The following is a 54738-nucleotide window of genomic DNA, read 5'->3' on the forward strand; positions in this document are numbered from 1 at the left end:
GTCGGCGTACCCATCGACGGTTCCCCGGTAGTAGCGGCCGGGGGTGAGCTGTGAGGCGGCGGTGCCGCGGAATTCGAACACGGCATCCTCCTCGTGACTCTCGCAGATCTCGCCGTCAACGGGAGTGCCGCAGATGATACAGTTACCCATCTACTCGGACCAAGCAGTTTCGCCCTAAAACGGTTGTCGAAATGCGTTCGTACCGCGAGCGACGGTCGCGGCGGCGGCACCGCGCCGCAGTCAGTCGAAAACGGCCGATTCGTCCTCGAGTGCCTCGATATCGTCGGCGAGCGCCCGAACGTCTTCCGGGAACAGCGAGACCTGAATCTCGTTGTCGTCCTCGTCCTCGAAAACGAGTTTGACGCGCTTGTCGCCGAACTCGCGGGCCTCGGTCGACTCGACGTCGAACAGTTTTACCGTGGCCGCCTTGTTGTTGGGACCGACGTTCTTGATCGCGCCGTCGTTTAACTCTACCATGAACTCCTCGAGCGTCAGTGCGAGCATAGTCGCCGTACGGGCCCCGGATAAAAAACGACACGGCATTGCGGTTCGTGCTCGATCGAGGCGAAACCGCGACGTTCGCGGCCGAAAAATTGGCCGACAGGGGCCGTCGTCGCGAACGGTCGAACGGTACTACCGAGACGGCGAGAGCGGTGAGGTGGTCGACCGGGATACGATCCCGGACCGCATGCGTGGTGTGTCAGTTCGCGTGCGGCTTTCTATCATGCCCCCAGGCAACGTATAAACATTGGTGATAGTACACGGCTATCTCGAGCGATCAATTGCTCATTGAGGGCAGTGGTGGCGACGAAGCCGCGCCGGACGATCGGTGGCCGGCGTCCACGTTGCCGGCCCCGGCCGTTTTAAGTTGTTTTCGACCGAACCGTGGGACTGCTATGGAACTCACCTGGCACGGCCACTCGACGTGGCACGTCACCGTAGGCGAGACGTCGCTGTTGATGGATCCGTTCTTCGACAATCCGAAGACCGACCTCGAGCCCGACGACCTCGAGACGCCCGACTACGTATTGTTGACCCACGGCCACGCCGACCACATCGCCGACGCCGGTGCGTTCTCCGACGCGACGCTGGTCGCGACGCCGGAGCTCACGTCGTACTGTCAGGAGGAGTTCGGCTTCGAGGACGCCGTCGGCGGCATGGGGATGAACCTCGGCGGCACCGTCGAATGTGGCGACGCCTACGTCACCATGGTCCGGGCCGACCACACGAACGGGATCATGACCGAAAACGACGCGAGCGGCGGGATGCCCGCCGGCTTCGTCGTCTCCGATACCAAGCCGACGCAGGTCAGCGACGAGGAGTCGACGACGTTCTACAACGCCGGCGACACCAGCCTCATGACCGAGATGCGCGAGGTCGTCGGCCCGTATCTCGAGCCCGACGCCGCGACGGTGCCGATCGGGGATCACTTCACGATGGGCCCGTGGCAGGCCGCCGTCGCCGTCGACTGGCTCGACGTCGACCACGCCTTCCCGGAGCACTACGACACCTTCCCGCCGATCGAGCAGGACCCCGAGGAGTTCGAAAGCGAGGTCAAAGCGACGGGCAGCGACGCCGAGGTCCACGCACTCGAGGCCGACGAACCGTTCGAACTCGAGTCTTGATCGCCGCCGAGCGTCGCGATTCGACCGGCTGTTTTTTCGCTTCCGAGAAATCCGCGACCAGCGACCGGAAGCGACGAAACCCCTTACTCGAACTGGTCGCCTGCTGCCCGTCGCGTGGTATCGCTGTCGCCCCCCGTTCGGTTCCCGATCCGATAGCGCGTATCGAGCGGATAGCTCCTGTATCGGGCGAGTACCAGGTGGAGACCGATGGCGACGGCGATCAGGCCGAAGTTCCAGATCGGCGAATCGTAGTAGATGACGTCGACGATGATCGGCTCGCGATAGAACGGCCAGAGCGGCTCGAGCGGGGCCGCGATGTCCGGCGCGGAGAGTATATCGGCGAACAGGTGACTCGTTCCGCCGACGACCAGCCCCGTCGTCGCGAAGATGAAGACCGTCTCGGCCGCGATCTCGGTACTTCGGATCCAGCGGTGAGCGTTGAGCCACGCGGTGAGCCACCTCGCGGCGAACACGCCGGCGAGGATGCTCATCATCACGACGAACACCACGGTGTGAGTCACGCCGTGATGGGTCACCGGAAGGAAGCCCTGAAGGATCAGGTCGGTGTCGGGGAGCATCGCCGTCAGGAGGGCGAACCCCGTGAACCCGAGCGCTGCTCGTCGGCCCCAGACGATCCACGCCGGCGCGGCGAACAGCAGGGCCATCCCGAGATGGCCAGTTACGTCGACCATGCGATCACTCGAGTCACCGGAGCCGCCGAGCGAGTCGGAGAACCAGGGACGTGATCGTGCCGATGCCGGGAACTCGAGACGAGAGCGCGGCCGCCCCGAGGAGCAAGAGGCCGCTCTTCGGACGCCCGCGTCGGAACGCCAGTACGCTGTCGATGAGCGTCGAGGCGATGCTGAGTTTGTTCGCCGATCGCGCGTTGAAGCCACTCATATTCCGTTTCTCGCATTCGAGCGCGGGGGGGAAACCGACTCCCGCTGCAAACGCAGGGTCCATCGCTGCGGGCACGACGGCCGACAGTGCTGGTCTCTGAGACCGCAGCCAGTCGCCGGCGGGCCACCGCGGGCGCGACGATCGATCCCGATTTCGACCGACCGCCGGGCACCACCAACGTTTACAGCGCCGCTCGTGGACCGCTCGATTGCATGACGAAACAGGTCACTACCGTCTCCGGCGAGGGGTACAGCGCGACTAACGAGATCCGCGACTTCGAGACGACGATCGACGCGAACGGCGAGGACGCCCCCGATACGCTCGAGTCGCTGCTGGCGGCCTACGGCTCCTGTTACGTCCCGGCGCTGCGGGTCGGCGGGCAACAGCGCGGGGCCGACGACCTCGGACGGATCGAGATCGAGACGACCGGCGAACTCAACGACGACGACAAACTCGAGTCGGTTCGGTTCGATATCAGCGTCGAAGCCGACGTGGACGACGATACCGGCGCAGAGATCGTCGAGCGCGCGTTCGAACTCTGCAAGGTCCACGACGCGCTCAAGGAGAGCCTGCACGCGGAGACGAGCTTCGAGGGCGACGCGTTCTGAGGCCGCGGCAGTGTGGCTGCTGATCGGTGTGGACGGCCGAAGACCCGGTAGCGGGGAGCGAAAGGGGGGATACCGAACCGAAGTGGTTCGGGGGGATGACACGGCGACACGCTGCGGTCCGTGCGGACAGCACCCTGCCGCCATATACCGGGTTGCACGCTCCGCGCATTAGTCCTAGTGCCGAATTGTATTGGCATTGGAAATAGATGTATGCAGAGTAACACCGATGCCGGAAGACCGTCCCCGATGGTCAGCTTCAAGACGGCGCTCGAGACAGACACGAGCATGCTCCGATCATTCGACGGGACGGAACCGCAGGTGGCCGACTCCGCGCACGTCGACGAGGCCGCGGTCGTCATCGGCGACGTCGTCATCGAGGACGAAGCCAGCGTCTGGCCGAACACCACGCTTCGGGGCGATCACGGGACGATCGTCGTCGGCGAGGGCGCGAACGTTCAGGACAACGCCGTCCTCCACGAGGAGGCCGAACTCGAGCCCTACTCGACCGTCGGCCACAGCGCTATCGTCCACGACGCGACCGTCGCCGAGCGCGCGCTGGTCGGGATGAACGCGGTCGTCCTCGACGGCGCCCACGTCGGCGAGGGGGCGGTCGTCGCAGCCGGCAGCGTCGTCACCGAGGGAACCGAGATCCCACCGTCGACGCTCGTCGCCGGTACGCCCGCAGAACCGAAGACGGAGATCGACGATCCGCACCTCGGAGCGACGGCCGACCGGTACGTCGAACTATCGCGGGCGCACGCCGAAACGTCCGAACGACTCGACTGAGCGTCAGTCGTTGCGCTCGCCGTCGCCGCCGACTCCGTAGACGACCTCCCGAACGTCGTCGACGCCGGCCCGGCGAACCACGGCCCGAACCGGGTCCCGCGCTCCAGCGAGATTGTCCGAGTCACCGTCGAGCACCAGCAGTCGCGCCTCTCGGCCCGGCTCGAGGAGGCCGTACTCGAGGTCGGCGATCTCAGCCCCGTTGAGTGTCGCCATCCGGAGGATTTCGTCGGCCGGCAGCGCGGACAGTTTCGCGAGGAACTCCATCTCGCGGAACATCGACGGCGAGTTGAGCATCACGTTGTCGGTGCCGAGAGCGAGCGTCGTCCGCTCTGCGAGTTCCGCGTAGGGGGAGAGCCCGACGTCGGTGACGAGGTTCGAGCGCGGACAGACGACGATCGGTACCTCCTGGTCGGCGATCCGCTCGAGGTGGCGCGGTTCGGGGTGGACCATGTGGACGAGGAAGTCGGGCTCGAGGTCCAGCGCGGGATCGATGTCGCTTTCGTCGACCTCGCCGGCGTGGATGCCGAACGGCTTCCCCGCCTCGCGGGTCGCCGCCCGCTCGTCGCCGAACTCGGAATCGTTGGCCCCGCTCGCGCCGAAGCCGTCGCCCGCGCGCATCGCGTCGACGGAGCCCCGCGCGAACGAGAGCGCGTCGACCTCGAGGCCGTCCGCGGCGTCCTCGAGCATCCGAACGCCCTCGACGTCGCCCTCGCGGAAGTCCAGACAGGCCGCGGTCCCCGCCTGCTCCATGAACGACAGCGACCGCCGCATCGCGCTCACGAGTTCGTCGCGGTCGGCCGCCCGGAGCAGCCGGTGTTTCAGCCCGTCCGGGGGCGCGACCAGTTCCTCGAGCGAGAGGCCGCCGCCGGCCTCCTTGGCGATCGAGTCGCCGATATGGGTGTGGGCGTTGACGAACGCCGGCAGGATGATGTCGTCGCTCTCGACGGACTCCTCCTCGATGGCCGCGATGCGTCCCTCGTCGTCGACGACGACGCGTCCCTCGATGGGGTCGAACTCGGGGCCGCGGAGGATCGTTCCCGTTCGTTCCATACGAAACCGTTCGCGGTCAGTCCCTTCAACGGTTCGCCGTGGGATCGCTCGAGTGGTGGCGAGCCATCGATCAGAAGAACGCGGTCGTGCTGACGACCACGAGGCCGAGTACACCGGCGATCGATCCGAAGACGCCGGCAACGGTGTGTCCAATTTCGGCCGCCGCTACCCGTGGCGCTACGTCCGACCCGATTTCGCCCTCCGATCGTTGCTCGGTCGAACTCGGACGACAGCTGTCGGCTTTCCAGACTTGATTTATCCCGTTCATTTCACTCATCGGGTCCGGGGCCGTCCTCGCCGACGGCTCCGCAAGCCGGCCTCGAGATCCGGTCAGTCGACAAACTCGTCCAGCGTCGTGTCGAGTCCGTCTCGGACTTCGCTGACCAGCGCGCCGTCGATGTCGAGCCCGAGGACCTCGACCGCGGCCCGGCCGACCCGATCGCGCAGCGCCGGCGGCGAGTAGACGCCGAGCCGCCACTGCGAGTACTGGGCCGCCCGCAGCGCCTCGACCAGCGGCGACTGCTGGCCGAGCCGACGAACGTCGCCGTTGACCATCACGCGCGTCGTCGACTCGGTCATCGACGGCCGACTCGGCACGTCGAGGATAGCGTGTGCCGGATCGACGTCCGCCCGATCGGCGATCTCCCGCTCGAACTCGCGGATCGTCCCGTGGTCGGCCTCGATGATCCCGCCAGGGACGTCGTCGATCTCGGCCCACACCGCCCGCTTGAAGAGGTCGCGCTGATCCAGCCGCCGGGAGAACTCGCCGGTCGCCGCACACGAGCGGAGAGCCGCGATCAGATCGTGATCGTCCATCCGCTGGAGGATCTCGGCGTCGACGTCGGCGTCCGGCGAGTCCAGCAGCCGTTCCCCGGCGCGGCGGAGCATCGCCTTGCTGATCCGGGCGACGCCGTGGCTGTAGACGGTCGGGTTCATCAGCGCCCGGGCGACCAGCAGGCTCTCGGCGGTCTGGACGTTCCCCTCGTCGAGCACGAGTTCGCCGTCGACGAAGGTCAGCTCCCGGACCAGCCGGCCGTGATCGATCGTTCCGTAGGGAACACCCGTGTGGTGGGCGTCCCGCACCAGGTAGTCCATCCGGTCGACGTCGAGCTCTCCCGACACTAACTGGCCGAACCGACCCTCGCCGGCGACCAGATCCGCTACTCGGTCCGGCTCGAGGTCGTGCTCGCGCAGTACGTCCCCGACGACGCCGTCCGCGAGCAACCCGTGGACGTCGTCGTGATACCGGCCCGTTCGCCGGTGGGTGAGCGACTCGAGGTTGTGGCTGAACGGCCCGTGGCCCACGTCGTGGAGGATGGCCGCGGCGCGGATCCGCTCGGCTCGCCGTCCGTCGACCGCGAGGTGCTCGAGTGCCTCGCAGGCGAGGTGGTAGACGCCGAGGCTGTGTTCGAAACGGGTGTGGTTGGCAGAGGGATAGACCAGGGAGACGGTGCCGAGCTGGCTGATCGACCGGAGGCGCTGTAGTTCCGGCGCGTCCAGCAGGTCGCGAGCGACGCCGTCGACCTGAATGTGGTCGTGGACGCTGTCCTTGATCGTCTTCATCGATCCCTTTTGGGCCGGTTCCTACAAAAACGGTCGTCCGATCGCGGGCTCGAGTTGCGAATTCCGGCTGAAGGGCTACCCCCGTTGGGGTGGTACCGACCACGCGCTATGACCGACCTGACCATCCCACCGGACGCCGACGAGCGACGAGCCGCGGAGTTAGTGCAGAGCCACGTCGAAATCGGCGACACAGTCGAGATCCGGAACGCGGAACGGACCGAGGACCACCAGCTCGACGTCACCGGCGAAGTGACCGGCTTCGAACCGGAGTACGTCGAACTCGATGGCCAGTCGCTCGATGACAAGGGCGTCCGGTACGACGAGATCCACACGGTCAGCCGGATCGAGTCCTGAGCGGCCGGCAGCGAACCGGCGACGCCGATCGGAACGGCAGGCGGCTCGCTACTCGAGCAGTTCGCCGGCCTCGCGGTCCGACAGGAGGCCCTCCCGGAGCGATTCGGGAATCGACATCGACTCGTTTTCGCCGTCGAGGACGACCGCGACGGTGGTGAGCGTCGCGGCGACGCGGTCGCCGTCGCGGATCTCGTAGGTCAGCGTGAAGCTCGTTTCGCCGACATCGGCCACGTCGATGCCGACCGTAATCGGCGTCAGCGACCGAAGCTGGCCCTCGTAGTCGATCTCGAGGTGGACGACCGCGTGCGAGAGATCCTCGAGTCCGCAGCCGTGGCGCTCGGCGAGGTACCGGTCGCGAGCGAGGTCGGAGTACGCGACGAACTTGGCGTTGTTGACGTGGCCGCTCCGACCGAGGTCGTCGGTGCGAACGTCGATCGTCGTCTCGTAGACTGCCATCGTCCAGGGAGAGACGGATCGCGGGCGAATACGTTACGAAACGCCGCGCGAGACCGCAAGCGACGCTCGCGGGCAGGCCCCGTGTCCTCCCGCTGTTACTCTCGCTCCTGTTCGTATTCGCGTTCGTCGGAACCCTCGGGGGCAGTCGAATCGCCGACGAGTTCGTCGGGTAGGTCGTCGACCGCCACCAGTCGCTCGAGGCGGCGCTCGAACTCCGCATCGTCGATCTCTCCTGCCGCGTACCGACGCTTCAGTTCGTCGAGCGGGTCGGCCTCGGCTTCCGGCTCGTCGGTCGTCGCCGCGGGAGCGTCGTCCTCGAGGGTCGTCGCGATCTCCTCACCCCAGAACAGGAAGATCGGCGTGAACAGGAACCAGCCGACGATCTAAATCGCCGCTGCAAGGCCTCCGAACCCGAAAATTGCAGCGATACTCGTCAGTGCGAGAGTGACGATCGCGATCAGCAGCCAGCAATCCTTGGCGACGAACCGCTGCAGCCGACCAGACATTCAGTTGTCACTTCGTGCCGGTCGTACAAATGTGTTCTCACGAGCGGTCAGCGCGGGTGCTGCGGCCGATCACGAGGCCGCGTCGATACGCTCGTTCTCACTCGAGTGTAACCCACTCGCGACGGTCGTCGCTCTCCTCGATCGCATCGAGTACCTGCTGGGCGGCGAGTCCGTCCGCGAAACTGGGTGCGAACTCGCGGCCGTCCGCGACGGCGCTCAAGAACTCGTAGTTCTCGTGGACGAAGGTATGTTCCCAGCCGAGGACGTGGCCCGGCGGCCACCAGTGGTCGACGTACGGATCGTCCTCGTCGGTGACCAGGATCGTCTCGTAGCCCCGGTTCCCGTCGCGGAGCACCTCGAGTTCGTTCAGCCGCTCGAGCGAGAACTTCAGGCTCCCCTCGGAGCCGTGGACCTCGACGGTGTGGTCGTTCTTGTGGCCCGTCGCGAACCGCGACCCCTCCAAGGTGCCCATCGCGCCGTTCTCGAACTCGAGTTGCGCGGTGTAGGCGTCGTCGACGGTGACCGATCGGCGCTCGTCACCGCCTTCGACCGGGCGCTCGTCGACGAACGTCTGCAGGTGGCCGCTGACCCGCTCGATCTCACCGGCGAGGTCGTCCGACCCGACCAGGTATCGCAGGAGGTCGACCGAGTGCGAACCGAGATCACCGAGCGCGCCCGACCCCGCCAACTCCGCGTCGTTGCGCCACGACCACGGGGCCTCGGAATCGACCAGCCAGTCCTGCAGGTAGCGCCCGCGGACGTGGTGAATCTCGCCCAGTTCGCCCGCCTCGAGCAGCGCCTTCGCGTACCGGATCGCGGGCACGAACCGATAGTTGAAGGCACAGCCGGCGGGCACGTCGTCGCCGGCGTCGCGGGCTGTTTCGGCCATCACGTCCGCCGTCTCGAGCGTCGGCGCGAGCGGCTTCTCGCAGAAGACCGGCGTCCCCGCCTCGAGCGCGGCGATCGACGGTTCGGGATGGACGTGGTTCGGCCCGAGGTTGTAGAAGACGTCCACGTCGTCGACGACGTCGGCCCAATCGGTCGCGATCGATTCGAACCCGAGTCTGTCGGCGGCCTCTTCCAGCGCCGTCTCGTCGCGACCGACGAGGACGCTGCGTTCGATCTCCGGCGCGTCCGGGAAGAACATCGGAAGCCGCGCCATCGCGTTCGCGTGCGCTTTGCCCATGAACCGATAGCCGAGAACGCCGACCTCGAGGGTCATGGACGACCGTTCACTGCCCCGGTAGTTATCGCTTTGCCGTGGGAGAGCAACCGCAGCCGCCGGACTCGTGTGTTTCAATTGCGCGACACACGACACAGTTTCACGGCCGCCGACCGTACCAGCCCGTGAATTGCCTATGAGCCTCACAGTCGATTTCAGCGAGAACGAGAACGTCACGCTCACTGATAGCACGATCGAGGTAGAGTCGTCCGACCGACTCGATATCTCCGTCGAAGGGCGACTGGCGATGTCCGAGGCGCTGCTCGCCCAGTTCGAAGGGGCCACGCTGGGTCCCGTCGCGGTAACCGTCTCGAGCGACGATTCGGGGGCCGCCACGATCGACTTGACGGGGCCGGCAACGCTCCGCCTCGAGACCGTCGACGTCGGCGCCGCGACGGTCGACAGAGACGAGATCCCGACCGGAGTCGACGAGCTTCGATCGTCGACGGACGGCGGACCCGGCGCCGTCGACTCGCCGCCGGACGTGCTCGCATTTACCGTCGAGGGGACGATTCGGGAGATTCCGGAACCGACGTTCGAGGAAACCGAGGGCGACCCGCCGCAACTCGAGTCGCTGACGTTCGCAGTCGACGAGACGGTCAGAAGCGACGGCGGGTCGGGAGACGACGTCGTCGTCGAACTCACTCTGTTCGGCTACGGCATCGTCGTCCGTCGCGACGGCTCCATCGTCGTCGGCAGCGCTGACGGGCTGGATAGCATCGATCTGCCCTGACGGCCGCGCTCGTTGAGCGGCGACCGGAAAATCCGACGGCGGACTGCGCGGACGGGATCGTCAGTCGTCGGCCGGTGTCGGCGCGCCGCGCTCGATATCGATGTTACCTGCGTCGAGGTCCGCCTCGACGTTCCGGGCCGCCTGCACCATGTTCTCCATCTTGCCGTATGCGACCTCGCGGGGCAGCAGCTTCACGCCGCAGTCCGGCGAGACGACGAGCTGTTCCGGCGGGACGACCTCGAGGCCCTTCTTGATGTTCTCCTCGATCTGCTCGACGGACTCGACCTCGGCGACGTGGGCGTCGCAAACACCGAGCGCCAGGTCCTTCGTGAATTCGGGGTCTTTGAAGACGTCGAGCTGCTCGTAGTCGCCGTTGGCGAGTTCGAGGTCGAACTCGTCGACCGGGAACTCGAGGATCTCGGGGTAGATCCGGGAGTAGTCGCCGTAACAGACGTGGAGGCCGATGCGGACCTCCTCGGGGATGTCGGCGACGATGTGCTCTAAGGCCTCGCCGACGATCGCGTGGTCGTCGGGCGTGGTCGCGAGCGCGGGCTCGTCGATCTGGATGTAGCGCGCGCCGGCGTCGACCAGCTTCTCGATCTCCTCGTTGACGAGGTCGGCGAGCTCGAGGGTGAGTTCGTCGTCGTCCTCGTAGGCCTCGTTGAAAGACCAGTTCGCGAGGGTGTAGGGGCCGGTGATCGGGACCTTGACCGGCCGGTCGCTGGCGGCCGCGGTGAACTCGTACTCGTCGACGAGCCAGCTGTCCTCGTACTCGACCTCCGAGACCACGGAGGGTTTGTCGAAGTAGTTGTGCCCCCAGACCTTGACGGGGCCGTTGAACTCGTAGCCCTCGATGCGGTGGGCGAAGAACTCGACCATCTCGGTGCGCCGCATCTCGCCGTCGACGACGACGTCGAGGCCGGCGCGCTCGTGCTCGTCCGTGATCACGCGCGCGGCGTCGTCTTTCGCCTCCTGCCAGTTCTCCTCGTCGAAGTCGGCCTCGTCGTCCTCGTAGAGCTCCTTCGCGCGGTTGAGCCACTTGGGCTTGGGGTAGGAGCCGACGACGGTCGTCAGCAGGAAGTGGTCGTGCTCGTGGTCGGGCTGTCGGAACTGATCTTTGTTCTCGTTCGTGCTCATGCTGTTTGCACCTCCGCGAGATCCGCGGCCTCCGCAAGGACCTCGAGTTTCTCCACGTACTTGCCGAAGGGCAGGTAGAACGTCTCGGTGTTGGTCGTCAGGTAGATCGTCTCGAACTCGGTGACGCCGAGCTGGCCCTCGACCCAGTCGACCCGGTCGCGGATCGCTTCGGGGTCCTCGACGAGCGTGTTCTGCCCGTCGGCGAGCCCGAGGGCGACGTCGTCGGTCGCGCCGTACTCCTGTATGTTGTAGAGGTTGTCGTCCTGATTCGCGACGAAATCGAAGCCGACCGCGTCGATGTCGGCGTCGAGTAAGTGCGCGTAGACCTTCTCCTCCAACGCGCCCCAGTAGGGCTGGACGACGACGTCGGCGTCCGTCGCCGCTGCGACCCGGTCTATCGCCTCGCTCGCGCGTTCGTCCTCGCCGTCGTCGGGCGCGTTCTCGACCAGCGAGGGCTCGAGCAGGAACAGCGTCTCGTGGTCGGGGAAGGCGTCGACCTCGCCCGCGAGGAAGTCGGCGATTGCCGAGAGGAACTCCGCCTCGTCGCCGTAGTGCTCGTCGGTCGCGAGGTCGGCGAGCGAGTACGGACCGGGGAGGACAGCCTGCAGATCGTCTCCCGCAGCGAGTTCGGCGGCCGTCTCGAGCTCCGAGGCGACGTCGCCCGAGAAGTCGAGGTCGCCGCCGACGACGGGGTCCCGGTAGAAGTTGTTGTTGTCGTAGTAGCGGACGATGCCCTGCGTCTCGACGGCGTCGTGGACGGCGAGCGGATGGGCGAGCATGTCGTCCCACCGCAGTTGTCCCTCGACGATGCGGTCGAGACCGGCGTCCTGCTGTACCTCGATCACTTCCTCGCGGGCCGCCTCGTAGGCAGCGGTGATCTCCTCGCCCTCGTCGCCGCTGACGAGGTCGTGTTTCTGGTGGCCTTTGAGGTCCGAGAGGTCGTCTTTCGCCCAGTCCGGGAGCGGATACAGCCCCGGCGTGGTCGACACGTACTCAGTCATCGTAGGCCCGGCTAGGCTATACCGACGCTTAATATTTTCCATCCTTTCTAATACGCGGTAGTAATTGTCGCGGCGCTCGAGCGGCGAGACGGCCGACTCGAGATGTGTGGTAACACAAATCACAGTCCGGTGCTGTCGAGTGACGCACCGAGGGAATCACTCGAGCGCCAGGAGCGCGTAGGTCTCCGATTCGACTTCCGCGACCACGTAAATCGTCCCGTCATCGAGGACCGGGCCCGGACCCACGCGGCCCGCGAACTCCCGCTCGAATCGGACCGCCGGCCCGCCGTCCGGGCTGTCGCCGGGGGTCGGATCCAGCGCTCGGAGGCGGTCGCCGCCGACGAAGACGGTGTCACGACCGTACGCCGGCGCGGTGTGTCGCCAATCCCCGATTCCGTGTGTCCAATAGCGCTGGCCGGATTCGGCGTCGATGGCGGACAGTTCCCACCCGTTCGCGATAAGTACGAGGCCGTCGGCGACGGCGAGACCGGGATCGCCCCATCCGGTATCGGCCGTCCAGTTGATGGTCCGGTCGGAGAGGCCGTCGTCCATCAGCGCGTACGTCGTCTCGTTCTCGCAGTTCACGTAGATCGAATCCGTATCGGCGCTCGGCGGACACATCGGCCGCGCCGGTAGTTGCCACCGTCGCCAGCCGGTCCCGTCCTCGCCGAGCAGGTAGACCAGCCCGGCCTCGGTAGCGACGACGATCCCACGTCCCACGAAAAACGCCGCGTGGTCGAGTACCTGCCCGAAGACGTCGCGTCGCCATCGAACGGCCCCGTCTGCCGGCTCGAGCGCGATGACCTCCTCGCCGACCCCGCAGACCAGTTGTCGCCCCGCGTACGTCGCCGGCGTCGTCACGCGCCCCCGCGAGTCGAACTTGCGGTTCCACAACTCATCGCCGGTCCCGGCCTCGAGCGCGTAAATCGCAGTTCCCGTCGACACGTAGGCGACGCCGTCTCGGACCAGCGGCGGCGTCTCGGCTTCCGAGTGCGTCCACAGCTCCGCGCCGTCGGCGGCGTCGAGAGTCCGAAGCGTTCCGCCGTCGATCTGGTACACTCGATCCCCCGCGACGACTGGGGCCTGATACGAGAGCTGTGCGACGTCGACCCGCCAGCGCTCGGTGACGCCGTCGACCGGGGCCTTTCCGTCGGCGACTTCGCGTGTATTGGCGGCGTTACAGCCGAACGACGACCAGTCGCCGGTCGCGCCGGCGACGTGCCGATCCGTCTCTGGCGGTTCGTCGATCCCGGACGGGGGCGGCTCATCGGGCGCGGGTGATCCAACGCTCGAGAACATCGAACAGCCGGCGAGCGCCGCGGTAGCGGCGCCAGCACCCGCCAAGAGCGCTCGTCGCGTGGGGACCATTGACCGACAGCTTCACAGGCTGGCGGAAAGTATCTTCGGATGATAATTATCGCTATCGAAGCAACTTGAGCACCGTCAGTGTCTCGAAGGGGAACGACTCGTCGGCGATGGCAACGGCGCTGAAGCCCTCCTCGCCGGCCCGTTCGACGACCGCGTCGACGCCGGTGAGACTGCTGACGAGCAGGTAGACGACCCCGTCGGGCGCGAGGACCCGGCCGACGGACGCGAGGAACGGATCGATGACGGCGCGGCCGTCCTCGCCGCCCGACAGCGCGCGCTCCATCCAGTCGTCCCACTCGTTTTCGGGGTCGGTCGGCAGGTACGGCGGGTTGAAGACGACAGCGTCGAACGCGCCGTCGCGAAACGGAGAGACCAGATCGGCCCGCACCGTCTCGACGCCCTCGGACCTGGCCTGACGGACGGCGTGGGGGTTCAGATCCGACGCGATCACGCGAGCGCCCGTCTCGTCGGCGATCCGGCCTGCAACGTAGCCCGAGCCGGTGCCGACCTCGAGGACGAGATCACCGCCCTCGATGCGCTCGCAAGCGGCCTCGGCGAGCAGGTGGGAGTCCTCGGCAGGCTGGTAGACGTCCGGTTCGTCGTCGCGGCGATCCTCGAGTCCCATCAGTTCTCCTCCGGCGTCGTCATTCGGTGTTCCTGTGCGGTTCCGTCGCCGGCCTGCTTCGTCGGCTCGGTCGGTTGCTCGTCGGCGATGCGAAAGCCGCCGGTCTCGGCCCGCCCGGAGAGTTCCCGCTGCGGGAACGGGATCTTGACGTCCTCGGCCTCGAAGGCCTCTTTGATCGCGTTGATTGCGGCCGTGCGCGCCCGCCAGTAGCGCCTGGCGCTCGGCTTGTCGATCCAGAACCGGACGGAGAGCACGACCGCCGAATCGCCGAACGACTTGGCGACGACCTGCGGAGACGGTGCGGACAGCGTCTCGTCGATATTCTCGACCGCCTCGGTCGCGAGGTCGATCGCGCGGTCGACGTCGGTCCCGTAATCGACGCCGACATCGACCTCGAGGCGCAGGCGCCCGCGCTTCGAGCGGTTGGTCACGGTGCTCGAGGCGATGACGTCGTTGGGGATCATGATGTACTCGCCGTCGAACGACCGGACGCGAGTGTTGACGATCGAGATGTCGGTGACGATCCCCTCGTCGTCCTCGACCTCGATCCAGTCGCCGATCTCGAACGGGCGGGCGAACATCAGGACGAAGCCGGCGAGCATCGTTCCGAGCGTCTGGCGGGCGGCCATCCCGACGATGATCCCGAGGAAGCCGGCCCCAACGAGGAGGCTCCCCAGATCGTCGATCCAGACGCCGAGGACGACGACCAGCGAAACGGTCCAGATGACTACCTGCGAGAGCCGGTGCGTGACCTTGCGCTGGTGGGCCGTTACCGCCGAGGACGAACCGACGACCTCCTCGATGACTCGGCTGACGAACCGGGTGACGATGACCGTCACGACTAGCAGCAGGAAGGAGAAGATGGCCTTGGCGACGGCGTCACCTCCCAGTCCGGTGGTCGCGTACAGGTTTCGGACCTCATCTCCCCGGCCCCAGACGCCCGTCACGACGGCGAGACTCGTCAAACAGGCTCCGATGAGCAGCGACGTGGACGCGATATCAGCGTACACTGGGCGCGCCCGCTCGGCGATCAGCGCGTGGAGCCGTCGATAGGAGAGGATGACAGCGACGACGAGTCCGACCGCCGCGAACGAGACCGCGAGTTTGAGCTCGGTCGTCCGAACCGTCTCCGACAACCAGTCGAGCCCCGTCAGTAGTCCGGACATGCGTTCGTCTCTCCGATCTGTCGTCCGCGCAGCTTTGAGTATCCGTTGGTTAAGTCACTCCCGCGTGACGCAAGCAATCCGATCGACTCGAGGCGCGAGTCGCACTCACTACTCGGGCTCGCCCACGTCCATCGCGATCTGAGCCAGGGCGGCGAACTCCGCCGGAGCCATCGCCCCTGCCCGCTTCCGAAGCACGTCCTCCTCGGCCGCGTCGACGACCGCTTCGGGCTCCGCGAGCCCGGAAATGTGGGCCGTGTTGCGGATCGCGTTCCGAATCGTCTTCCGGCGCTGGGTGAACAGCGCCTTGACGAACCGCAGGAAGAAGTCCTCGTCGTCGACCTCGTAGTCGGGTTCCCGCGGCACCGCCCGCACCACCGCGCTCTGGACCGCCGGCGGCGGCGAGAAGGCCTCCTTCGAGATCGACTCGACGAGTTCCACGTCGGCGAAGTGCTGACTCGAGACCGAGAGCCGGCCGTACTCGCTCGTGCCGGCGTCGGCGACCATCCGCTCGGCGAACTCCTGCTGGAACATCAGGACCAGGGGCCGCTTCTCGGGAAAGAGCCGAAAGGCAATCTCGCTCGAGACGCCGTAGGGAAGGTTCGAGACCGACGCGGTGAACTCGGGCAGGTCGACCTGCAGGGCGTCGCCCTCGACGACGGTCAGGTCGCCAGCGTCGATCTCGTCGGCGAACTCCTCGCGCAGAAATTCGGCGAGTTCGCGGTCGCGCTCGACGACGGTCACCTCGTCGCCGACCGCGAGCAGCCGGTCCGTCAACGCGCCCGTGCCGCCGCCGATCTCGAGCAGGTGGCTCGTGTCGGCGTCGATCTCCTCGAGGTAGGTTGGCAACCGGTCCAGCACTCGATCGTCGACGAGAAAGTGCTGGTCGCGGTCCGGATCGCCGCGGACCCCCGCCCGGGCGATCAGTCCGTCTGGATCTCTCATTGCCGACGCTTCGGCTGGGGTGCGTGTAAACGCACCGTCTCGCGGGCTCGGTCCCGTTCGTCGGGACAGCTGCTACCGCGCTTCAGAGCCCCTTTTCGATGACGTACCCCCACTGATCGAACTCCAGCTCATCATAGTACTCGTGGACGTCCGTCTTCGCCAGTGGCGACGCGAGCGCGACGGACTCGCAGTCGCGCTCTCGAGCCCACGCCTCGACGAATTCGACGAGTTCGGTCCCGTAGCCCTCGCTCCGCTGTGACTCGTCGACGACGAGATCGTAGAGCCAGGCGTGGCGCGCGTGGTGGAGAACGCTTCGAACGAGTACGCCCGCGACGGCCACGAGTTCGCCGTCGACGAACCCACCGAACAGGTGGTAGTCGTCCTCGCCGGTCCAGGCGAGTATCTCGTCCGAATCGGCGTCACTCCACAGCTGTCGCAGAATCGGGACCGCTTCGCGTCGCGCGTCCCGCTCGACTACCTCGCGGATCTCCATACGGCGGACGGCGGAGTCGGAAACAATACTGTTTTCTATCCGAGTTCTACGACGCGAAAACGATATCTTCGCTCGTTACTGGTTCTGTTCCTGCTCGCGCCGGCCCACGAACGTCTGGTATTTGAGGTCGTCGTCGCGCAGTTCCTCGAGGATCCGGTCGACGAGGATCTGATCGGGATCGTGCAGACCGGAGACCCGCTCGGACAGCTCCTCGAAGCTCTCGAAGGGTTTGCGCTTTCGTTCGTCGAGGATGCTGTTCCGGAGTTTCTTCCCGATCCCCGGCAGCAGGTTCAGCTGGTGGAGCCGCAGCGTGATCGGCTGGGCGTCGTTGTAGAAGTCGACGAACCGCTCTTCGTTCTCCTCGACGAGATCGGCGACGACGTACTCGAGTTCCGACTGTGCGCCCGAGGAGAGGTCCTCGTACTCGACGCGGTGGGCCTCGGTGACGACGTCGCGTTCGGCGGGCGGTTCGACGACGACCTCGCTGCCGATCGTGAGCCGCTCGTCCTCGTCGAAGGCGACCTGGTAGAGCTGAAAGTCCTCGATTCCGACGGCGTAGCCTGCCGGAGACTTGGCGTACTGCGGTCGGCCGTCGTCCGAAAGCCCGTGTGCGAGGTAGTCCAACACGACCGCCCGACGAACGTCCATCTCATCGCGATCAGCTTCGCTCATTGGTTTACGGTACGGCGAGGCCGTACTTAAAGAGTCGGCCCGCTTTCAAGACGACGCTTGAGGGAAGCACGACTGAAGGTGCGAAGTCGGATTCGGTTCACGGTTCGTCGCCGTCGCGATCAGTCGATGACGCCGAACCACAGTACGACCCCACCGACGACGGCCAGAGTGCCGAGCGCCAAACTCGTCAGTTCGACGCTCGCCAGCAGCGCGAGGTTCGAGCCGATCGCGAGCAGCGGCACCCACGGCACACCCGGTACTCGGAACTGCCGCTCGCGGTCGGGCTCCTTCCGGCGGGACCGAATCAACGCGACGTTGACGAACACCAGCCCGCCGAGGAGCATGACGTCCGCGAAGTGAGCCAGCGACTCGAGGCCGAGCAGGGGACGAGCACCGCCGCCCTCGCCCGGAGACGCCCCGAAGACGACGCCGAACAGCAGGAAGAAAAAGAGGATGAGACAGCCGGTCAGCACCACCGCGGCCGTCGGGACGCCGGACTGCGGGTCGATCCGCCGGACCCGCTCCGGGAGGTGATCGCGTCTGGCCATCGCCAGTTTCACTCGAGAGCCGGCCAGCACGGTCGCGTTGGCGGCCGAAATCATCGACAGCAGCGCACCGACGATGAAGACGTAGAAGCCGGCGTCGCCAAGGTAGTACTGGGCCGCCCGCGCCATCGCCACCTCACCGCGTTCGGCGACGAACCCCGTGGCAGCGCCGGGCGACGACAGCCCCGCCCGCTCGGCGAGGAACGAGAGGAAGCCGCCGTCGTTGATCGCCAGCACCACGACGACGACCACTAGTACGTAGAGGACGGTCACGACGGCGATACTCAGGAATATCGCCCGGGGAACGGTCCGCTCGGGCGCTTCGATCTCGCCCTCGCTCGTGGCGATCGCCTCGAACCCGAAGAACGTGATGAACACGAGCGCCGAGGTCAGGGCGATGTCGTCGAACTGTGTGGCGTTAGCCGTGAACGACGACGCCACGACATCCGCATCGAACGCGCGGAGGCCGCCGACCAGAAACAGCCCGATGAGCGCGATCTTCAGCCCGGTCACGACGATCTGGAATCGGCCGGTCTCCTCGGCACCGGCGAGGTTGACTCCGACGAGAATCGCGAGGACGACGACCCCCGGGATCCAGTACGGGAGCGCCTCTGGGAGCGCTATCTCGGGCCGTACGAACCGAGCGAACCAGTCAGCGAAACTCGCGAGGTAGAAGGCCGCGCTCGCGGGGTAGCCCAGAATCAGCAGCCAGCCGACTACGTACGACCAATCGGAATCGAACACTTCGGCCACGTAGGCGTAGCCGCCACCGTCGACCGTGTAGATGGTCGCGAATTCGGCGTACGTCAGCGCGGTGAACGAAGCCACGATCGCCGCCAGCCCGAACGAGACGATCGCCGCCGCGCCGACGTTTGCGACGGCGAGTCCCGAGAGAACGAAGATGCCACCGGCGATCATCGTCCCCGTCCCGATCGCCGTGGCTCCGAGGAGGCCGATATCCCGCTCGAGCGAGTCGGTTCCGTGCGTATCCATCGGTCCGGTCTCCGTCTCGGCGCTGTCCACGACCGACACCACCTACCGGATCCCTCGTCCCCGTTACAAAGAAAGACGGCGGGAAATACCAGGTGGCGGCGGTGACAGGAGAATTGAAAGGGACTCGGAAACGCGGCCTCGAGCGCCGGTGCTAGTCTCGATCGTCGAACGCCGATCGCCGCTTGCGAGAACGCTCCGAACGGAAGCTGCGAACCGCGTTCAGGCGTACTGTGCGACGACGTTGAGAATCTCGTCGAGCTCGTCTCCCGACAGCGAGTAGCGCTGCTGTGCGTAGACCGACCGGAGTTCGTCTCTGTCCCGCGGCAGGAGGTTCGCGATCTTGTAGGCCGTCGGTTCGTCGACCTTCTCGAGTTCCCGCAGGTCGTCGACGAGCGCTTGCGCCTCCTCGGGCTCCAAGACGGCGAACCGGTTCGCGTGTTCGATCGCCCGTGCGAGCTCGTAGCGCAGCTCGCGCTCCTCGTCCATCGCGCGTTCGGCTTCGATGTCGGCGAGCAGCTCCTTCGTTTCCGAGACCGTCAGGAACTCCTCGTCGACGATCTCTTTGAAGATCGTCATCCTGCGGTTAGATTCGGCTCTTCTCCTGGTTCTGTGCGCGCAGGTGGGCCGCGGTGACGAGCAGCGTCTTGTCCTTACCGCCGTCGTTGATCTGGACCTTGAACGCGCTGCCCTGTTTCCCGACGACTTCGCCGGTGCGACCGTCGAACCGCGGGTGGAAGCGACCGTCCGGGACGCTGGGGTCGATCTTCAGGTGGACCTTTTCGCCTGTTTCGTACTCCTGGATCGCGCGCTGTGGCGGCGACGTACCGCGATCTCGGGGGTCGTTCGCGAGCTTTCGCCGGGTTCCCTGACGAGGGCCATTAGACTTCGGCATAGTCGTACGACCGGATTGTCCGGTGACGGTTATAAAACACACGTATTACGCCCACCTTTTTCCTCCTCGGGATTCCTCGCTACGCGAGGAACCGCTCGGAGCAAAAATCTGTACCAAAAAGGCCGCGCTCGCTCCGCTCGCGCGGTACTACCGCTCTGACTCCGCACTCCCCCTCGCCGTCTGTGGTCTCCCCAACAGTGATCCGACCGCGGGCCGCCCGTTTCGGTATGGACGACCACGACAAACGGATCGAGACCAGATCCATCCACGCCGGTCAGGAGCCCGACCCCGAGACCGGCGCGCTGATGACACCCATCCACGCCAACTCGACCTACGAGCAGAACGCGCCGGGCGACCACCGCGGCTACGAGTACTCCCGAACCGGAAACCCGACCCGGACGGACCTCGAGGAGAACCTCGCGAGCCTCGAGAACGCCGCCCACGGCCGGGCGTTCGCCAGCGGGATGGCCTCGATCAACACCGTCCTCAACCTCCTCGAGGCCGGCGACCACGTCGTCACCGGCAACGACGTCTACGGCGGCACCCACCGCATCTTTACACAGGTCTACGAGGACTACGACCTCGACTTTTCGTTCGTCGACATGACCGATCTCGACGAGATCGCGGCCGCGTTCCGCGAGGAGACGGAACTGCTCTGGCTCGAGACCCCGACCAACCCGCTCATGTCGATCGTCGATATCGAGGGGGCGGCCGAGATCGCTCACGAGAACGACGCGCACTGTGCGATCGACAACACGTTCGCGACGCCGTACCTCCAGCGCCCGCTCGACCTGGGTGCGGACATCGTCTCGCACTCGCTGACCAAGTACCTCGGCGGTCACTCCGACGTCGTCGGCGGTGCGCTGGTGACGAACGACGCGGAACTGGACGAGCGACTCGGATTCTATCAGAACTCGGTCGGCGCGACGCCCGGTCCGTTCGAGTCGTTCCTCGTCCTTCGGGGGACGAAGACCCTCCCCGTTCGCATGGACCGCCACTGCGAGAACGCGCGGACCATCGCCGCGTGGCTCGAGGACCACCCCGACGTCGACCGCGTCTACTACCCCGGCCTCGAGTCCCATCCCGGCCACGAGATCGCCGCCGCGCAGATGGACGACTTCGGCGGGATGTTGAGCTTCGAACTCGACGCGAGTTTGGAGGCGGCGAGCGAGGTCGTCTCGAACACGGAGGTGTTCACGCTCGCGGAGAGCCTCGGCGGCGTCGAGAGCCTGATCGAACAGCCCGCGCCGATGACTCACGCGGCCATTCCTCGGGAGGAGCGGCTCGCGGCCGGACTCTCGGACAGCCTGATCCGCGCGAGCGTCGGCATCGAACACGTCGACGACCTGATCGCGGATCTCGAGTCGGCGATCGACGCGGCCCTCTCGACGTAGCGCGGTCGTCGATCGGTCGCGACCTCGAGACGCGACCCCCTCACTTGTGACCCTCGCTCGCGATGTGATAGCCCAGAATTCGCTCGAACCCCTCGAGGTAGGCCTCGAGATCGACGCTGTCGACTTCCGATTCGAACTGTGTCGCTTTCTGGTACTCGGCACGCCAGCGCGCCAGGAAGTGGTCTTCGACGTCGGCCTCGTCGATCGCTTCGATGACCGAGGAGACGACCGCATCGGCGGGATCGCGTCGTATCTCTCGAATTCGATCCCGCGACACGATATCGTTCTCGAGCGCGTGGACGACGACGCCCGAACTGCAGTCACCTTCGGCGAGTTCTCGCTTCCAGGTCGAAACCCAGTTGCCGATGCGGGCCATCCGCTGGGTTCGATCGCAGACCTGCCGTAGCAGCGATAGCTCGTCGGAATCGAACGACGGCGCGCTCGCGAGGTCGATATCCGCGTACACGTATATCATCATGTTGTGGACGTCGTGTGCCCAGAGTTCGCGTTCGGAGACGAGACCCGGCGTTTCGTTCGCGAGATACGAGTATTCGACCGCTCGAACGACCTGCTCGAGATCGAATCGGAGGAGTTCCGCGAACTCTGCGGAGCGTGGGCTGGCGTCGTACAGTCTCGAGAACTCGCCCCAGACCTCCGTCACCAACCGGACGACGTCACCGTCGACGTCGCGACGCGACGGATCGGGGCGTCGGTCGTCGAAGGGGACCTTCACCAGCTCGTCGAACGTCGCCCTGTCGCCGTGTTGTTCGGCGACATCGTCCGCGACGACGGCGAAGATCGTCGCGACTAACTTCGCGTCGCGGACGGCGTGCGCGCGGTCGTCGTCGACACACGAGAGCCGAAACGTCGGAAAGAGTTGATAGAGCCAGCGCCAGAGAAAGCGGTCTCTGTCGGCGGCGATATCGTCGTACGAATCGATCAGCGGGAGCACAGTGTCGGGAAGTCCCTGTCGTCGAACGGCTGCAACTGGATCCTCGTCGGTAGTGGGGGTGGGGATGTCGAACTCGTTCCGCATTGCAGACGTGATGTTATTCGAATGTAATAAATCCATATATTTAGACATATGCTGTCCGAATGCGGCGCTCGCGGTCCGATCCGAGCGTGACCGCCAACTGAGGACACCCACACCTATCGTGCTGGCTCCGAATGCGGATCGTATGACGGAAAACCCCGGTATCCACGCACTGCCAATCACGGTCGAGTACGGTGGCCGATCGATTACGATCACCCCCGCAATCGTCGAGACCGATCGCGGCCTCGTGCTACTCGATGTCGGGCCCGAGGGGGCCGTCGATTCGCTCGCGACCCACCTGACGAGCCTGGGGTACGAGCTCACCGACATCTGGCTGGTCGTCCTCACACACCACGACGGGGACCACGCCGGCGGCCTCGCGGGACTGCTCGAGCGGGTCGACGCAGTCGTGGCGACCCACCGTGATGAAGCGCCGTACGTCTCGGGCGAGCGCGAGCCGATCAAGGGCGATGGAGACCGCTATCCGCCGGTCGACGTCGACCTCGAGCTCGCCGATGGGGTCCGAATCCCGACGCTCGGTGGCCCGATGGACGTCATCGCGACGCCCGGCCACGCGCCGGGTCACGTGTCGCTGTACTTCCCAGAGTCGAACCTCCTGATCGCCGGCGACGCCCTCGTGGCGGACGGCGACGAACCGCTCGACGGGCCGAAACCCCACTTCACCCCCGACATGGATCGTGCCACGGAGTCCGTCGGCGCGTTGGCCGCACTCGAGATCGACCACACGCTGTGTTATCACGGCGGTTACGTCGATCGGGGGACCGAGCGGATTCGGGAGATCTACGAACAGCGTCGGGAGTGAGCCGCGAGGACGACCGAAGCGGAATTCTCATCGGTTTCGAACACCAATCGACGGGCAATGCGTCTCGAACTTCGCGTCTGTCAGCACTGTCTCGACGGCGACCACGGCAACGAACAGCGAACGGCCCTCCTCAACGATATGGTCAACTGCGCCGAGCAGATCAAAAAGCACAAAGAGGTCATCGATCTCGACGAGGTTCACATTCGCCGCGTCCGAGACGACGAACCCGGAAAGCCGGCGGCGCTCCCGGTCGTCTCGGCGACGATTCAGAACGACCAGGTCGTCCTCAACGACACGCAGCTCGTCGCGGAAGGACAGGACGGGAACATGCTCCTCTACGCGAATCCCGACGACGTGCTGACGGTACTCGCCGGTAACTTAGACGAGATCAGCAAGGCCGTCACCGAGGACGTGACCGTCGATCTCTCGTCGATCGGTGCCGAGATCGTCTCCGAGGCCGACCTGGGTGCGAATCGGGAGCAAGAGCCGCGGTAACTGCGCTCTCCGATCTTCAGTTATCTCGCAGGTCGGTGAATCACGTTGTAGTGGTCCCCGAGCACCTCGATCGCCGTCAGCGCGAACCCGATGAGCAGCGGGCCGAGGAACAGGCCGACCGGTCCGAGGAGGTAGGTGCCGCCCAGAATTCCGACGAAGATCACTGCCGAGTGGAGCTCCGAGCCGCGATCGATCACCATCGCTCGCAAGTAGTCGTCCGTCACGGCGACCGTGGTCAATCCCCAGACGACGACGAACGCCGCCGACAGGAGCCGACCGTTGATGAAAAGGTAGATCACTGCGCCGCCGAGGATCGGCGCCACTCCGACGACCGGGACGAGCGCCAGAACCATCATCGCGATCGTCAGGATCGCGGCCTCCGGCACGCCGGTAACGAAGAGGGCGACGCCCGCGACGCCCCCCTGAACGAACGCGACGAGGACGTGACCCTTGAGGATCGCCCACATCATGTCGTCGGTCGAAGTGACCAGTTCCTCGTTCACGCCCGGCGGGAGCGGCGTTATCCGCCGTATCCACTCGACGGCTCTATCGCCGTCCTTGAGGAGGTAGTAGAGGACGAACACGAACAGCAGAAAGCCCAAGAACGCGTGCATGCCGCTGCTCAGAACGGACGACGCGCTGCCGCTCGCGTAGGCCGTCGCCCGGTCGGTCGCGCGCTGTGCGAGCACTCGGACCGGAACGTTCACCCCGAGTCGCTGCTCGAGAACCCGGTCTACCTGCCCGAGGATTCGAGCCCGGGAGACGCCCTCGAGCAGCGTGACGCTCCGCTCGATCACCACGGTCGCGCCGAGCACCAGCGAGCCGACGGTGACGGCGACGACCAGCAGCGAGAGTACGCCGGCGGAGACGCGCGTTCCGACGTGGTCTTCGAGTCGCCGGTGGACGGGCATGAGAACGAACGCGAGCAGTCCCGTCACGAGCAGCCACGAGAGAAACGGCTGGACGAACAGCCAGAGGATCACGACCGACACGGCCACCAGCACCCAGGCGAACACCGTTCGGGCGTCCATCACTCGTCTCGAGTGCACCGGCGCCGAAAGGCGTTCGGGATGGTAATGCCGGAGTCGGGACCAGCGGCTCGTCACGGAGTCGAGTCGGCGGAAAAGGGCGTCGCCGTTAGATCCGGCCGACGTTCTCGACGCCGACGCTTTCGACGCCGTCGACGTCAGCGAAGTTCTCTTCGACGGTCTCCGTGCCGCCCGCACCGTCGGGGACGATCACGGTCGGGTAGAGGGCGACGAGGCCGAACGCGACCTCGTCGCGCTCGACGCCGTTGATCTTCGCACCCTCGGGGAGAGCGCTCTCGAGGCGCTCCTGCAGCGCGTCGAGATCGATATCGGGGCTGTCCGGCATGACCTTGATTTTGGCAGCGACTTTTCCCATGGTGAAGCTTATGGACCGGTAAATCCGCAGTCGGGACACTCGTAGAGGTTGCTCTGCTTGCGGCATTTGGCACAGCGGTAGATCTGCTGGCCGCAGTCGGGACACTTGAACGCGGCGGCGTTCGTGCCCGCGATGTTGAGGCCACAGGAGACGCAGGAGCGCGCCTCTCGGTCGTCGGTCGTACTCATACACCTCCCTTCCCGCCCGCCGTTTTTAACGGTTGTCTTTCGACGGCTGTTCCGTCGGCGGGCAGCCACGGGGGTACGAAACGACCGGTGTCATCGCGTACCGGGCCGCTATCACAGCGTTTTCAGAGTCGGAAAACGCGCTGCTGGGTACTTATTACTCGGCTCCAACCGTAGAAACGAGGTTCGGTGGTCGACGCCCGACCGAACCTCTGCCTCTGACATCCTTCGCGGAACTCAACATTCAACACCGTGCCGTCCCTATCTCGAGTGAATGCGCCTCGACGACTACATCGAGGAGTTAGAGCCCGACGAGGAGGCCGAACGCCGCCGCCTCGCCAAGGAAAAATCCTACGCGATCACGGACCATCTCGAGGAGTTCGAGCAACGGTTCGACGACGCGCTGAGCGGCGACACCCTCGTCGGCTCGACCTCGCCGTCGATCTTCGTCGGGCGGTCGAACTACCCCGACATCCCCGTGGGGCTGCTCTCTCCGGTCGGCGACGAGGGCGCCGCCGAAGAGTACGTCACCGACGGCGACTGGTACCGGCAGGGGTACGCCATCGACGACGTGCTCCAGCGCCGGACCGGCCTCCTGAACTCGAGCAAGCGCGCGAACGTCGACTCGCCCTCCATCGCGAGCCGATTGACCCCAAACGTCCACGACGCCTGGGACGGCTTCGTCGGCGTCCAGCGCGAGGTCGCCATCGCCGACCGACCGGTCGACCTCGAGATCGGCCTGGACGACACGCCCGACCTCGGCCTCGATACCGGTACCGACGTGGCGACGCCGCGCGGTCCCCGCGCCAACGCGCGCAACGCGGAGCTTCGCGAGAACCCGTACGTCCCGCGGCCGGTAAAGAAGACCTTAGAGGACGACGACTGGCAGGCCGAGGGGGCGATGACCTACCTCTACCGGCGCGGGTTCGACGTCTACGAGATCAACTCGATCCTCTCCGCCGGCGCGCTCGGGCAGACGAAACAGCGCCGCCTCGTTCCGACGCGGTGGTCGATCACGGCCGTCGACGACACCGTCGGAAAGTACCTGCGCGGGCGCATCCGAAACGCGCCCAGCATCGACCAAGTGCAGGTCTGGGCCAACGAGTACGTCGGGAATCGCTACTGGATCGTCCTCGCACCCGGCAACTGGGAGTTCGAACTCGTCGAGATGAAAGCGCCGGGCAGCATCTGGAACCCCGACCCCGAGGACAACGTCTGGATGGCCAGCGCCTCGGAGGGGTACGAGGGGCGCTCGAGCTACGTCGAGGAGACTGCGGGGGCCTACTACGCCGCCCGATTGGGGGTCTTAGAGTACCTCGAGTCGATCGGCCGACAGGCGAAGTGTCTCGTCCTGCGCGAAGTGAGCGACGACTACTGGGCACCCGTCGGCGTCTGGCAGGTCCGCGAGAGTGTCCGCAACGCCTTCGAGGGGGAACACGGTGAAGCGGAGACGTTCCACGAAGCCGTCGCGGAGGTCGCGACGCAGCTTCCGGTCTCGTACGCGCGACTCCGGCGGAAGTCGGAGCTCGCGGCCGGGTTGCAGTCGAACCTGAACGCGTTCTCGAGTTCGAACTGAGTCGCGGGCATCGATCCCTCGCGACGCTGCCAGCCAGATCCGCCGATTCAACCCGGTCTGGGCTACCGCTCGACGAGTGCCGAGACCAATCAGTCGAATCGACAGTATCGCGAGCCTGAATGTGAACACCGGTACCGGATGGCATACACTTTGGTAATACTACGTGCGATTTTTATGCCCCAAGTTCATACCGCAGACGATGACAGTCGACTTCACGCCGACGACGGTCGACGACCTCGAGCCCGAGCGACGGCCCTCCGTCACCCTCGCGCTCGTGCCGGTGCTCGCGGTCGTCGCCTTCCTCGGGATCGGATCGGCCGTGCTCGGTCTCGATCCGCACGTTCCGTTGCTCTGGAGTATCGTCTTCGTCGCCGCGTTCGGTCGGTACCTCGGCTACGGCTGGCCCGACCTCTACGACGGGATCGCCGATGGTCTTCTGATGGGGCTACAGGCGCTGCTGATCCTCTTCACGATCTACGCGCTGATCGCGACTTGGGTCGACGCCGGGACGATTCCGGCGATGATGTACTACGGCCTCGAGCTGCTGAACCCGACGGTGTTCCTGCCCGTCGCGGCGCTTTTGGCCGCTGTCGTCGCGTTCTCGATTGGGTCCTCGTGGACGACGGTCGGAACGCTCGGCGTTGCGTTCGTCGGGATCGGCGCGGGACTCGGCGTTCCCGCGCCGATGACCGTCGGGGCGGTCATCTCGGGGGCCTACGCCGGCGACAAGCAGTCGCCGCTGTCTGATACGACCAACCTCGCGGCCGGCGTGACGAACACACCGCTGTACGACCACATCCACCGCATGCGGACGGGCACGGCCGTCGCCTTCGGCCTCGCGGTGGTCGTCTTCGCCGCCCTCGGCCTGCGGACGGGCGGCCAGATTCCGGTCGGCCGCGTCGCCGAGATCCAGACCGCACTCGCGGGCACGTACGACCTCTCTCTGCTCGTCTTTGTGCCGCTCGTCGTCACCTTCGGCCTCGCGATCTACGGCTATCCCGCTCTCCCGACGCTCGTCGCCGGCGTCTTCGCCGGCGTCGGAACCTCGATACTCGTTCAGGGAACCGGCTTCGTCCCGGCCTGGGAAGTCTTCATGAGCGGTACCGCGCCCGAGACCGGTGCAGACCTCGTGAACGAACTCCTCGCGACCGGCGGGCTCACCGGCTCCGCCTGGACGATCACTGTCGTCGTCGCGGCGCTCGCGCTCGGGGGTCTCCTCGAGTACACCGGCGTACTGGCAGTGCTCGCCCACCGGCTCTCGCAGGGCGTCCGAAGCTCCGGCGGTCTGGTCGCTGGCACCGGGGCGTCCGCGATTCTCATCAACGCGCTCACAGCCCAGCAGTACATGAGCATCGTCCTGCCCGGGCTGACGCTCCGAAACCTCTACGATGAGTTCGGCCTCGACAGCGACGAACTCTCGCGAGCCGTCGAAGCCGCAGGCACGCCCACCGGCGCGCTCATCCCGTGGCACGCCGGCGGCGTCTTCATGGCCTCCGCGACCGGCGTCCCGACCCTCGAGTACGCCCCGTTCTACCTGTTCGGACTCCTGTCGCCGCTCGTGCTGTTCGCGATGGCGCTGTCCGGCCGCGGCGTCCCGGCGAGGGACAGAGCGACCGAACGGGCACAGTACGCCGACTGAGCGGCGTTACTTCCGAACGAGCTGCGGCCGGTCTCGATTCTCGTCCGCCACCCCGGTCTGCTCGAGTTCGTTCGCGACCGTCAGCACCGCCTTGAAACACGCGAGAACGACGGGGCCGACGAACAGTCCCGTAATACCGAACAGATAGATACCGCCGATGACGCCGAGCAGGGCGATCGCCGGATGGAGTCCGGACCCCCGATCGACGAGGATCGCCCGCAGGTAGTTGTCGACGACCATCAAAACGACGAGCCCGTATCCCAGCAGGATCGACCCGCGAACGAGTCCGCTCGAGGCCGTGTGGGCGACCGTGACCGGTCCCCAGACCAGCCAGACGCCGATCGTCGGGAGGAAGGAAACGAGAACGAGAATCGCCGCCAGCGTCGTCGCGTACGGAACGTTCAGCAGCGCCAGCCCGACGCCGCCGAGTACCCCCTGAACGACTGCGACGAGGAGGTGACTACGGAGGACTGCTCGGGTTACGGTGTGGACCTCCGCGACCAGCTCGTCGAACACGCGACGCTCGAGGGGCGCGACCCGTCGGAGCCAGTCGAGGACGGCCGGTCCGTCGACGAGCAGGTAGTAGAGCAGAAAGACGAAGACGATCACGCCGACGGCCGCGTCGATGCCCGCCGACGCGATTCCGACGGTTCGACCAAGCGTCAGTTCGGCGGCGCTCGAGAACGCGCCCTCGAGTTCCGACCGCACGACGGCCTCGAGCGCGGCGACGGATTCCTCGCCCAGACCGAGTTCGGTCCGCGCGACCTCGCGGCCGTACGCGGTGATCCGCTCGCCGTCGAACGCTTCGACGGTCGAGGTCGTCGTCCGGAGCACGACCAGCGAAACGAGCAGCAGTGGAACGACGCCGGCGACGACGGCGAATCCGGTCAGCGCGAGGCCGGCGGCCCGCGAGCCGACGTGTGGGACCAGACGCTCGTGGGCCGGCCGGAGGACGACCGCGAGCAGGCACGCCGCCAGTACGCACTCGAGCAGCGGCAGGACCACCAGTCCGGCGAGCACGCCGAGCACGCAGACGAGGAGGGCGAAAACCGCCGTCCGCGCGTCCATATGTCATCGTCTCTATTCGAACGCATAAGTGTTGATATGCGTGACTATACGCTCGACTGAACGAACCCGACCTCCACGTCAACACCGGCGAGGTCGGGCGGGCACTGCGCGAAGCGGCCCCGATTCGCACTAAAGGTTCTCGTACGCTTCCGTGACCAACGCGCCGGTTTCGTCGACGATCTCCTGCCAGTTCTCGTCGTCGGGCGCGATGCCGAGCAGCCGCGCGATCTTCATGATCGAGACGTGGTAGACGACCTGTCGACCGGGCGCTTCCTCCCAGATGACGACGTTGCAGGGAAACAGCGCCCCCATCTCGTCGGTCACGTCGAGCACCCGATCAGCGATCGCCGGATTGCACGCGCCGAGGACGTAGTAGGGGTCACGGTCGGCGTCGACCTTCTCGTTGAGCAGTTCGGAAGGCGAGAACTCGGCCGGCACGCCGAAGCCGACATCAGTGAATGCTTCGCGCGTGTGCTCGATCGCCTCTTCGTGGTCCATTTCGAGGACCGCGCGGTGTTCGCCGTAGTCTTCTGGATCGATCTGCGTCGGATCGATGGGTAGCGTCATAGGCGACGGTTGGTCGTCTCGTTCCTTATATGTCGTTGCTGGACGGCGGCCCGACCGCGCGTGGGATCCGTTAGAGGGGGATCGGCAGCCACTCGAGGTACCGCAAGAAAGCCGTCGGATCGAACAGCGGTTCGTGTAACACGAGCCAGTCGAGGAGGACGAGGCCGCCGCCGTGAGCCAACACCGACGGAAGGATGGAGCCGGATTTGTAGTCGACGGCTCCGAACAGGACGTCGGTCGGTCCCGATAGCAGGAACTCGATCGGCGGCTTCGAGGAGTGGTGCAGCATGTAGACGACGGGGCTGATGAACACCGCGCCGAAGCCGAGTTCCCTGACGCCGACACAGAGCAGTCCGCGGTAGTACGTCTCGGCGGCCAGCGCGAGCGCCATCAGTTTGAGCGCGTGCGGGATGAACGCCGCCGGTGCGGCGGCGGTCTCCCAGATCGGATAGTACGCGCGAATCGTCGGGAACGTCGAACCGACGAGGTAGAACGGGAGCACGAACAGCGCGAGCAGGATCGTGTTCCGAAGAGCAAGCCGATCGACTCGCCAGCCGATGCGCCGGCCGTGGGAGAATCCGAGCGCGAGCGGCCCGCCGATCAACAACACGCTATCGATGAGAACCCGCCGGTTGAACTCGGTCGGGACGAACTGAGTCCAGATCAGCGCGATGATGGCTCCCAGGAGTAGCGACTTCTGCACCCAGGTCAGCCCCGGCAGACGACGATACCAGCGGCTGTCGCGATGATCCGACTCGGAGGCCACGGTGTTACTCGCTCGCCGTCGGAACCGGCCCGGTACCGATCACGTCGCGAACGTGACGCTCGAACTCTTGGTGGCGCTGGAAGTACGTCTCGTCGACCGACTCGAGGACGTTCGACAGTTCGCGGGGGCCGTCGGGCGTCCGGATGACGGAATCGCCCTCGAGGCGGTCGACTTCGCTCTTCTCTTTGGGCCAGGTCAGTCGCGAACTCACGCGGGCGAGCGGCGCGCCCTCGACAGGGGTGTGCTCTCCGAGTGCAACCGCCGGCTCCGCTTCGTCGTCCTCGTCGCTCATGGATCATCGTTTGCAAGGGCGGCGATTCAAGCTTTCGTTTCGACGGATCGCCTGGTCGTTTCTCTCGGCTCTCGAGGACGCTTTGCGCCCGCTCGTCCGGCAGCGTTCATCTCCGACATTTGAAACGTGTCTGACGTATCGTTTTGTGGTGGGCCGCCGAACGGCTCCGTATGACAAGCCTGACGGAGGTATACGACGGGACCGCACGGGGGGTGACGAGTCGTCGACTGTACGCGGGAACGGCGCTCGTCCTGCTCGGCGCGCTCCTGGCCGTCGTGGCCGTGCTCGTCGCCACGACCGACCTCTTCAGCGGCTATGCGGTCGAGTTCTCGGGAGACATGGCCGCCCAGTTCGCGACGGTCCGCGCCGCGGGGGTTCTGGCCGGACTCAGCGTCCCGACGCTTCTCGTCGGCGTTTTCGTCGTCCTGCCGGCCGGCCGTCGGGTCCGGGCCGCTGCCGCGATCAGTGCGAGCCTCTGCCTGTTCGGGGTCGCCCTCTTCTGGCACGCCTACCCCCACCAGTGGCGATACGGCAGCGACCAACTGACTCTCGAGGTCTCCGCGGTCTACCTGCTCGGCCTCCTGGCCGCGATCTGGTGTCTGTTCACCGCCATCGCGACGTTCAAGCGGCGCAACGACCCCGGTGGCAACCTCAAAATGAACGTCACCCGACACAACAAAACCGTCCTCGAGGTCGACGACTCGAGCGAGTCCGGGGGGCGCGGCGGCATCGGCTTCCTCGGCGGTACCCCGGACGGGGACGTCGAAACCCAGACGAACGAGGCCGCCGACGTGGGCACGAGCGGCCGAGCTACCGGTTCCACCCCCGGTCGACGCGTCGGCGCTGCGACCAGCGACGGCGGTTCTGCGACTGCCGACATCACCTCGCCGCTCGATGCCAGCGATGGCCGCGATGCGGAGATCGTCGAGTCGTCGACCGAGCGGCAGGACGCTCCGACGGACCGCTACTGTGGAAACTGTTCTCACTTCGAGTACGTCCGCTCCGCTGACGGAATGGTGCCCTACTGTGCCCGTCACGAAACAGCGATGGACGACATGGACGCCTGCGAGGAGTGGACGCCGAACCGTCGACAACGATAACGGTCGTCTCGAGGAGAACTCCGGTTCCAACCGACGGTTGGAAACGAAATAATCACAGCATACCTAAGTGGAATCTCGGTCCTGAGTAACACGGGACCGAGAGATGGGGAACGAACTATTCCGTGGCCGATACGTCTGGTCGAGTACAACACCGACGGTCGCCATCGTCAACGCGATCGCCGGCATCGAGAACGTGGAGTCGACCGATCTCCCGGCGACGCTCGACACACACCTGTACGATCACGTGGATCCGGAAGCGCTCGATACGCTCGTCACGACCAGTTCGGATCCCGAACTATCCTTCGTCGTCGACGACTATCGTGTCGAAATCGACGGCAATCAGCTATCGATCACGCCCGACGACGAGCGATAAGCGAGGCACTGCCACCCGTCGACTGGCTGAAAACGACGGTCCAACCGACGGGTGACGGCCGTCAGATGCCCAGGAGCTGCCGCCCCAGTTCGAAGCCGCGCTGTGGGTACTCGAACGCGACGATAGCAGCCAGCAGTAGTTCGCCCCCTGTGACGACGACCATCATGAGATCGGAACGCTTGCTGCTTACCGCGACGCCGATCGGCAGCCCGAACTCCTCCTTCCAGATCGGGTAAAACAGCGCGATCCCGCGCTTGCTCCCCGCGACGTCGAGGACGTAGTGAGTCAACACGCCGATCCAGACGTACTCGAGGTTGCCAAAGACGTAGGGAAAGGCGACGAAGCCGACCAGAACCGGCAGGTTATGCAACGTCTTCCGGTGGCGCCCGAAGGCCGTGTCAACGTCCGGAAACAGCGCCCCCAGCGTGACGGGCACGCCGATCATAACGATCGTTCTGAACGTCTCGAGATCCCCCGCCGGCTCGAGCAGGTAGCCCAGCCCGATACTCAACAGGACGGCATTCAGCACGTGTCCCTTCTTGTTCATCTACTCGCCTCTGGGGCGGCATGCGGGGAATAGTTTTCTCTCGTGAAACTCGCTTGCCTGTGACTCACTCGATACCGAACGGAAGCGTGGTGGCGGGACGGGAATTCGGGACTGGAAACGTCAGCGTGACTCGAGTTCCGCGAGCAGGTACTCGAGGGCCTGATCGACGGTTTTGGCGCGAACGTCCGCACGGTCGCCGTCGAACTCGTAGCGGGAAACGGTCGCGTACGATTCCTCGCTTCCCCACGGGGCCGCGTAGGAGATGCCGATGTAGACGGTGCCAACGGGCGTTTCTTCGTCGCCGCCCGTCGGACCGGCGACGCCGGTCGTCGAGACGCCCCACGTGGCATCCGTAACGTCGCGGATCCCCTGAGCCATTTCGCGGGCGACCGGTTCGGAGACGGCACCGTGTTCGTCCAGCGCCTCGCGACTGACCCCGAGGTGGCGCCGCTTGGCGTCGTAGGCGTAGGTCGTCAACCCGGCGTCGAAGTAGTCGCTCGCACCGGGGACGGCGGTGATCGCCGCGCCGATCAGGCCGCCGGTACAGGATTCGGCGACGGCCAGCGTCTCTTCGGTGTCTCGCAGGGCGTCGCCGACGTCCATCGGTAGATCACGGTCGACATCGTCGTTCTGTTCCATGGCTCGAGTGAGGGGCTACCGGGTTGTCAAATCGTGGGTCGAGTGTGAATGCTGATCGAACCGGATGAACGTCGTCGAGTCATCGAGCGACGGAGGGCGATCTCGAGATAACCGGTCGGCGCTTGGTGTCCAACTGCAGTCGGAAGACGTGATAGGAAGAGCGAAAGGACCGCCGCTGCATACCGTCGTCTATGAACTACGAGACGCCGCTGTTCTTCCGCGTGATGGAGTACGCGGACGCGGCTGACCGCGACGTCATCGACATGGTCAGCGGTAACCCCGACTGGGAACCGCCCGAAGCGCTCCGAGAGGGCCTGCGCGAGTACGCCGACCTCGAGCCGGACCGCTTTCAGTATCCGCCCAGCGAGGGGCTGCTCGAGCTGCGCGAGGAGATCGCCGCCCGGCGCGGCGTCGACCCGGAGCAGATCGTCGTCACGAACGGCGCGGGCGAGGCGAACTACCTCGCGATGGCGCGGGCGCTCGAGCGCGACCGCGGCGACGAGATCCTGCTGACCGATCCGGTCTATCCGTACTATCCGGGGAAGACGACGATGCTCCGCGGCACGCAATCGTACGTCGCGACTGACGAAACGGGGCAACTCGACCCCGACGACGTCCGGGCGGCCGCCAGCGCGGCGACGGCAGCGATCGTGGTGAACACGCCGAACAACCCGACGGGCGCGGTCTACCCCGCGGAGACGATGCGGGAACTGGTGGCCGTCGCCGAGGAGAACGACGCGATCCTGATCAGCGACGAGGTGTACGACCATTACGACCTTTCGGGCCGATTCGCGAGCGCGCTCGAGACCGACTCCGCCAACCGGATCGTCACCAACGCGTTCTCGAAGTCGATGGCGATCACCGGCGTCCGTGTAGGCTACGCGATCTTCCCGCCGGAGCTCGTCGACGCAGCCAAGAGCCGGCACATGCTGGTCAACGTCGCGACCACGCGACCCGGCCAGTACGCGGTCCTGAAGGCGCTGCGCGACACGCCGCCGGAGTACCACGAACGAAACCGGGAGCGCCTCCACGAGCGCGTCGCGACGTTCACCGACGCGCTCGAGGCCGCGGGTGCCGAGTACACCACGCCCAGCGGCTCGTTCTACGTGATGGCTCGGTTCGACGGCTATCCGGGCACCCTGGCGAACGTCGAGCGGCTGATCGACGAGGCCGGCGTCGCCGGGATGCCCGGCGAGGCGTTCGGCGACTCTCGAACCGATTGGCTGCGGTTCGCGCTGGTTACGCCGCGAGTCGAGGAAGCGGCCGAGCGGCTGGCGGCCTACTTCGACTGAGATCGGCGCTCAGGTGGATCACTTTTCGTTCCGATGGCCCGACTGTCCGGCCACAATACAGATGTTCGGCCGGTGTCGAGGTAACAGGAGATGCTGCTCGAGGCCGTCGTCGTCGCGTTCGCCCTGACACAGATGGGCTATTTCGTCGCCAACTGCGGCCTCCTGACGCTGTTCGTCCGCCGACCCGCCGACGAAGTCGACGAGTCGACGCTCGCCCGCATCGTCGCGGCGGCCGAGACCGAGCGCGAGGGTCGGTTGCGCCGGGTCGAAGCCGACGGCGGCCAGACGACGGCCGCTGGACCGGCTGTGACCGATGCCCACCGCGTGGACCCTCAGTCGACGAACGCGGAGTGTCGGCTTCCGCAGTCGTCCGTTCGTCGGATCCGCGTCCTCGTCCCGATCTACCGCGAACGCTGGGCGACCCTGTCGGAGACGCTCGAGAACATCGCTGCCCAGCGGTATCCGACCGAATACGTCTCGGTCGTCGTGATCTACGAGCCGACTGATAGGACGGTCGCCGAACTCCGCGATGGGTTCGCGGCGGGCCGGACCGACGCGCTCAGCGTCGAGTTCGTCGCGGTCGATCACGACGCGCTCGCCGCCGACCGATCGCCGGGCGAATGGTCGTTCGACGGCGTCGGCGTTCCGCGAACGAAGGCTGCGGCCCTCACCTACGCGTTCACGACCGGCTCCTTCGCGGGCGACGACGTCGTCACCGTCTTCGATTCGGACACGCAAGTCCCCCGCGACACGTTCGAACTCGCCGTCGCCGGCCTCGCGGAATACGACATCGTGCAGGCCAAGCAGACGGTCCGGAACGTCGACGAGGGGCTTCTCCCACTGCTCGAGTCGATGGGAATCGCGGCCTGGTCGGATATCGTCTACGCCAACTCGACCGACGGGCCGTATCAGCTGCTTGGAAAGGCGTACTTCGCCGAGGCGCGGGTCCTCTACGACCTCGATCGATGGCAACTCGACGCAGCGACCGAGGACATGGCGCTCGGCGTCGCGGCCCACCGGCAGGGGTACACGCTCGGCGTTATCGATCGGTACGTCCAGGACCTCTGCCCGACGGCGTTCGACGCGTGGGTCCGACAGAAGCGCCGGTGGGTCCGCGGTCCGTACCGGCACCTGTTCACGCCCGACTGGTCCGGGTTCGAACGCGGCCGGTTCTGGGCGGGGACGGTGCTGACCCAGCTGCTGTCGGTGACGAACGTCGTCGGAGTTCCGATCGGGGTCGTCATCCTCGCCCTGACCGTGCTCGGAACGGCCGGGACAGTCGTGCCCGTGTTTCTGCTTCCGGTCGTACTGTTCAACGCCGCCGTCTGGGCCTACTACAGCTGGCGGTCCTACCGCGCCGCGTGGGACGGCGTCGTCTTCGAGAGCCGCCGAGAACGAGTCGGCTATTCGCTACGGTCGAATCCGTTCGCACAGGCCGTCTACGCGACGTTATGGGCCATCCCGATCGCGCTTGCCGTCGCCGACGTCGTCCGTGGCGTGGCTCCGACGTTCACCGTGACGCCGAAGCGCTGATCGCGGCCGGGCCACCGAGCAAGTGACTCGGCTCGAGCCCGGTTTCGAAACCGTCCCCGTCGAGACGGGACCGACGAATACTCGTGACAGGGCAGGGAACCGTATCGTATGAGCGGCATCGACGTCGAACCGGTCGACGAAGACGAAGAAGCGACGACGGACAGCGACGACGGCGTCTCTACCATCGAGGTGACGCCGACCGATTCGGTCGACGAGGCCGAGGAGCGCGAGACCATCGACGTCGAGCCGTCCGACGAGCCGATCGACGGCCCCGAGTACGTCCTCTACGGCGGGAAAGGCGGCGTCGGGAAGACGACGATGGCGGCCGCGACCGCGCTCGACAGCGCCCGCGGCGGGACGCCGACGCTGGTCGTCTCGACCGACCCGGCTCACTCCCTCTCGGATACGTTCGAAACGGATATCCCCGCCGAACCGGGTCGCATCCGCGACGATATCCCTCTCTACGCGGCGGAGATCGATCCGGAGGCCGCGATCGAACGAGGCGAGACGCCCTTCGGCGGCGCGGGCGACGGAACGGGCGAGGAATCCGGGTTCCCCGGCGGTGACGCCGGCGGTTCACCCTTCCCGGGTGGTGACGGGGGAGAGGGCGGCCCGCTCGGCGGCCTCGGCGAGATGCTCGGCGGCGACTCGCCGATGGACGCCCTCTTCGGCGGCGCGATGCCCGGTGCAGACGAGGCCGCGGCGATGCAGCTCCTGCTCGAGTACATGGACGACGAGCGTTTCGAGCGCGTCGTCGTCGATACGGCGCCGACCGGGCACACCCTCCGGCTGCTCCAGTTACCCGAGATCATGGACACGATGATGGGGAAGCTGATGAAGTTCCGCCAGCGCATCGGCGGGATGCTCGACGGGGTCAAGGGGATGTTCGGGGGCCAGGAGCCGCCGGAAGAGGGGAACGAACTCGAGGATCTGGAGGTCCTGCGCGAGCGAATCGAGCGTCTCCGAGCCGCGCTGCGCGACCCCGCGCGAACCGACTTCCGGATCGTCATGATCCCCGAGGAGATGAGCGTCTTCGAGTCCAAGCGCCTGCGCCAGCAACTCGACGAGTTCGAGATTCCGGTCGGCACCGTCGTCGTCAACCGCGTGATGGAGCCGTTATCGAACGTCACCGACGACGTGGAGGGCGAGTTCCTGCAGCCGAATCTCGAGGACTGCGAGTTCTGTCAACGACGCTGGGACGTCCAGCAGAACGCCCTCGCCGAAGCGCAGGACCTCTTTCGGGGCACCGACGTCCGTCGTGTCCCCCTGTTCGCCGACGAGGTTCGCGGCGAGGGGATGCTCGAGGTCGTTGCGGCCTGTCTGCGGTAGTTGCCGCTCGGCCGCTCCGAGGATTCGACGATCACTCCCCGTCTTCACTATCGCCGTCCCACTCGCCCCCGACGCGGTCGACGCCCATCAGCTGCTCCCCACGGTGTTCCGTAAAGACGACCTTCAAGTTCTCGCCGGGAACGTCGAAGGAGTCTCGGATGTACTCCATGGTGGCGAGCGCGAACGCCCGCTTTCGATCGAACGAGCGGCCGCGGCGGATCTCGGCGTCGAGGAAGCACAGCGGTCCGTCGACGGCGCGCCCGAGGTGGAGGTCGGCCGGCTCTCGCTCACGGATCGTCACCGCGACGTGGCCCGCCGTCGTCGCCATCTCGGTCGTATATAACTCCGTGACGCGCTCGGCAAGCGCCGTCTTCTCGGCGTCGGACGGCGACAGCGTCGTGTCGAACTGCAACAGCGGCATACCGCGATTCGCGGGGCCACCGACTTGGGCGTTCCGCCGATCGGTTCGAACGGTGATGTACGATACCGCCGGTCGGCGCCGGCGGACGGGCGATCATCGACACGGATCGGCCTCGTTCTCGGACCATCCGGTGGTGCCCGCGGAACAGAGCGCTCCCTCGGCACAGGTAACGTCCGCGATTATATTACCTTCCCAGACAGTCACTGCGGGCACCGATTACGCTCATATCTCTGGCCGGTGACGTGTCATCTATGGGTGACGAGACACCGGTAATAGAGTCACGCGCTCCCGACCCGTCTGCCGTCCGGGTGCAATCGGTGTGGGTCGAATGTCCCACGTGCGCCGGACCGGTCCGGCGCGGTACCGGCCGGTGCCCGCACTGTGGCGCCCGTGCCCGGCGACCGCAGTGGCCGCATCGGTCGATCATTGGGGCCGGTCTCCTCGTTACGATCGCGGTTGCGCTCTGGCGGTGGCTCTCGAACCGCGACCAGTGAACCGCACATCCCCGGGCACTGCGATCTGCTACCCGTTCGGAACCGTCTGGAGACCGAGACGGCCGTCCGGGTACGAGAACGAACTCGCCGCTCCTCGAGTGAGACTGGCGTGGTACCTCGCGACCGGCGAAACAGAGCGTGAACGCGGGCTCGCGACGAGTCGGCCGCGACTCAGTCGTCGGCGTGGAGCGGCTGCCCGCCGAGGTCGGGGCGGCTCACGTCGCGGTCGGTCTCCTCGCCCTCGATGTCGTAGGGGTACTCGCCGGTGACGCAGCCGAGACAGAGGTCGATCCGTTCTTGCTCGAGCACCTCGGCGACGGCGTCGGTCGAGAGGTACGCGAGGCTGTCGGCGGCGATCTCGTCGCGGATCTCGGCGGTCGTCTTGTCCGAAGCGATGAGTTCCTCGCGGGTTGCCATATCGATACCCATGTAACAGGGGGCGACGATCGCTGGCGCGCCGATCCTGACGTGGACCTCTTCGGCGCCGCAGTCTTTGAGGAGCTGGACGAGCTGCGTCGAGGTCGTCCCGCGAACGATCGAGTCGTCGATGACGGTGACCGTTTTCCCCTCGATGGTGGATTTGATCGGGTTGAGCTTCAGCCGGACCGCGCGCTCGCGCTCGTCCTGTGTCGGCATAATGAACGTCCGGCCGACGTAGCGGTTCTTCATCAGCCCCTCGGCGAACTCGACGCCCACGTCGTCGGCGTCGCGGGGCTCGCCGTCGGCGGTCGTCTCGCTGGCGGCGTCCGCGTATCCGGAAGCGAACGCGCGCCCGGAGTCCGGAACGGGCATGACGACGTCGGTCTCGACGCCGCTTTCCTCCCAGAGCTTACGCCCGAGTTCGCGCCGAGCCTCGTAGACCAGTGTGCCGTCGATGACGCTGTCCGGTCGCGCGAAGTAGACGTGTTCGAAGAAGCAGTGGGCGGTGTTCTCGTTCTCGACGAGCTGGTAGGTGTCGAAGCCCTGGCCGTCGTCCTGCAGGACGACCAGTTCGCCGGGGCGAACGTCGCGGACGAGGTCGCCGTCCAAGGTGTCGATCGCGGCGGACTCGGAGGCCAGGATGTAGCCGTCCTCGAGTTCGCCGATACAGAGCGGGCGGTTCCCCTGCGGATCGCGGACGCCGAGGATAGTGTCGTCGTGGCTGATCGTCAGCGAGTAGGAGCCGTGGATGCGTCCCATCGTGCGCTTGACGGCCCGGACCAGGTCCTCCTCCAGGAGGTTCCGCGCGAGGTCGTGGGCGATGACCTCGGTGTCGCCGTCGCTGGTGAAGGCGTGGCCTGCGGCGGCGAGTTCGTCGCGGATCTCGTCGGCGTTAACGAGGTTGCCGTTGTGGCTGAGCCCGAGCGAGCCGCTCTTGAACGAGACGGAGAAAGGCTGTGCACAGGAGGAGTCGACCGAGCCGGCCGTCGGATACCGGACGTGGCCGATCCCCGCTGCACCGTTGAGCGTATCGAGGTCGCCCTCGCCGAAGGCGTCGCCCACGAGCCCCATCTCGACGTGGCTGTGCTGCTGGAAGCCGTCGTGGGTGACGATCCCCGCAGACTCCTGGCCGCGGTGCTGGAGTGCGTAGAGCGCGTAGTACAACGGTCGTGCCGCGTCCCGACCGTCGAGTGAGACGCCGACGACGCCGCACTTTTCGGTCATTCCTGTTCGCCGGGGAGTCTCGCCCCGCCCATCAGTCATGGGAGTCAGTAGGGCATCCAGTCGATAAAAATCCCCGTGTTTGTGCCCCCAATTCAGTTAGCGACCGCAAATTATGAGCACGTTCGTGTATACTTATCCCATTCCGGCGTCGCCCGTCGATCGGCGACCGGGTCGGCTCGAGCGACGGATGTAACGTGACCGATCCACACGGAAGCGAGCGATTCCGTCGGAACATCGACACTCCACCAGTCGGTCCCGGCCGGCGGGCGGTGTCGTTAGTGCTGATGCGTCGGAGATTCACGCTACCTCAGTGGTCCGCCGTGACCTCGTCGGGATCCACTGGTCTCGCCTCGGCGCGACAGCGATCGAAGAGATCGAGTGCCCACTCGCGGACGACCTCGTCTTCGGTTACCAGGCCCGCTTTGACGACTCCATCCTCGTCCGTAAGGTCGATCCCCACCGCGTCGTCGTAAATGCCGACCGAAATCGGGATATCCGCAGTGACGGAAACGTGTACGTTCGTTTCGTCGAGCATCTCGCGCAACTGCTTCGCGGCGGTCGAGTGAGTTCGGATGGCGTCGAGAACGTCGGGTGTGATCACCTGTTCGAGTCGCGTCTGCCCGTGGACGGTCGATTCCCAATCGGTTTCGATGAAGACAGGGGCGACCATGCGCGTCACACCCCGAATCCGGTCGCTAGACCGACGAAACTCGAGCGTACGTCGGATGATGGCGGTCGCGTCGCTCTCCTCGAGGACGACGATTTCGGCGTCGCGCAGGCGCCGAACGTCGAACGAAAGCAGGTCGGACGGCAGCCACTGCAGAGGTTTGCGCAGGCGGCGTTCAGCCGCTACCTCGTCCAGTAAGCGAGCGAACTCGTCACTCACCCATTCGCCAGTCGGTGTGATCGCACACTCCTGTCCCGAGCGCGTGATCCAATCCCGCGCTTCGAACTCCCGGAGAATGCGCGCGGTCGTCACCCGCGACGCACCGATCCGATCGCGGAGTTCGTCGTGACTCTCCGGTGCCTCCACGAGCGCCCGTAAGAGCTCCACGCGGTTCTCGGAGTTCGCGAGAAACGCGATGTCGTCGAGTGCGGTAGTCATGGTTATCGATCACACGCACCACAGTACTACGCCGGGGACGAAATGGCTGTTGTGAGATTTTGCACACCGGTGTATCGACGGCCGCCTGATAGAATCGGGATCGAGGGAGTAGATTCGAACGAACGCCGACGTCTCTCGTATCGCGAGTACGTTCCGGACGGCACATCGTTCACACCGCGACCAGCGAAGACACCGCGAACGATGTGCTCACCGAAACATCACTATGGTACGAATCGACTGATGAGACGACATCCCACGTGGAGGCAGTCGTCGACGACGCGTCGAGTGGGGGGATGTGAGAACGGAGCGGTCGAACGGCCGCGACCGGCAACCGAGCGAACGAGAGGAGGGACACGGTCGAGAACGACACGGCATCGATGCGTCCGCGAATGCTCTGCGCGACCGGTCGATCGACGGGCGAACGATACCCGTCGCTATCACAGAACACCGCGGACCCGGATCGGTGCCCGAACGAACGGCACAGATCAGCGCGACAGAATCCACCAATCCGACGGCATCAACGACGACCGATCATGACACTCGACGAAGAACGACTGAACCGACACGTACAGACCGCCCTGAACGACTTCGGAGCGACGGCGCACGCACCGCTGGTCGTCATCGGCGACGAACTCGGCCTGTACGAAACCCTCGCCGACGCGGGACCGCTCACGTCGGACGGACTGGCCGAGGAAACCGACACCGCGGAACGGTACGTCCGCGAGTGGCTGCGCTCCCAGGCCGCCGGCGGATACGTCACCTACGACCCGGAGACCGACCGCTACAGCCTCACTCCGGAGCAGGCGGCGGTCCTGGCCGACGAGACCAGCCCGGCGTTCATGGCGGGGAACTTCGGGGTCGCACTGTCGGCGGCCAGAATCGAACCCCGACTCGCCGAGGCGTTCCGCACGGGCGAGGGCGTGGGCTGGCACGAGCACGACGACGACCTCTTCCACGCCATCGCGCACTCCTGGCGGCCGCAGTACGCGGCGCACCTCGTCGACGACTGGATTCCCGCGCTCGAGGGCGTCGAGGAGACGCTTCGAGCGGGCGGGCGCGTCGCCGACGTGGGGTGTGGTCACGGCGCCTCGACCGTCTTGATGGCCGAGGCCTACCCCGAATCGACGTTCGTCGGCATCGACGCCCACGAGCCGTCGATAGACGCGGCCCGGCGGCGAGCCGATGACGCCGGGGTCGCCGATCGCGTGGACTTCGAGGTAGCGACAGCGAAGTCGTACGACGGCGCTGCGTACGACTTCGTCACCACGTTCGACGCCTTCCACGACATGGGCGATCCGGTGGGTGCGGCGGCGCACGTCCGCGACACGCTCACCGACGACGGCACGTGGATGATCGTCGAACTGTTCGCCAACGATCGCGTGGAGGACAACCTCAATCCGATGGGACGGGCGGCCTACTCGATCTCGACGCTGATCTGTACGCCGTGTGCACTCGATCAAGAGGGAGAGCGCGTGCTGGGCGCACAGGCCGGCGAGGCGGGTATCCGGGATGCCGTTACAGACGGCGGATTCAGCCGCTTGCGCCGGGCGGCCGAGACGCCCCTGAATCTCGTGTTCGAGGCCAAGCCGTAGACCACGATGAACGTACCGACACGGTCGATTCCGCACAGCCGTTTGCCACGAAGCACTCGGCAGTTGCCGGACTCGAGCGAGCGCAGGTCTCGCTCGCTGTCCGCTCTGTCTCGAGCAGCCGGTGACGACGGCCGACTCGGGGGAAGACGAATCGACCGTCCCCGCATCGAAACGGACGTGAGCGGATCGGGGGCCCAACGCCACCGATACCTCCCGAACTCGAACGTGATCCGCCGTCCGAGGGGAAGGGCGTCGTCGGTATGACGCTCGAGACGGTTCAGCCGTACGATCCCGACCGGCTCACTGAGAGGCGGGGCCACACCGTGGTCGTCGGAGCGAGCGTGGCGGGACTCCTGGCAGCCCGGGTCCTGAGCGACCGGTTCGAATCGGTCACGCTCGTCGAAAAAGATCCGCTGCCCGACGGCGCAGTCTCTCGCCCCGGCGTCCCCCAGGGAAACCACATCCACGCGATGCAGAGGGCCGGACAGGCCACGTTGGAGGATCTCTTCCCCGGCTACAGCGAAGACGTGGCCGACGCGGGTGGACTGGTGCTCGATTTCGCGAGCGACTTCGAGATTTACCAGAAGGGAGGCGTACTCGCGGCCGGACCCGCTCGCATCCCCCAGTACAACGCGAGTCGGCCGATATTCGAGCAGATAATCCGGGAACGAGTTGCGGGGCTCGACGGCGTAACCATACTGGACGAGTGTCAGTTCAGGGGATTCCTCGTCGACGATCAGGCGTCGACCGTCGAGGGCGTACTCGTGCGAACCACCCGTGGTGAACGGGAGATCGACGCGGAGCTGGTGGTCGATGCCACCGGGCGAACGTCTCGAACGCCGGTCTGGCTGGAGACCAACGGCTATCCGGCCCCGCCACTCGACGAGGTGTCGATCGATCTGGCCTACAGTACGGTCCTCCTCGAACGACCCACCGATGCTCGCCGGGCTTTCCTCGTTTTACCCGACGCCCCTCGTACACGCGGCGCAGCCGTGTTTCCGATCGAAAACGGGCGATGGTTGCTGACGTTGGCCGGTATGCACGGGGACCATCCCCCGACCGATCCGGAGGATATCGCTGAATACGCCGCCAGCCTTCCGGTCGCCGACGTCAGACGCCTCTTCGACGAGCACGCGCTGATTTCCGAGGTCGGCACCCGATATCCGTTTCCCGCTTCCGTCAGACGTCGCTACGAAGACCTCGATCGGTTCCCCGACGGGCTGCTCGTCGTCGGTGACGCGATCGCCAGCGTCAATCCGATCTACGGACAGGGTATGTCAGTGGCTGCACTCGAGGCCGTCCAGTTACATCATACGCTGGCTACGGCCGACCGGGACGAACTCGCACGCCGATTTTTCGAGCGGGCCGCACGAGTCGTCGACGACGCGTGGAGTCTCGCGGTGGGTTCCGACTTCGAGTTTCCACAGACGACCGGCCCGAAACCGTTCGGAACGGACCTCGCGAACGGATATATCGCCAGATTGCTCCGCAGGGCGCACACCGATGGGCGGTTGACCGACGCGTTCGTGCGCGTTGTCGTCATGGAAAACCGACCGACGTCGTTGTTCCGTCCCCGCATCGCGTGGCGGGTGCTGAAACCGGGGCCCTGAGTTCGCTACGCATCGCTACCTGACGACGGTTTCACTCGGGTCTGTGTCCAACCGAGCGGATCTCGTCGAAGCCACCGAACACTCGTCGGAGGGGAATTCCCTACCGAACGAGCCGATACATGCGGGAGTGTGGTCACGCCCGAGATCCGTCGAGCGGCGGAGCCACCGCACCGAATCGGCGATCCCATCCGGATCGACCCGGCGCTCGAGGCACAGTGTTCAAGACGGTCGCCTCGAGTCCAACTGGTATGCGACTCGAGGAGTACTGGGGCGTCGGCCCGAAGACGCGGGAGACGCTGGTCGACGAGCTGGGACGGGAGGAAGCGATCCGGGCGATCGAGAGCGGCGACGTGCGGGCGCTGGCCGACGCCGGGCTCGCTCGCGGGCGAGCGACGCGGATCCTGCGCCGCGCGACCGGCGGTGCGGGGATCGACGTTCTGGCGACGAGCGACGCCCGCTCGGCGTACAAGGAACTACTCGATCTGGCGGTCGACCACGCGGTCACCCGGCGCGCGGCCGACCGGATCCGGGTGCTCACGCCGCTGGCCAGTCGCGATGCGATGGAGGATCGGCTCGAGGACGTGCTCGCCGCCAGGGACGCCTGGGCCGACCTCGCCACGGACGACCGCGAGGCCGTGCTCGACGCCTACGAGCGCTACGACGAGCGCGACGGCAGCGAGCACGCGGCCGTCGAGGCCGCGCTGGCACTGCTCGAGGCCGGGGTCGACTCGGGCCCGTTCGCGGCGATCGCCGACCTCGAGCGCGACCGGCTCGAAGACGCCGCCGAGGCGCTGGCGGCGCTGGACGGTCGCAAGGGGAGGGTCCGCGAGGGCGCCGACGAGCAACTCGATCGGCTCCGGGACGCACTGGGCGCGGTCGAGGACATGGACGCCGACGCGCTCGAGCTGATCGACGAGCTCCGATCGGAGGGGGTCCGCGACGTGGCGGGCTTTCGCCAGTCGTTCGAGGATCGGCTGCTGAGCGAGACGGACGTGACGATCGATCGGGTTCGCGACGCGATGCCGGCCGACGCGACCGACGCGACGGATTTCGTCGGCGCCACGTTGCGAACCCTCCGAAGCGATCTCACCGCCGCGATCGACGAACGTGAAGTGTTGGTCGCGAGCGACCTCAAAGGGACCCTCGCGGAGAACCGCGACGCCGTCGATCGGGCCGTGTCGGCGGTCGACGACATCGCACTCCACCTCTCGCTGGCGCGCTTCGCACTCGAGTACGACTGTACGCGCCCTCAATTCGTCGGAGGCGAGGCGCAGAGCTCCTCGGAAGACACGGGCGCGCGACGTGCGCAAGCGGGTGAGGGGGCCGCCGTCTCGGTCGTCAACGCCCGCAACCTCACGCTCGCCGCGCGCGACGACGAATCGGTCCAGCCCGTCACCTACGCGCTCGGCGATCACGGCGTGACGAGCGTTCCCGACGACGTTAACGAGGTCCCCGGTGCGGAACGGGTCGCCGTCCTGACCGGTGCCAACAGCGGCGGGAAGACGACCCTGCTCGAGACGCTGTGTCAGATCGTCCTGCTGGCGACGATGGGCCTGCCGGTCCCCGCGGATCGGGCCGAGGTGACGCCGGTCGACTCGCTGGTCTTTCACCGCCGGCACGCGAGTTTCAACGCCGGCGTGCTCGAGTCGACGCTGCGATCGATCGTCCCGCCGCTGTCCTCGGGCGGGCGCACACTGATGCTGGTCGACGAGTTCGAGGCGATCACGGAACCCGGCAGCGCGGCGGATCTGCTCCACGGTCTCGTCAGGCTCTCCGTCGACCGCGAGGCGCTGGGCGTGTTCGTCACCCACCTCGCGGACGATCTGGAGCCCCTGCCGCCCGAAGCGCGGGTCGACGGCATCTTCGCGGAGGGGCTCAACCCCGACCTCGAGTTGCTCGTCGACTACCAGCCCCGCTTCGGGACCGTGGGCAGGTCGACGCCGGAGTTCATCGTCTCGCGGCTCGTCGCCAACGCGAGCGACCGGGGCGAGCGGGCCGGGTTCGAAACGCTGGGAGAGGCCGTCGGTAACGAGGTCGTCCAGCGGACGCTCGCGGACGCCCGCTGGACCACCGGCGAGTGATCGTGGCGACCCCTAGTAGCCCTCGTCCGTCTCAGTTGGGTCGCCGGTCTCGTCCGTCCGCGGCCTCCCTTCTTCGCCATCCCGCACGCGGTCCTCGAGCCAGCGGTCGGGCGGCGGCGCGTCCGTGGGCCCGGAGTCGCCCGCCGGCCGACCGGCGTACGTGTAGACGACTCCGTCGTACTCCTCGCAGATGCGCGCCTCGAGATAGGCCCGGGCCGCTCGCCGGGAGAGGGCGCCCATCTCGACGATATCCGCTAACGCGGTCTTGGTCGCACGAACCCAGCGTCTGATCGCGCCGTCGTCCGCGGGATCGGCCGCGATGATCGCCCCCCGGTCGCCGTCCCGGCAGTCGCCCCACTCGAGCCAGCAGACGCGGTACGCGTCGACCCGATACTCCGCCGCCGGCGCGACGAGATAGAGCGCCTCGTGAACGCAGGGATCGAGAAAGTCCGTCAGAATCCGGTCGCGGGTGATCGAGTCGACCAGCAGGTCGCTCTGGACTGCGCCGTCGGCGAGGGGCGTCGCTGCGGTTATCTCGGTGGTGAGCGAGAGGCCCTCGCCGCCCCAGTGGCTGTATCGTAGGTCGTAGCGTCGATCCGGTCGCCGGTAGGCGACCAGCGCCCTATGCCCCATCGTCCACCCGTGTTTGACAGCGCGGGGCGGTCGGAACGGGGCTCGAGCGGGGTTCGGTGTCGCGGGTCACGAAGGGCCTGGCCGCCTGTCGGTATTTGAACCTGCGGACGAATCCGCGATCAGATCAGTCAGCCGCAGCCGGTGGTAATCCGCTCGTGTCGGATCGGCTCCCCGGCCGGCCCAGTAGCGTCGACCGGCTGCTCGAGGCGGTAGATCGTCACCGACTCGACGCCGTCAGGAGCGCGCTCACAGAAGTACGCGGCCGCCGGCTCGAGGAGGGCGTCGCCGACACCCTGTCCCTTCGTCCCGTACCGTTTCCAGAGCGTCGTCGGGTACCGATCCATGGCGTTTGGCGGGCGATCGAAATCCATCGCCTCCCCGTCGACGAGGTCGATCGAGGCCCCGGACTGACGCTCGGCTTCGACCACGTACCAGCTGTACGAGTCCGGCGGGTTCGGCGCGAAAAAGCCCCAACTCGCGTGCTCGAGCGCGCCGTCCGACGACGAGGTCGGGTCGTCGACGAACCCCATCGCAGTCAGCTGCCAGCCGACCACTGCGAGGAGAAACACCGCGAGGAAGACCACCGTGATGAGTCGGGTTCCGCGCTGAATGGACGGGGCGACGCGACGCCGAAACGACGGTTCAGGATCGCTATCTCGGCCCACTGAAACGGACGCGAGACGATGCTCTAGCGGACGTTCCGAAACGAGTCGGTCGAGGCGGTCCCAGACCGGCGACGGGAGGTACAGGAGCAGTGCGGTGACCATGACGAACGGGAAGGCACCCAATCGCATCGTCGCGGCCATACTGAGGTGGGCGCAGACGAACGCGGCAGCGGTCACCGTCCGCAGCCGATCGGTCGCGAGGACCAGCAACACTGATGCGGACAAGACCGCAGTCCAGAGCCAGTTGATCGCAGTGAGCACCGCGGCGTGCTCGGCTATAGCCGGCCCGAACAGGTGGACGAAATCCTCGAGTTGGAAAATGCGCTGGACCGCGATGCCGTCCATCCAGGCGTCGCTCCGGAACTTGAGGGCCGCGTTGAGCGCGTAGATGATCGCGACGTGAAGGAGAACCGTCGCGGTCGCCGCCGAGAGCACGCGGGTCTCCTCGTGTGCGTCCCCGCCCGGAGACGGATGCTCAAGCGGGCGACGACCGAGTGCCCACCGCGACTCGAGCGGCAGGAGCGCGGCGAGGAGGAGCAGCGAGACGAGGATCGTATCGCCGCCGTTGACCACGTACGGGTTGCGGGCGTACAGCGATGCGAGGAGCAATGCGGAGCCGAACGCGGCGAGCCGGGACCGGTAGCCGACGAGCAAGGCGACGGCAACGAGCGCCGTGATCGCGAACAGCAAGGCCTGTGCCCACGCCGCACCCGAGAGAGTATGGAGGGACCATCGTGCGAGTCTGGGGAAGGTCTCCGCGAGCGCGGATCGGGGGAAGAGACCGTCGTCCGTGTAAAACGTCGTTATCCCGGGTGCTCGAACGACGAGTAGGTCCAGGAGAACCACGAGGGCCAGGCTGATTCGGAACGCAGCTATCGCTCGCGGATCGATGCCGAGGCGCGACCGAGCAGCCGCCCGCAGCGTGTGCATCGTCGTTTCGTTACGTGTCGAAGCGGTCGATTCGGAGTCGGAGGGTGACATTGCGGGACCAGTGGGATCGGTTCCGAGTCGTCAGCTAATGTATAAGTGTTTTCTCCCTTTCAATGGATTCTGAAAGTTCCGGTCGATCTCTGACCGCGGGCACAACACGGAAATTCCGTCGCATCTACTGTCTCTCGTATGGGAACGCCGACGCCGTACGATGCGGTCATCTTCGACAACGACGGCGTGTTGACGACGCCGACCGACCGGCCGGTTCTGATCGACGCGATGCACGACGCCTTCGAAACGATCGGCGTGGCCGATCCGCCCGCCGACCACGTCGAGACCCTGCTCGGCCCCTCCATCGATTCGCTGCACCGGGTCGCAGACGGGCACGGCGTCGATCCCGACCGGCTCTGGCGCGCTCGGGAAACAGCAGCGATCGAGGCCCAGCTCGGGGAGCTTCGAGCCGGCCACAAGGCCCCCTACGACGACGTGGCGGCGCTCGAGTCGCTATCGGTCCCGACCGGAATCGTCAGCAACAACCAACACGAGACGATCGGAAACGTCATCCAGCACTGCGAACTCGAACCGTTCGACGTCTGGTACGGCCGCGAGCCGACGCTCGAGGGGATCGAGCGCAAGAAACCCACGCCGTACTATCTCGAGCAAGCGCTCGCGGACCTCGAGCCCGAAAATCCGTTGTACGTTGGCGATAGCGGGGTCGATATCGCCGCGGCCGATGCGGCCGGGATCGACGCGGCGTTCGTTCGCCGCGACCACCGCAGCGGCTACGAGCCGTCGACCGAACCAACACACGAAATCGAATCGCTCGCGGCGCTGCCTGACCTGATCTGACGGAGCGTCCGGGAACGACGAGAAGAGCGGTCGATTTGGCCTCCGGAGACCGTCGAGGCTGAGACTGGGGCGGATCGGATCAGGCGGTCGCGCTCGCCGGCCGTTCCGCCCTCGCCGCGATCGCCTCGTTCATCGCGACGAACGCTCGCTCCACGCGAGCGTCGTCGAACACCAGCGGGACGAGCGCACCGCGGACCGTTTCGCGCTGGAGCAGGCGCGTGCGCTCACCGTCGTCGATCGGCTCGAGGCGGAACTCGTGGTAGCGGTCGAACGCGAACGGGACGACGAACCGGTCGAGCCAGGCGAGCCGTCGGTCCGGTTCGATCGCGACGACCGACGATTCGACGGATCGGCGGCCGCGACCGGTCGCGAAGCCACGGTGCCGTCGGTCGTCGCTCTCGACGGTAACGCCCTCGATCGTCCGCGAGATCGGATCCCACTCGGGGTAATCCTCGAACGAGAGCAGCGCCTCCCAGACGGCCGCTGGCGGGGCGTCGATATCGACGAACACCTCGACTTCGTCCATGCGCTAACTCACGTCACGGAGTAGCATGGCTGTATCGGTCGGGACTCGAGGAGGAGCGCGCTGCCGGCGCTCGAGCGGTCTATGCGCTGTCGTTGAACCGGCGGTTCGTCGAGAGCGGCGCGTCGCCGGGTTCGCCCCGGACGAAGTGACCGGCCGGGTTGATCTCGCCGTCGCGCTCCATCGAGAGGAGTTCGACGAACCACGCCTCGTGTTCGATCTCCTCCTGGAGGATACGCGACGCCATGTCGTAGGTCCGGGGATCTTTCCCCTGAGTCATGTCACAGACCTCCGACCAGGTGCGGATTGCACAGCGCTCGGCCTCGAGCAACACCTCGAGAATGCTTTCGGCGTCGAGGCTGGTCGTGTCGAAGCCGCCCCTGTCGTCCATCGGCGTCGGTACCTCAGCATCGGGACAGGACGCCCGGTCGGCGAAATCCCGAATATCGTTGGGCAGCGCACCACCGAGTTCGTATACCCGCGGCGCGACGAGTTCGAAGTGCGCCCGGTCCTCGAGGCGGGCGTCCTCGGTGATCTCCTTGTAGTCCTCGTGGCCGGCTAGATGCATCCGCAGGTTCGTGTAGTAGTAATAGGTGGTGAACTCGGCACCGATCGCATCGATCAGTTTCTCGCGCAGTTCCTCGGGCTCGAGTCCGCGCTCGCGGAGGACGGCCATTCCGACGCGTTCGCTCGTGTCTCCCGCATCGACGTTGCCTGCTGCGTGTGGTTTCTCGTCAGACATTCACCGGTCTACTCCCAGAACTCGCCACTTAGAGCTTGGTCTACAGACACCCGAATTTATGCGTTTCAGGTTCACTATCCCGCGATCGGAACGGTTCGACTGTCCGTCTGATCGGTCGAAATTCCCCGGACCGCAACCCCCTTTTGCGACCGGCACTCAGAGTCGGATATGGACGGATCGGATTACGGACTCTCGCGACGCGCGTTCGTCCGGAGCGCGGTCGCCATCGGCGGCGCGAGCGCGCTCTCCGCTTGCCTCCAGCGCGAGGAGACCGAGGACGTGCCTCAGGCCGCTCTCTCGCCGGCCGAACTCCCCCGCCGCCAGCACGCCTGGAACGAGTTCCTGTCGACGGACGACCACGGGAACGTCCGACCGCCCGAACACCACCTCCTGCTCGGCCTCGAGTACGTCGGCGACGGCCCGGCCGACGCGACCGGCGAGCGCGAACAAGTCGAGGACGCCTTCGGAACGCTCGAGCAGGCGTACAAACGTGGGAACGAGGGGCTGGTGTTCGCGATGGGGTACGGCCCGGCGTACTTCGACCGGTTCGACGCCGACCTTCGGGGGGTCGACCTGCCCGACCCCGAGGCGCTCGCGACGATCGAGGATCCCGAACTCGACGAGTACGACGCCTTGCTCCACCTCGGAAGCGACTACGGTCACGTCACGCTGAGCGCCGAGGAAGCCCTGAAGGGTGAACTCGAGGAACTCAACGGCCTCGCGGTCGAGGGGACGTTCGACGGCGTCTTCGAGGTGGCCGAGCGGCGGACTGGCTTCATCGGTGCCGGGATGCCGGCCGAGCGCCAGTCGGGCGTCAGCGGTATCCCCGACAGCGAGCCCGTGCCCGAGGAAGCGCCCATGTTCATGGGTTTCAAAACCGGCTTCAAGAAAAATCAGGCGAGCGAGGACCGCGTGACGATTCAGGAGGGACCGTTCGCGGATGGCACGACGATCCACCTCTCGAAGATCCAGCTCCACCTCCGCCAGTGGTACGAACAGGACAGCCGCAGCCAGCGCGTCGCCAAGATGTTCTCGCCGACCCACGCGGACGACGGCCTCGTCGAGGGTGTCGGTGAGAACCTCGGCGACTCGAGCGGAATCACCGAGATCCCGGGAAGCGCGGCCGAAGACGCCCGCAGCGAGGGTACCGTCGGCCACGCCCAGAAGGCCGCCCGCGCCCGCGAGGACGGCGAACCGATCGTCCTCCGGCGGGACTTCGACTCGACCGACGACGACACGGCGAGCACCCACTTCCTCTCCCTGCAGCGTTCGATCGCCGACTTCGTGAAGACCCGCGAGGCGATGACCGGTGCCGATCTCGACGTCCCTCTGTTCAACAGCGGTATTCTTCAGTACATCAGCGTCACCAACCGGGCGAACTACCTCGTTCCGCCACGGGAGCTTCGATCGCTCCCCACGCCGAACCCGGAGTAACGGACACACGCGGCCTGGTATTCCCGGTTCGACGATAGCGCTCGAGGCATCTGTCACCTCGATCGAACGGTCTCGCCGGATGGCTATTCGAGCGCGATACACCACCGGGTCGGCCTTTATCGGTCTCGTCAGTGAGCGATCAGGTATGGCGTCATCACGACGGCGATTCCTCGAACTTGGTGCACTGGCATCGATCGGCGGCGTCGCGAGCGCGTCCGGCATCGGTGCAGCACAGGACGACCGCGGCAACGGCGATGGCGACGGCGACGAACCGGCGGTGACGCTCACCGCCAGACAGGAGCCGGGGAAGGCCGTGTACTGGGTGCTTCCCGGCCCGCGACCGCTGAGTCCGTTCGTGTTCGGAACGGCCGAAAACACGCTGCGCGGGACCGATCTCCTTCAGGCGCGAATCGAGCAGGCGAGCCAACTGCCGTCGCCACTGGGCGAGGCCGTGCCACAGCTACTTGAGGACCTGCCGTTCCTCGTGGCCGCGCCCGACGAAGCCCGCGAACCGATCGAGGAGTCGGACGGGGTCGCCCAGCAGGTGCTCACCGAGCCGACGCTGTACAGCAACAACGCCGAGGTGACCAGCGGTTCGTTCGAGATCAGCTATCGGGATCACCAGCCGTACGACCTCCCCGGTGCGCCCGGCGATACGCCCGACATGGTCGACCTCGAGGCGGAGTTCACCGATCCGGCGGGCAACGAGTACGTCCTCGAGCACGATCACGTCGTTCAGCCGCCGATCCCCGGCTACCAGACCGGCGGCGGCGTGCTCACGGACGGCTTTCTCCACGGGATCACGGGCACCGGCTCGCCGCTGTTCCCGCGGGTGTACACGTACGGCGCGTCGTGGGGCGTCGGCAACGTGCACATCAACGGGGAACTGGCGACCGACGACGGGATGCGCGTTATCCACTTCATGACGACGCAGACGGTCCGAGACGAGCGCTATCGGATGGCGCTGGACGAAGAGCTGCCCCTCGAGCCGTCGGAGACCATCGCAGGGCAGCTCCACCACACCCACGGCGTCGTTCTCCCGATCAAACCGACGCCGGAGGGTCCGGTGTTCGCGCCGGTTCCGACCGCGTTCGAGCTTCCCAACGGCGAGACCCAGCCGTTCATCCACGCGATGTGGGAACAGGACACGCTCGTCGACGGGCCGTTCGCCGACTGGGAGTACCCCGGCGGTGGCGGCCAGCAGGAGGGCGGCGACGGAGGGGGCGCCGACGCGCAAGCGGACATCCGTCTCGTCGGCAACGCGTCGGCCTGGCAGGGAGACGCGCCCGAAGCGATCTCGGGAACGGAGAACCCGACGCTGACGCTCGAGGAGGGAACCGAGTACGCCCTCGTCTGGGAGAACGGCGACGGCCTGCAGCACAACTTCGCGATCGAAGACGGAAACGGCGAGGATCTGCTCGCGACGGAACTGCTGGGCGAACAGGGTGCGACGCAGACGGTCACGTTCACGGCGTCGGCCGAGATGGCGGAGTACTACTGTCAGGTCCACCCGTCGTCGATGCGCGGCTCGATCGAGGTCCAGTAACACCGATCGTCGGTCGAACTCACCCGGTCGGCACGTGGGTCCGGGCCCCGGCCGCCGCCAGTTCGTCGAACAGCGCCGCGGCGTCGTCGGCCAGCGGGTAGGCGTCGTGATAGGGGTCGATCTCGCGGTCGGTCCCCGAAACAGTCTGGACGGCATCGGCGAACCGTTCGTAGCTCTCGTCGACGATGTCCTGGACGAGGACCGGCATTCCCGCACGGTCGCACAGCTCCGTCGCGGCGGCCCGGCCTGCCCAGACCGTCTCGGCCCGGACATCTGCGAAGAAGAGCGCGAAGGGGGTCTCGCCGAACTGCGCCTCGAGGAACGCCTGCGCGGCCGGGTCGTCCCACGCCACGACGCCGACCGACTCGAGCTGGCGCATCGCGGTCGAGGCCGCCGAGCAGAACGGGCAGTCGCCGTCGTAGAGCAGAACCCCGGTGAACTGCGGTTCTGTCGACTCCGTCATAGCAGCCCGTACGTCGTGCGGGCGGAAAACGGTCCGTGGGGCAGTTGCCGGTAGCCGTTCGATCTCCGGTCGTCCTTACCCGAGCTTCGACCGACCCGGCGGCTGGTCGTGGTCGGCGCGGTGCTCGAGCAGTTCGTCGTACTGCTCGACCAGTATCACACAGTCCGAGCGAGGGCGAGCGACGCAGGTGAGAACGAAGTTCGCGGCCTCGTCGGACGGATAGTACCGCTTGGCCTGACTGTGATCGACCTCTCCCTCGAGTAACTTCGCGCCGCAGGTGATACACCAGCCCTGCTGGCAGTCCGCAGAGAGCC

General features: G+C 66.3%; 61 protein-coding genes and 1 pseudogene (2 of these 62 cut by a window edge). 21 read left to right on the plus strand and 41 right to left on the minus strand.

Translation table 11 applies throughout. The features are described from left to right. On the minus strand, nt 1–150 hold the beginning of the coding sequence (locus tag NDO75_RS08305; protein ID WP_310905680.1) for an OB-fold nucleic acid binding domain-containing protein. The gene continues 2052 nt to the left of window position 1, outside the view; the window shows 150 of its 2202 coding nt (coding positions 1–150); its start codon is at nt 148–150; the stop codon falls past the left edge of the window. A 90-nt stretch (nt 151–240) separates the two neighbouring features. Further along, nucleotides 241–504 (minus strand): hypothetical protein, encoded by a 264-nt coding sequence (locus tag NDO75_RS08310; protein ID WP_310905681.1) that lies wholly within the window; start codon nt 502–504, stop codon nt 241–243. A 392-nt stretch (nt 505–896) separates the two neighbouring features. On the opposite strand from NDO75_RS08310, the gene NDO75_RS08315 reads away from it, so the two are divergent. Beyond that, nucleotides 897–1625, plus strand: coding sequence for a metal-dependent hydrolase (locus NDO75_RS08315; RefSeq protein ID WP_310905682.1), 729 nt, complete (start codon nt 897–899; stop codon nt 1623–1625). Between the two features lie 83 nt (nt 1626–1708). Here NDO75_RS08315 and NDO75_RS08320 read toward each other — a convergent pair whose 3' ends face one another. Beyond that, nucleotides 1709–2317 carry a metal-dependent hydrolase gene (locus tag NDO75_RS08320; protein ID WP_310905683.1) on the minus strand — a complete coding sequence of 203 codons (609 nt, stop codon included), beginning with the start codon at nt 2315–2317 and terminating at the stop codon, nt 1709–1711. 13 nt (nt 2318–2330) lie between these two features. Beyond that, entirely contained in the window at nt 2331–2525 is a 195-nt protein-coding gene (locus NDO75_RS08325; RefSeq protein ID WP_310905684.1) for a hypothetical protein, read from the minus strand. Between the two features lie 212 nt (nt 2526–2737). Between NDO75_RS08325 and NDO75_RS08330 the strand changes: the two genes are divergently transcribed. Both NDO75_RS08330 and NDO75_RS08335 read left to right on the plus strand, forming a co-directional pair. After that, nucleotides 2738–3133, plus strand: coding sequence for an OsmC family protein (locus NDO75_RS08330; RefSeq protein ID WP_310905685.1), 396 nt, complete (start codon nt 2738–2740; stop codon nt 3131–3133). A 246-nt stretch (nt 3134–3379) separates the two neighbouring features. After that, nucleotides 3380–3919 carry a gamma carbonic anhydrase family protein gene (locus NDO75_RS08335; protein ID WP_310905686.1) on the plus strand — a complete coding sequence of 180 codons (540 nt, stop codon included), beginning with the start codon at nt 3380–3382 and terminating at the stop codon, nt 3917–3919. A 3-nt stretch (nt 3920–3922) separates the two neighbouring features. Here NDO75_RS08335 and NDO75_RS08340 read toward each other — a convergent pair whose 3' ends face one another. From NDO75_RS08340 to NDO75_RS08350, 3 genes are all read right to left on the minus strand, one after another. After that, nucleotides 3923–4969, minus strand: coding sequence for an amidohydrolase family protein (locus NDO75_RS08340; protein ID WP_310905687.1), 1047 nt, complete (start codon nt 4967–4969; stop codon nt 3923–3925). Between the two features lie 70 nt (nt 4970–5039). Then, on the minus strand, nt 5040–5246 hold the full coding sequence (locus tag NDO75_RS08345) for a hypothetical protein (protein ID WP_310905688.1): 207 nt from the start codon (nt 5244–5246) through the stop codon (nt 5040–5042). Between the two features lie 53 nt (nt 5247–5299). Then, nucleotides 5300–6532, minus strand: a complete 1233-nt coding sequence (locus tag NDO75_RS08350) for an HD domain-containing protein (protein ID WP_310905689.1) — start codon at nt 6530–6532, stop codon at nt 5300–5302. A gap of 108 nt (nt 6533–6640) precedes the next feature. Here NDO75_RS08350 and NDO75_RS08355 point away from each other — a divergent pair, with 108 nt between their 5' ends. Continuing rightward, nucleotides 6641–6886: a hypothetical protein gene (locus NDO75_RS08355; RefSeq protein ID WP_310905690.1), complete on the plus strand. Its 246-nt coding sequence runs from the start codon at nt 6641–6643 to the stop codon at nt 6884–6886. Nucleotides 6887–6934: 48 nt separating this feature from the next. Here the strand turns inward: NDO75_RS08355 and NDO75_RS08360 are convergent, their stop codons facing one another. The 4 genes and pseudogenes from NDO75_RS08360 to NDO75_RS08375 form a co-directional block, all read right to left on the minus strand. After that, entirely contained in the window at nt 6935–7342 is a 408-nt protein-coding gene (locus NDO75_RS08360) for a thioesterase family protein (protein ID WP_310905691.1), read from the minus strand. Between the two features lie 200 nt (nt 7343–7542). Continuing rightward, a pseudogene (locus NDO75_RS08365) lies at nt 7543–7725 on the minus strand (SHOCT domain-containing protein); the annotation flags it as partial. Next, on the minus strand, nt 7726–7848 hold the full coding sequence (locus NDO75_RS08370) for a hypothetical protein (protein ID WP_310905692.1): 123 nt from the start codon (nt 7846–7848) through the stop codon (nt 7726–7728). Nucleotides 7849–7945: 97 nt separating this feature from the next. Continuing rightward, entirely contained in the window at nt 7946–9070 is a 1125-nt protein-coding gene (locus tag NDO75_RS08375; protein WP_310905693.1) for a Gfo/Idh/MocA family oxidoreductase, read from the minus strand. A gap of 136 nt (nt 9071–9206) precedes the next feature. Here NDO75_RS08375 and NDO75_RS08380 point away from each other — a divergent pair, with 136 nt between their 5' ends. Next, the gene (locus NDO75_RS08380; protein WP_310905694.1) at nt 9207–9803 is read left to right on the plus strand and encodes a hypothetical protein; all 597 of its coding nucleotides are present in this window, start codon (nt 9207–9209) and stop codon (nt 9801–9803) included. Between the two features lie 60 nt (nt 9804–9863). Here the strand turns inward: NDO75_RS08380 and NDO75_RS08385 are convergent, their stop codons facing one another. The 11 genes from NDO75_RS08385 to NDO75_RS08435 all read right to left on the minus strand — a co-directional run bounded on the left by NDO75_RS08385 (nt 9864) and on the right by NDO75_RS08435 (nt 19637). Next, nucleotides 9864–10940: a methionine synthase gene (locus tag NDO75_RS08385; RefSeq protein ID WP_310905695.1), complete on the minus strand. Its 1077-nt coding sequence runs from the start codon at nt 10938–10940 to the stop codon at nt 9864–9866. Further along, entirely contained in the window at nt 10937–11941 is a 1005-nt protein-coding gene (locus tag NDO75_RS08390) for a 5-methyltetrahydropteroyltriglutamate--homocysteine methyltransferase (RefSeq protein ID WP_310905696.1), read from the minus strand. The genes NDO75_RS08385 and NDO75_RS08390 overlap by 4 nt, the downstream gene beginning before the upstream one ends. 156 nt (nt 11942–12097) lie before the next feature. After that, entirely contained in the window at nt 12098–13309 is a 1212-nt protein-coding gene (locus NDO75_RS08395; protein WP_310905697.1) for a PQQ-binding-like beta-propeller repeat protein, read from the minus strand. Nucleotides 13310–13361: 52 nt separating this feature from the next. After that, nucleotides 13362–13934 (minus strand): HemK2/MTQ2 family protein methyltransferase, encoded by a 573-nt coding sequence (locus NDO75_RS08400; protein WP_310905698.1) that lies wholly within the window; start codon nt 13932–13934, stop codon nt 13362–13364. After that, the gene (locus NDO75_RS08405) at nt 13934–15100 is read right to left on the minus strand and encodes a mechanosensitive ion channel family protein (protein ID WP_310905699.1); all 1167 of its coding nucleotides are present in this window, start codon (nt 15098–15100) and stop codon (nt 13934–13936) included. The genes NDO75_RS08400 and NDO75_RS08405 overlap by 1 nt, the downstream gene beginning before the upstream one ends. A 108-nt stretch (nt 15101–15208) precedes the next feature. Beyond that, nucleotides 15209–16042, minus strand: coding sequence for a 16S ribosomal RNA methyltransferase A (locus NDO75_RS08410; RefSeq protein ID WP_310905700.1), 834 nt, complete (start codon nt 16040–16042; stop codon nt 15209–15211). An 82-nt stretch (nt 16043–16124) separates the two neighbouring features. Further along, nucleotides 16125–16535: a GNAT family N-acetyltransferase gene (locus NDO75_RS08415; protein ID WP_310905701.1), complete on the minus strand. Its 411-nt coding sequence runs from the start codon at nt 16533–16535 to the stop codon at nt 16125–16127. A 75-nt stretch (nt 16536–16610) separates the two neighbouring features. Further along, nucleotides 16611–17207 (minus strand): DUF655 domain-containing protein, encoded by a 597-nt coding sequence (locus NDO75_RS08420; protein ID WP_310905702.1) that lies wholly within the window; start codon nt 17205–17207, stop codon nt 16611–16613. 119 nt (nt 17208–17326) lie between these two features. Then, nucleotides 17327–18745 carry an APC family permease gene (locus tag NDO75_RS08425; RefSeq protein WP_310905703.1) on the minus strand — a complete coding sequence of 473 codons (1419 nt, stop codon included), beginning with the start codon at nt 18743–18745 and terminating at the stop codon, nt 17327–17329. Nucleotides 18746–18964: 219 nt separating this feature from the next. After that, a complete protein-coding gene (locus NDO75_RS08430) occupies nt 18965–19321 on the minus strand; it encodes an RNA polymerase Rpb4 family protein (protein ID WP_310905704.1) in 357 nt (118 codons plus the stop codon). A gap of 7 nt (nt 19322–19328) precedes the next feature. Beyond that, a complete protein-coding gene (locus tag NDO75_RS08435) occupies nt 19329–19637 on the minus strand; it encodes a 50S ribosomal protein L21e (RefSeq protein ID WP_310905705.1) in 309 nt (102 codons plus the stop codon). 227 nt (nt 19638–19864) lie between these two features. On the opposite strand from NDO75_RS08435, the gene NDO75_RS08440 reads away from it, so the two are divergent. Further along, nucleotides 19865–21031: a cystathionine gamma-synthase gene (locus NDO75_RS08440; protein ID WP_310905706.1), complete on the plus strand. Its 1167-nt coding sequence runs from the start codon at nt 19865–19867 to the stop codon at nt 21029–21031. 40 nt (nt 21032–21071) lie between these two features. Here NDO75_RS08440 and NDO75_RS08445 read toward each other — a convergent pair whose 3' ends face one another. Beyond that, nucleotides 21072–22067, minus strand: a complete 996-nt coding sequence (locus tag NDO75_RS08445; protein ID WP_310905707.1) for a hypothetical protein — start codon at nt 22065–22067, stop codon at nt 21072–21074. Nucleotides 22068–22209: 142 nt separating this feature from the next. Here NDO75_RS08445 and NDO75_RS08450 point away from each other — a divergent pair, with 142 nt between their 5' ends. Together NDO75_RS08450 and NDO75_RS08455 are read left to right on the plus strand one after the other, a co-directional pair. Then, nucleotides 22210–22887 carry an MBL fold metallo-hydrolase gene (locus NDO75_RS08450; RefSeq protein WP_310905708.1) on the plus strand — a complete coding sequence of 226 codons (678 nt, stop codon included), beginning with the start codon at nt 22210–22212 and terminating at the stop codon, nt 22885–22887. Between the two features lie 57 nt (nt 22888–22944). Then, nucleotides 22945–23382 carry a hypothetical protein gene (locus tag NDO75_RS08455; RefSeq protein WP_310905709.1) on the plus strand — a complete coding sequence of 146 codons (438 nt, stop codon included), beginning with the start codon at nt 22945–22947 and terminating at the stop codon, nt 23380–23382. 20 nt (nt 23383–23402) lie between these two features. On the opposite strand, the gene NDO75_RS08460 is transcribed toward NDO75_RS08455, so the two are convergent. The 3 genes from NDO75_RS08460 to NDO75_RS08470 all read right to left on the minus strand — a co-directional run bounded on the left by NDO75_RS08460 (nt 23403) and on the right by NDO75_RS08470 (nt 24974). Continuing rightward, entirely contained in the window at nt 23403–24413 is a 1011-nt protein-coding gene (locus NDO75_RS08460; RefSeq protein WP_310905710.1) for an AI-2E family transporter, read from the minus strand. Nucleotides 24414–24519: 106 nt separating this feature from the next. Next, nucleotides 24520–24786, minus strand: coding sequence for an elongation factor 1-beta (locus tag NDO75_RS08465; protein WP_254764659.1), 267 nt, complete (start codon nt 24784–24786; stop codon nt 24520–24522). Nucleotides 24787–24794: 8 nt separating this feature from the next. Beyond that, nucleotides 24795–24974 (minus strand): HVO_2753 family zinc finger protein, encoded by a 180-nt coding sequence (locus NDO75_RS08470; protein ID WP_310905711.1) that lies wholly within the window; start codon nt 24972–24974, stop codon nt 24795–24797. A 271-nt stretch (nt 24975–25245) separates the two neighbouring features. On the opposite strand from NDO75_RS08470, the gene nreA reads away from it, so the two are divergent. Together nreA and nhaC are read left to right on the plus strand one after the other, a co-directional pair. Next, a complete protein-coding gene (gene nreA / locus NDO75_RS08475; RefSeq protein WP_310905712.1) occupies nt 25246–26547 on the plus strand; it encodes a DNA repair protein NreA in 1302 nt (433 codons plus the stop codon). Between the two features lie 199 nt (nt 26548–26746). After that, nucleotides 26747–28186 carry a Na+/H+ antiporter NhaC gene (nhaC, locus tag NDO75_RS08480; RefSeq protein WP_310905713.1) on the plus strand — a complete coding sequence of 480 codons (1440 nt, stop codon included), beginning with the start codon at nt 26747–26749 and terminating at the stop codon, nt 28184–28186. Nucleotides 28187–28192: 6 nt separating this feature from the next. Here nhaC and NDO75_RS08485 read toward each other — a convergent pair whose 3' ends face one another. The 4 genes from NDO75_RS08485 to NDO75_RS08500 all read right to left on the minus strand — a co-directional run bounded on the left by NDO75_RS08485 (nt 28193) and on the right by NDO75_RS08500 (nt 30879). Next, nucleotides 28193–29254 carry an AI-2E family transporter gene (locus tag NDO75_RS08485; RefSeq protein WP_310905714.1) on the minus strand — a complete coding sequence of 354 codons (1062 nt, stop codon included), beginning with the start codon at nt 29252–29254 and terminating at the stop codon, nt 28193–28195. A gap of 129 nt (nt 29255–29383) precedes the next feature. Beyond that, on the minus strand, nt 29384–29821 hold the full coding sequence (locus tag NDO75_RS08490) for a DUF302 domain-containing protein (protein WP_310905715.1): 438 nt from the start codon (nt 29819–29821) through the stop codon (nt 29384–29386). A 70-nt stretch (nt 29822–29891) separates the two neighbouring features. After that, a complete protein-coding gene (locus tag NDO75_RS08495; RefSeq protein WP_310905716.1) occupies nt 29892–30587 on the minus strand; it encodes a CPBP family intramembrane glutamic endopeptidase in 696 nt (231 codons plus the stop codon). 4 nt (nt 30588–30591) lie between these two features. Next, a complete protein-coding gene (locus NDO75_RS08500; RefSeq protein WP_310905717.1) occupies nt 30592–30879 on the minus strand; it encodes a DUF5789 family protein in 288 nt (95 codons plus the stop codon). A gap of 170 nt (nt 30880–31049) precedes the next feature. On the opposite strand from NDO75_RS08500, the gene NDO75_RS08505 reads away from it, so the two are divergent. Then, nucleotides 31050–31979, plus strand: coding sequence for a hypothetical protein (locus tag NDO75_RS08505; protein ID WP_310905718.1), 930 nt, complete (start codon nt 31050–31052; stop codon nt 31977–31979). A 103-nt stretch (nt 31980–32082) separates the two neighbouring features. Beyond that, nucleotides 32083–32352, plus strand: a complete 270-nt coding sequence (locus tag NDO75_RS08510) for a HalOD1 output domain-containing protein (protein ID WP_310905719.1) — start codon at nt 32083–32085, stop codon at nt 32350–32352. A gap of 61 nt (nt 32353–32413) precedes the next feature. Here the strand turns inward: NDO75_RS08510 and NDO75_RS08515 are convergent, their stop codons facing one another. Continuing rightward, complete coding sequence (locus tag NDO75_RS08515) at nt 32414–32899, minus strand: metal-dependent hydrolase (protein ID WP_310905720.1); 486 nt, start codon at nt 32897–32899, stop codon at nt 32414–32416. A gap of 120 nt (nt 32900–33019) precedes the next feature. Continuing rightward, the gene (locus tag NDO75_RS08520) at nt 33020–33538 is read right to left on the minus strand and encodes a CinA family protein (protein WP_310905721.1); all 519 of its coding nucleotides are present in this window, start codon (nt 33536–33538) and stop codon (nt 33020–33022) included. Nucleotides 33539–33729: 191 nt separating this feature from the next. Between NDO75_RS08520 and NDO75_RS08525 the strand changes: the two genes are divergently transcribed. The 3 genes from NDO75_RS08525 (at nt 33730) to NDO75_RS08535 (ending at nt 37692) form a co-directional block, all read left to right on the plus strand. After that, nucleotides 33730–34830 (plus strand): pyridoxal phosphate-dependent aminotransferase, encoded by a 1101-nt coding sequence (locus NDO75_RS08525; RefSeq protein WP_310905722.1) that lies wholly within the window; start codon nt 33730–33732, stop codon nt 34828–34830. Nucleotides 34831–34920: 90 nt separating this feature from the next. Then, nucleotides 34921–36363 (plus strand): glycosyltransferase family 2 protein, encoded by a 1443-nt coding sequence (locus NDO75_RS08530; protein ID WP_310905723.1) that lies wholly within the window; start codon nt 34921–34923, stop codon nt 36361–36363. Between the two features lie 108 nt (nt 36364–36471). Then, nucleotides 36472–37692, plus strand: coding sequence for an ArsA family ATPase (locus tag NDO75_RS08535; RefSeq protein ID WP_310905724.1), 1221 nt, complete (start codon nt 36472–36474; stop codon nt 37690–37692). A gap of 31 nt (nt 37693–37723) precedes the next feature. Here NDO75_RS08535 and NDO75_RS08540 read toward each other — a convergent pair whose 3' ends face one another. The 3 genes from NDO75_RS08540 to NDO75_RS08550 all read right to left on the minus strand — a co-directional run bounded on the left by NDO75_RS08540 (nt 37724) and on the right by NDO75_RS08550 (nt 41356). Next, entirely contained in the window at nt 37724–38113 is a 390-nt protein-coding gene (locus tag NDO75_RS08540) for a tautomerase (protein WP_310905725.1), read from the minus strand. 665 nt (nt 38114–38778) lie between these two features. Next, nucleotides 38779–40251, minus strand: coding sequence for an amidophosphoribosyltransferase (gene purF, locus NDO75_RS08545; protein ID WP_310905891.1), 1473 nt, complete (start codon nt 40249–40251; stop codon nt 38779–38781). 307 nt (nt 40252–40558) lie between these two features. Then, on the minus strand, nt 40559–41356 hold the full coding sequence (locus NDO75_RS08550) for a hypothetical protein (RefSeq protein WP_310905726.1): 798 nt from the start codon (nt 41354–41356) through the stop codon (nt 40559–40561). A 533-nt stretch (nt 41357–41889) separates the two neighbouring features. Between NDO75_RS08550 and NDO75_RS08555 the strand changes: the two genes are divergently transcribed. The 3 genes from NDO75_RS08555 (at nt 41890) to NDO75_RS08565 (ending at nt 46639) form a co-directional block, all read left to right on the plus strand. Next, on the plus strand, nt 41890–42948 hold the full coding sequence (locus NDO75_RS08555) for a class I SAM-dependent methyltransferase (RefSeq protein ID WP_310905727.1): 1059 nt from the start codon (nt 41890–41892) through the stop codon (nt 42946–42948). Nucleotides 42949–43208: 260 nt separating this feature from the next. After that, complete coding sequence (locus NDO75_RS08560) at nt 43209–44558, plus strand: NAD(P)/FAD-dependent oxidoreductase (RefSeq protein ID WP_310905728.1); 1350 nt, start codon at nt 43209–43211, stop codon at nt 44556–44558. A 248-nt stretch (nt 44559–44806) separates the two neighbouring features. Beyond that, nucleotides 44807–46639: a DNA mismatch repair protein gene (locus NDO75_RS08565; protein ID WP_310905729.1), complete on the plus strand. Its 1833-nt coding sequence runs from the start codon at nt 44807–44809 to the stop codon at nt 46637–46639. A 12-nt stretch (nt 46640–46651) separates the two neighbouring features. Here NDO75_RS08565 and NDO75_RS08570 read toward each other — a convergent pair whose 3' ends face one another. Together NDO75_RS08570 and NDO75_RS08575 are read right to left on the minus strand one after the other, a co-directional pair. Next, a complete protein-coding gene (locus NDO75_RS08570; RefSeq protein WP_310905730.1) occupies nt 46652–47272 on the minus strand; it encodes a DUF6735 family protein in 621 nt (206 codons plus the stop codon). 128 nt (nt 47273–47400) lie between these two features. Beyond that, nucleotides 47401–48918 (minus strand): HTTM domain-containing protein, encoded by a 1518-nt coding sequence (locus NDO75_RS08575; protein WP_310905731.1) that lies wholly within the window; start codon nt 48916–48918, stop codon nt 47401–47403. A 138-nt stretch (nt 48919–49056) separates the two neighbouring features. On the opposite strand from NDO75_RS08575, the gene NDO75_RS08580 reads away from it, so the two are divergent. Then, nucleotides 49057–49716, plus strand: a complete 660-nt coding sequence (locus NDO75_RS08580; protein ID WP_310905732.1) for an HAD-IA family hydrolase — start codon at nt 49057–49059, stop codon at nt 49714–49716. A gap of 79 nt (nt 49717–49795) precedes the next feature. Here the strand turns inward: NDO75_RS08580 and NDO75_RS08585 are convergent, their stop codons facing one another. Beyond that, nucleotides 49796–50242 (minus strand): SRPBCC domain-containing protein, encoded by a 447-nt coding sequence (locus NDO75_RS08585; RefSeq protein ID WP_310905733.1) that lies wholly within the window; start codon nt 50240–50242, stop codon nt 49796–49798. 79 nt (nt 50243–50321) lie between these two features. Beyond that, on the minus strand, nt 50322–50981 hold the full coding sequence (dps, locus tag NDO75_RS08590; RefSeq protein WP_310905734.1) for a DNA protection during starvation protein: 660 nt from the start codon (nt 50979–50981) through the stop codon (nt 50322–50324). A gap of 168 nt (nt 50982–51149) precedes the next feature. Here dps and NDO75_RS08595 point away from each other — a divergent pair, with 168 nt between their 5' ends. After that, complete coding sequence (locus NDO75_RS08595; protein ID WP_310905735.1) at nt 51150–52415, plus strand: Tat pathway signal protein; 1266 nt, start codon at nt 51150–51152, stop codon at nt 52413–52415. A gap of 145 nt (nt 52416–52560) precedes the next feature. Then, nucleotides 52561–53961 (plus strand): hypothetical protein, encoded by a 1401-nt coding sequence (locus NDO75_RS08600; RefSeq protein WP_310905736.1) that lies wholly within the window; start codon nt 52561–52563, stop codon nt 53959–53961. A 19-nt stretch (nt 53962–53980) separates the two neighbouring features. On the opposite strand, the gene NDO75_RS08605 is transcribed toward NDO75_RS08600, so the two are convergent. Next, complete coding sequence (locus NDO75_RS08605; protein ID WP_310905737.1) at nt 53981–54424, minus strand: DUF393 domain-containing protein; 444 nt, start codon at nt 54422–54424, stop codon at nt 53981–53983. 75 nt (nt 54425–54499) lie between these two features. Then, nucleotides 54500–54738, minus strand: the 3' portion of a protein-coding gene (locus NDO75_RS08610; RefSeq protein WP_310905738.1) for a 2Fe-2S iron-sulfur cluster-binding protein. Its footprint extends 136 nt past the window's final position; only the last 239 of its 375 coding nucleotides appear in the window; its start codon lies beyond the right edge, outside the window; the stop codon is at nt 54500–54502.

Origin of the sequence: Natrinema sp. 1APR25-10V2, from assembly GCF_031626495.1 — an archaeon.
In the GTDB taxonomy this organism is placed as follows: domain Archaea; phylum Halobacteriota; class Halobacteria; order Halobacteriales; family Natrialbaceae; genus Natrinema.

Coding starts and splice junctions, on each gene's coding strand:
- NDO75_RS08310 (WP_310905681.1), bottom strand. CDS start 504: ATGCTCGCACTGACGCTCGAGGAGTTCATGGTAGAGTTAAACGACGGC.
- NDO75_RS08315 (WP_310905682.1), top strand. CDS start 897: ATGGAACTCACCTGGCACGGCCACTCGACGTGGCACGTCACCGTAGGC.
- NDO75_RS08320 (WP_310905683.1), bottom strand. CDS start 2,317: ATGGTCGACGTAACTGGCCATCTCGGGATGGCCCTGCTGTTCGCCGCG.
- NDO75_RS08325 (WP_310905684.1), bottom strand. CDS start 2,525: ATGAGTGGCTTCAACGCGCGATCGGCGAACAAACTCAGCATCGCCTCG.
- NDO75_RS08330 (WP_310905685.1), top strand. CDS start 2,738: ATGACGAAACAGGTCACTACCGTCTCCGGCGAGGGGTACAGCGCGACT.
- NDO75_RS08335 (WP_310905686.1), top strand. CDS start 3,380: ATGGTCAGCTTCAAGACGGCGCTCGAGACAGACACGAGCATGCTCCGA.
- NDO75_RS08340 (WP_310905687.1), bottom strand. CDS start 4,969: ATGGAACGAACGGGAACGATCCTCCGCGGCCCCGAGTTCGACCCCATC.
- NDO75_RS08345 (WP_310905688.1), bottom strand. CDS start 5,246: ATGAGTGAAATGAACGGGATAAATCAAGTCTGGAAAGCCGACAGCTGT.
- NDO75_RS08350 (WP_310905689.1), bottom strand. CDS start 6,532: ATGAAGACGATCAAGGACAGCGTCCACGACCACATTCAGGTCGACGGC.
- NDO75_RS08355 (WP_310905690.1), top strand. CDS start 6,641: ATGACCGACCTGACCATCCCACCGGACGCCGACGAGCGACGAGCCGCG.
- NDO75_RS08360 (WP_310905691.1), bottom strand. CDS start 7,342: ATGGCAGTCTACGAGACGACGATCGACGTTCGCACCGACGACCTCGGT.
- NDO75_RS08370 (WP_310905692.1), bottom strand. CDS start 7,848: ATGTCTGGTCGGCTGCAGCGGTTCGTCGCCAAGGATTGCTGGCTGCTG.
- NDO75_RS08375 (WP_310905693.1), bottom strand. CDS start 9,070: ATGACCCTCGAGGTCGGCGTTCTCGGCTATCGGTTCATGGGCAAAGCG.
- NDO75_RS08380 (WP_310905694.1), top strand. CDS start 9,207: ATGAGCCTCACAGTCGATTTCAGCGAGAACGAGAACGTCACGCTCACT.
- NDO75_RS08385 (WP_310905695.1), bottom strand. CDS start 10,940: ATGAGCACGAACGAGAACAAAGATCAGTTCCGACAGCCCGACCACGAG.
- NDO75_RS08390 (WP_310905696.1), bottom strand. CDS start 11,941: ATGACTGAGTACGTGTCGACCACGCCGGGGCTGTATCCGCTCCCGGAC.
- NDO75_RS08395 (WP_310905697.1), bottom strand. CDS start 13,309: ATGGTCCCCACGCGACGAGCGCTCTTGGCGGGTGCTGGCGCCGCTACC.
- NDO75_RS08400 (WP_310905698.1), bottom strand. CDS start 13,934: ATGGGACTCGAGGATCGCCGCGACGACGAACCGGACGTCTACCAGCCT.
- NDO75_RS08405 (WP_310905699.1), bottom strand. CDS start 15,100: ATGTCCGGACTACTGACGGGGCTCGACTGGTTGTCGGAGACGGTTCGG.
- NDO75_RS08410 (WP_310905700.1), bottom strand. CDS start 16,042: ATGAGAGATCCAGACGGACTGATCGCCCGGGCGGGGGTCCGCGGCGAT.
- NDO75_RS08415 (WP_310905701.1), bottom strand. CDS start 16,535: ATGGAGATCCGCGAGGTAGTCGAGCGGGACGCGCGACGCGAAGCGGTC.
- NDO75_RS08420 (WP_310905702.1), bottom strand. CDS start 17,207: ATGAGCGAAGCTGATCGCGATGAGATGGACGTTCGTCGGGCGGTCGTG.
- NDO75_RS08425 (WP_310905703.1), bottom strand. CDS start 18,745: ATGGATACGCACGGAACCGACTCGCTCGAGCGGGATATCGGCCTCCTC.
- NDO75_RS08430 (WP_310905704.1), bottom strand. CDS start 19,321: ATGACGATCTTCAAAGAGATCGTCGACGAGGAGTTCCTGACGGTCTCG.
- NDO75_RS08435 (WP_310905705.1), bottom strand. CDS start 19,637: ATGCCGAAGTCTAATGGCCCTCGTCAGGGAACCCGGCGAAAGCTCGCG.
- NDO75_RS08440 (WP_310905706.1), top strand. CDS start 19,865: ATGGACGACCACGACAAACGGATCGAGACCAGATCCATCCACGCCGGT.
- NDO75_RS08445 (WP_310905707.1), bottom strand. CDS start 22,067: ATGCGGAACGAGTTCGACATCCCCACCCCCACTACCGACGAGGATCCA.
- NDO75_RS08450 (WP_310905708.1), top strand. CDS start 22,210: ATGACGGAAAACCCCGGTATCCACGCACTGCCAATCACGGTCGAGTAC.
- NDO75_RS08455 (WP_310905709.1), top strand. CDS start 22,945: ATGCGTCTCGAACTTCGCGTCTGTCAGCACTGTCTCGACGGCGACCAC.
- NDO75_RS08460 (WP_310905710.1), bottom strand. CDS start 24,413: ATGGACGCCCGAACGGTGTTCGCCTGGGTGCTGGTGGCCGTGTCGGTC.
- NDO75_RS08465 (WP_254764659.1), bottom strand. CDS start 24,786: ATGGGAAAAGTCGCTGCCAAAATCAAGGTCATGCCGGACAGCCCCGAT.
- NDO75_RS08470 (WP_310905711.1), bottom strand. CDS start 24,974: ATGAGTACGACCGACGACCGAGAGGCGCGCTCCTGCGTCTCCTGTGGC.
- nreA (WP_310905712.1), top strand. CDS start 25,246: ATGCGCCTCGACGACTACATCGAGGAGTTAGAGCCCGACGAGGAGGCC.
- nhaC (WP_310905713.1), top strand. CDS start 26,747: ATGACAGTCGACTTCACGCCGACGACGGTCGACGACCTCGAGCCCGAG.
- NDO75_RS08485 (WP_310905714.1), bottom strand. CDS start 29,254: ATGGACGCGCGGACGGCGGTTTTCGCCCTCCTCGTCTGCGTGCTCGGC.
- NDO75_RS08490 (WP_310905715.1), bottom strand. CDS start 29,821: ATGACGCTACCCATCGATCCGACGCAGATCGATCCAGAAGACTACGGC.
- NDO75_RS08500 (WP_310905717.1), bottom strand. CDS start 30,879: ATGAGCGACGAGGACGACGAAGCGGAGCCGGCGGTTGCACTCGGAGAG.
- NDO75_RS08505 (WP_310905718.1), top strand. CDS start 31,050: ATGACAAGCCTGACGGAGGTATACGACGGGACCGCACGGGGGGTGACG.
- NDO75_RS08510 (WP_310905719.1), top strand. CDS start 32,083: ATGGGGAACGAACTATTCCGTGGCCGATACGTCTGGTCGAGTACAACA.
- NDO75_RS08515 (WP_310905720.1), bottom strand. CDS start 32,899: ATGAACAAGAAGGGACACGTGCTGAATGCCGTCCTGTTGAGTATCGGG.
- NDO75_RS08520 (WP_310905721.1), bottom strand. CDS start 33,538: ATGGAACAGAACGACGATGTCGACCGTGATCTACCGATGGACGTCGGC.
- NDO75_RS08525 (WP_310905722.1), top strand. CDS start 33,730: ATGAACTACGAGACGCCGCTGTTCTTCCGCGTGATGGAGTACGCGGAC.
- NDO75_RS08530 (WP_310905723.1), top strand. CDS start 34,921: ATGCTGCTCGAGGCCGTCGTCGTCGCGTTCGCCCTGACACAGATGGGC.
- NDO75_RS08535 (WP_310905724.1), top strand. CDS start 36,472: ATGAGCGGCATCGACGTCGAACCGGTCGACGAAGACGAAGAAGCGACG.
- NDO75_RS08540 (WP_310905725.1), bottom strand. CDS start 38,113: ATGCCGCTGTTGCAGTTCGACACGACGCTGTCGCCGTCCGACGCCGAG.
- purF (WP_310905891.1), bottom strand. CDS start 40,251: ATGACCGAAAAGTGCGGCGTCGTCGGCGTCTCACTCGACGGTCGGGAC.
- NDO75_RS08550 (WP_310905726.1), bottom strand. CDS start 41,356: ATGACTACCGCACTCGACGACATCGCGTTTCTCGCGAACTCCGAGAAC.
- NDO75_RS08555 (WP_310905727.1), top strand. CDS start 41,890: ATGACACTCGACGAAGAACGACTGAACCGACACGTACAGACCGCCCTG.
- NDO75_RS08560 (WP_310905728.1), top strand. CDS start 43,209: ATGACGCTCGAGACGGTTCAGCCGTACGATCCCGACCGGCTCACTGAG.
- NDO75_RS08565 (WP_310905729.1), top strand. CDS start 44,807: ATGCGACTCGAGGAGTACTGGGGCGTCGGCCCGAAGACGCGGGAGACG.
- NDO75_RS08570 (WP_310905730.1), bottom strand. CDS start 47,272: ATGGGGCATAGGGCGCTGGTCGCCTACCGGCGACCGGATCGACGCTAC.
- NDO75_RS08575 (WP_310905731.1), bottom strand. CDS start 48,918: ATGTCACCCTCCGACTCCGAATCGACCGCTTCGACACGTAACGAAACG.
- NDO75_RS08580 (WP_310905732.1), top strand. CDS start 49,057: ATGGGAACGCCGACGCCGTACGATGCGGTCATCTTCGACAACGACGGC.
- NDO75_RS08585 (WP_310905733.1), bottom strand. CDS start 50,242: ATGGACGAAGTCGAGGTGTTCGTCGATATCGACGCCCCGCCAGCGGCC.
- dps (WP_310905734.1), bottom strand. CDS start 50,981: ATGTCTGACGAGAAACCACACGCAGCAGGCAACGTCGATGCGGGAGAC.
- NDO75_RS08595 (WP_310905735.1), top strand. CDS start 51,150: ATGGACGGATCGGATTACGGACTCTCGCGACGCGCGTTCGTCCGGAGC.
- NDO75_RS08600 (WP_310905736.1), top strand. CDS start 52,561: ATGGCGTCATCACGACGGCGATTCCTCGAACTTGGTGCACTGGCATCG.
- NDO75_RS08605 (WP_310905737.1), bottom strand. CDS start 54,424: ATGACGGAGTCGACAGAACCGCAGTTCACCGGGGTTCTGCTCTACGAC.